Raw genomic sequence first — 56,292 nt, forward strand, 5'->3', positions numbered from 1 at the left:
GAGAGCTACAAGCACGCCGGCCGCACGCAGGCCCTGGGCCTGGCTGCCGTGAAGCTGCCATCGACCAGCCCGGCCAACGCGAGCTGGCGTTTCGAACGCAAGGTCCAGGCCTGGCGCGAGGCGCTGGCTCTCCATCAACTGCTCTGAATCTTTCCATTTTTCCCGACGTGATACGCAAGACCCGTGGCGCCGCCAAGGCCGCCCCTTCCTCTCCCGCCAACGCCACAGATGCCGAGCTGCCCGAAGTCAGCGTCTCCGACGATGGCGATGTGCGCCACCTGCACCTGGGCACGCCCTGGATACAGGGCTCCATGCGCATACGCGAGCCCTTCGAGATCGAGCTGGAGTACGTGCAGCGCATGATGGGCTGGCTGCTGTTCATGGAACCCGCCAGCGTGGCCGGCCGCCATGCCATGCAGCTGGGCCTGGGCGCCGCGGCCATCACCAAGTTCTGCCACAAGAAGCTGCGCATGCGCACCACGGCCATCGAGCTGAACCCGCAGGTGCTGGCCGTGTGCCGCAGCTGGTTCAAGCTGCCGCCCGACAGCGACACGCTGCGCGTGGTGCTGGCCGATGCGGCCCAGGAAATCCGCAAGAGCCAGTGGCTGGGCACGGTCGATGCGCTGGCCGTGGATCTCTATGACCACGATGCGGCCGCGCCCGTGCTGGACAGCGCCGAGTTCTATGCCGATTGCCGCAATCTGCTGACCGAGGACGGCATCATGACCGTCAACCTGTTCGGCCGCACCTCCAGCTACGAGCGCAGCCTGGCACGCATGGCCGAAGCCTTTGGCGAAGAGGCCATGTGGGCCTTCCGCCCCACGCGCGAAGGCAACACCGTGGTGCTGGCCCAGCGCACGCCGCGCGCGCTCGACCCCGCAGCGCTGCAGGCCGCCAGCGCCCAGGTGCAGGCCCGCTGGGACCTGCCCACCACGCGCTGGCCCAAGATCTTCGTGCGGCCCTGGTAGAGCGGGCTGGCCGGGCAGGGAGGCCGGCAGGCTTACCATAGGGCGCAGTTCAGCTTCCGGCCCAACGCCATGTCCGACCCGACCTCCACCGCACAGCCCACAACCGCCGTCGCTCCGCGCAATCCTTCGGGGCCCCTGGACTGGCGCAGGCTGGTGCAGTGGCTACAGGCCGACGGCGTGATCACGGCCGAAGAGGCCCAGCGCACCGTGGCGCGCTGCTCGCAGGCCGAGAGCACCCAGCACCCGCTGGTCCGGCTGGCCAACGTGGGCGTGGCCCGGGCCGGTGACGGGCGCGCGCTGGACATCGAGGAGCTGACCCAGTACCTGGCGAGCCGCAGCGGCCTGGCCTACCTGCGCATCGACCCGCTGCGCGTGGATGCGGGCCGCGTGGGCGAAATCATGAGCGCCAGCTATGCCGAGCGCCACAAGGTGCTGCCCGTGCAGGTGTCGCCGCAGGAAGTGGTGGTGGCCACGGCCGAGCCCTTCATCGACGACTGGGTGGCCGAGGTCGAGCGCCAGGCGCGCCGCAAGGTGCGCCGCGTGCTGGCCAGTCCGGTGGACCTCAAGCGCTACACGGGCGAGTTCTTCGCCTTGGCCAAGTCGGTGCGCGCTGCCGAGAAGGCCGGCGGTGCGGCCAGCGCGGCCAGCTTCGAGCAGCTGGTGGAGCTGGGCAACAGCAGCAAGCAGCTCGATGCCAACGACCAGGGCGTGGTGCGCGTGGTGGACTGGCTGTGGCAATACGCCTTCGACCAGCGCGCCAGCGACATCCACATGGAGCCCCGGCGCGACCAGGGCGTGATCCGCTTTCGCATCGACGGCGTGCTGCATCCGGTCTACCAGGTGCCCATGGGCGTTCTCAACGCCATGGTCTCGCGCGTGAAGCTGCTCGGGCGCATGGACGTGGTGGAAAAGCGCCGTCCCCAGGATGGGCGCATCAAGACCCGCAACCCGCGCGGCGACGAGGTGGAAATGCGCCTGTCCACGCTGCCCACGGCCTTTGGCGAAAAGCTGGTGATGCGGATCTTCGACCCCGACAACACGGTCAAGGACCTGGACGCCCTGGGCTTCACCAGCCATGACGCCCAGCGCTGGAACGAGCTGGTGCGCCGCCCGCACGGCATCATCCTCGTGACCGGTCCCACGGGCTCGGGCAAGACCACCACGCTGTACTCCACGCTCAAGCGCGTGGCCACGGAGGAGGTCAACGTCAGCACCGTGGAGGACCCGATCGAAATGATCGAGCCCAGCTTCAACCAGACCCAGGTGCAGACGCAGCTGGACTTCGGCTTCACCGAGGGACTGCGTTCGCTGATGCGCCAGGACCCGGACATCATCATGGTGGGCGAAATCCGTGACCTGGCCACGGCCGAGATGGCCGTGCAGGCCGCGCTGACCGGCCACCTGGTGTTCTCCACGCTGCACACCAACGATGCGCCCAGCGCCGTGAGCCGGCTGATGGAGCTGGGCGTGCCGCCCTACCTGATCAACGCCACGCTGCTGGGCGTGCTGGCCCAGCGCCTGGTGCGCACGCTGTGCCCGCAATGCAAGCAGCGCGACGAGGAGACTTCGGCCGCCACGCTGGCCGAGGCCGTGCGGCCCTGGAAACTGTCAGGCAGCTACCAGCCCTACAAGCCCGTGGGCTGCGTGGATTGCCGCATGACGGGCTTTCGCGGGCGCATGGGCCTGTACGAGCTGCTGACCGTGAGCGAGGCGCTCAAGCAGCAGATCCACACCTCGCCGTCCATGGATGCGCTGCGCCGCCAGGCCGTGCAGGACGGCATGCGTCCGCTGCGCCTGGCTGGAGCCCTGCGCGTGGCCGAAGGCGTGACCACGCTGCAAGAGGTCATGGCCAGCACGCCCCTGCTGGGCTGACTGGCGGATAAAAACGTAAGTGCCTGCTCTTGCGCAGGCCGTTGCCAATGATGGATGGGGTGCCTGGCATGGGCACCCTTTTTTCCTCATGCGGGTAGGACATGAGGGTATGCCCTTTGTAGGTGGAATCCACATTCGGACACAGTTTTTCTGAACGCAAAATCGCCGGGTCGTGATTCCGTAAGGAGACATTCTCGTGAAAATCAAGAGTCAGAAAGACTTTTTTTCCGGCGTGATGTTTTTGGTTGTCGGCCTCGCTTTTGCGATCGGCGCAACCAACTACACCGTCGGCACCGGTGCCCGCATGGGCCCGGGCTACTTCCCGCTGATCCTGGGTGTGCTGATGTCCATTCTGGGCACGGCCATCTGCTTCTCCGGCCTGACCAAGGGACCCTCCGGCGGTGACAAGATCGGCAAGTGGGCGTGGAAGCAGGTGTTCTTCATCCTGGCCGCGAACTTTGCCTTCGGCATCCTGCTGGTCGGCGTTCCCAATCTGGGCATTCCCCAGTTCGGTCTGATCGTCGCCATCTATGCGCTGGTGTTCATCGCCAGCCTGGGCGGCCATAGCTTCAACTTCAAGGAAGTGGCAATTCTGGCCACCGTTCTTGCCGTAGGCAGCTATGTGGCCTTCGTGTGGGCACTGAATCTGCAGTTCCCCGTCTGGCCCAGCTTCATCACCGGCTAAGCAGGAGCATCGTCCGTGGAACTTTTTCAGAACCTGGCGACCGGCTTCGGCGTCGCCTTCACTTTCCAGAACCTGATCTACTGCTTCGTCGGCTGTCTGCTCGGTACGCTCATCGGCGTGCTTCCAGGCATCGGCCCCGTGGCAACGATCGCCATGCTGCTGCCAGCGACCTACGCCCTGCCTCCGGTGGCGGCGCTGATCATGCTGGCCGGTATCTACTACGGTGCGCAGTACGGTGGCTCGACCACCGCCATTTTGGTGAACCTGCCGGGTGAATCCTCGTCCGTGGTGACCGTGATCGACGGCTACCAGATGGCCAGAAAGGGGCGAGCGGGACCCGCTCTCGCTGCCGCAGGACTCGGCTCGTTCTTCGCAGGCTGCGTGGGCACCGTGATCCTGGCCGCCTTCGCGCCTCCGCTGACGGAAGTGGCCTTCAAGTTCGGCCCTGCCGAGTACTTTTCGCTGATGACCCTGGGCCTGATCGGCGCCGTGGTGCTGGCTTCGGGCTCGCTGCTCAAGGCCATTGCGATGATCGTGCTGGGCCTGCTGCTGGGCATGGTCGGTACCGACGTGAACTCCGGTGTGGCCCGCTACAGCTTCGACATTCCCGAACTGACCGACGGTATCGACTTCGTCGTGATCGCCATGGGCGTGTTCGGCTACGGCGAAATCATTGCCAACCTGTCCAAGCCCGAGGACGAGCGCGAAGTGTTCGCAGCCAAGGTGACGGGCCTGATGCCCACCGCCGAGGACTTCAAGCGCATGCTGCCTGCCATGCTGCGCGGCACGGCCCTGGGTTCTGCCCTGGGTATCCTGCCCGGTGGCGGTGCCATGCTGTCGGCCTTTGCTGCCTACACCATCGAGAAGAAGACCAAGCTCAAGCCGGGCGAAGTCCCCTTCGGCCAAGGCAACATCCGTGGCGTGTGCGCGCCCGAGTCGGCCAACAACGCAGGTTCGCAGACCTCCTTCATCCCGCTGCTGACGCTGGGCATTCCGCCCAACGCCGTGATGGCACTGATGGTGGGCGCGATGACCATCCACAACATCCAGCCGGGCCCGCAGGTGATGACCAGCAACCCCGAGCTGTTCTGGGGCCTGATCGCCTCGATGTGGATCGGCAACCTGATGCTGATCGTCCTGAACCTGCCGCTGATCGGCGTCTGGATCAAGCTGCTGACCGTGCCCTACCGCTGGCTGTTCCCGTCCATCGTGCTGTTCTGCGCGATCGGCGTGTACGGTACCAACAACAACACCTGGGACGTGTGGATGGTGGGTATCTTCGGCTTCGTGGGCTATGTGTTCCACAAGCTGGGCACCGAACCGGCTCCCTTGCTGCTGGGCTTCATCCTGGGCCCGATGATGGAAGAAAACCTGCGCCGTGCGCTGCTGCTGTCGCGTGGCGACTGGAGCGTGTTCGTGACCCGTCCGATCTCGGCCGGCCTGCTGCTCGCCGCCGTGGTGCTGCTGGTGGTGGTGCTGATGCCCGCAGTGAAGAACAAGCGCGAAGAAGCATTCGTCGAGGATTGATCGCCTCAGCGCTGCAACCATGTTGCTTGACGGCCCTTCGGGGCCGTTTTTTTTTGCGTCGACGAGAAATGCACGTGAAAGCTGTTGATCCCGGATGGCAGGAGGACGCAGCGCCCGTGCCTGCACAATAGCGCGCAGTCTTTCGAGGTCACGATGTCCCCACTTCTGTCATCCCAGCACCCGCTGCGCGTGCTGCTGCACAACGAGATCCATGCGCGTCCCGCCGAGGAAATGCAGGCGCCGCTGGCCATCACCCACGTGGTGATGCTCACCGATGCGGCCCAGCGCGAGGCCAGCCGCGCCCATGTGGCCACCCTGCTGCGCAACCACCACCTGCCCCCGCCCGATGCGGCGACCACGCATGTGCTCATCGATCTGGGCGCCTTTCACCTGCGCTGGGAGCTGCACACGGAATTCGTCTGCTGGACCTTCAGCAAGCACATGTCGCAGGCCGGCATGGACGATGTGCGCGAGCCCGAGGCCGCCATCGACTACGTGCCGCGCGACTGGCTGGCTGCATTGCCTGGCCAGTGCCTGAGCGGCCTGCACCTGTGGGCCTTGCAGGAGCAGGCGATCAACGAGCCGCATCTGGTGCGCCACCTGCTGCAGGAAGACACGCTGGTGGGCGCACGCGTGGCCGGCGATGCGGGCAAGGTCTACACGGACTTCGCCATCCATGCCGATGGCTTCTCGCGCATGCTGCTGCTGGCCGGCGAATCGCTGTCGCCGCGCCGCCTGGGGCGGCTGGTGCAGCGCCTGCTGGAGATCGAGACCTACCGCATGGCGGCCTTGCTGGGCCTGCCTGCCGCCCGCCAGGCCGCTGCCGTTCTGGCCACGGCCGAGCGGGACCTGGCGGCCCTGGCCCATTCCATCCGCCTGGCGGACCGCGATGCCGAGCCGGCGCTGCTGGACCGGCTCACGCGCCTGGCCGGGCAGGTGGAGAGCGAGTACGCCACCACGCACTCGCGCTTTTCCGCCAGTGCGGCCTATTTCGAGCTGGTGGACAAGCGCATTCAGGACATCCAGGAATCACGCATCGACGGCATACAGACCATCCGCGAGTTCATGGACCGGCGCCTGACGCCGGCGCGCAGCACCTGCGAATGGGCGGCGCGGCGGCAGAACGCGCTGTCCGAGCGCGTCTCGCGCGTCAGCAGCCTGCTGCGCACGCGCGTGGAGATCGAGCAGCAGCAAAGCAGCCAGCAACTGCTGGGCGCCATGAACCAGCGCCAGGACATGCAGCTCAAGCTGCAGTCCACGGTGGAAGGCCTGTCCGTGGCCGCCATCACCTACTACTTTACGGGCCTGATCAGCTATCTGGCCAAGGGCGCCAAGGCCCTGGGCTGGCCCTGGTCGCCGGAGAGCACGGCCGCCGTCGCCATTCCCGTGGTGGCGCTGGGTGTGTGGTGGTCCTTGCGCAGGCTGCACCACAGGCTGTTCCGTGGCCAGCACGGCGGCGGCGCGCATTGAAGGCAGCGCCAGGGGCTCGCCGGTGCGCCGGCGAGTTCACGTTTTCTCACGTTTGGCGTGAAAGCGTCGAAGCCTCGCGCACAATGTGCGCTGCCGTTCTGCAAGGATCGAGCAAGGTTGTGTTTGTTCAGGAGTGAGACATGGATCTGGGAATCGCGGGCAAGTGGGCCCTGGTATGTGGCGCCAGCAAGGGCCTGGGCTTTGGCTGTGCCAAGGCGCTGGCGCAAGAGGGTGTGAACCTGGTGATCAATGCGCGCAATCCCGAGGCCCTGCAGGAGGCCGCGGCCAGCCTTGCGGCCCTCGCGCCGCAGGTGAAGGTGCTGGCCGTTGCCGCCGACATCACCACCGAGGAAGGCCGTGCCGCCGTGCTGTCGGCCGCCGGCGGCCCGGGCGTGGATTTCGATATCGTCATTACCAATGCGGGCGGCCCGCCTCCCGGCGATTTCCGTGACTGGGACCGCGCGGCCTGGCTCAAGGCCGTGGACGCCAACATGCTCACGCCCATCGAGCTGATCAAGGCCACGGTGGACGGCATGGCGGCACGCGGCTTCGGCCGCATCGTCAACATCACGTCCAGCGCCGTGAAGGCGCCCATCGACATCCTGGGCCTGTCCAACGGCGCGCGCAGCGGCCTCACGGGCTTTGTGGCGGGCCTGGCGCGCAGCGGCATCGCGGCCAAGGGCGTGACCATCAACAACCTGCTGCCCGGCAAGTTCGACACCGACCGCCTGCGCACCACCTTCACGGCCGCCGCCAACAAGAGCGGCAAGAGCCTGGACGATGTGCGCCTGGTGCAGCAATCCCAGGTGCCGGCGCGCCGCTTCGGCACGCCCGATGAATTCGGCGCCATCTGCGCCTTCCTGTGCAGCGCCCACGCAGGCTACATGACGGGCCAGAACATCCTGCCCGACGGCGGCCTGTACGCAGGAACCTTCTGATGCGCCAGGGCACTGCGACCATGACCGCCTCCGGAGCCCGCAAGCCCCGGGCAGTGCCAGGCATGGCCGCGCAGTTGCAAACGGGCGGCGGACAGGGGCGGTCTTGAAAACCCCGGCCCTGCATCGCGGCCAGCGGCCTCGCCGCAGCCTGCCCATGTCGCATGCCATGCAGGGAGCCGGGAGATGAGCGAACTGTCCCACCAGACGGACTGGTCGCAGGCGATTGCAGGCCCCTCCGCGCGCCCGGCGGCTGCGCTCAGTCCCCCAGGCATGCGCCATACCCTGGGCCTGATGCTCGTGCTGCTGACGGTGGCCCTGGCGGCCGCCGTCGTCTGGCTGCTCAGCGGCATGCGCACCACCGCGCAGGAAGAGGCATCGCTGCGCCTGGTGCGCTTTGTGCTCGGTACCGAGGCGGCCATCAGCCGCAGCCTTGAATCCCTGGACGCACTGGCCATGGGGGTGGATGAATGGCTGGGTTCGCGCGATCCCGCATCGGCCTCGCAGCCGCAACTGCAGGAGATGCTGCACGCCATGGAGCGGCAGAACACGCTGGCGCGCCGCGCCTCCGTGCACGACTCCAAGGGCCGCGAGCTGGCGGCTTCGGGCGATGGCCCGGCCATTGATCTGCCGGCCCAGGCCTGGGAGCGCCTTGCGGCCCAAAGCCGCTCAGAATTGCTGGCCAGCCCGCCCTCCGTGGCGCCGCAGCCGCCGGGCGGCGAGCGCATGCTCTATCTGGTGCGCCCGCTGAGCCGTGCGCAGCAAGGTGGCTATGTGCTGATGCAGGTGCCGGTGGCGGCGCTGGGCGCGGTGCTGGCCCAGGGCGGCGTGCTGGACGGACTGGAAGTCACGCTGGAGCAGGGCAGCGGCGAGCTGCTGCTGTCCATGCCCCCCTACGGCGAGGCCTCGGCTGCGCGGTTGCTGCCGGCGACATCGCAGTTGGCGTCCAGCGGCGTCATGCCCATGGCCGCACGCCTGAGCCGAGTGCCCGCCCTGGTGGCCGCGCATCCGCTGCCCAAGGGCAATCTGTGGGTCACGGCCAGCCTGCCCATGTCCTCCGTGCTGGCGGGCTGGCGTGTGGCGGCCTGGCTGATGGTGCTGGCCGTGATGATCTTCGGCGTGCTGCTGGCCATACTGGGCTGGACGGTCCACCGCTACATGGATCGCCTGCATGCCGCGCGCCGTCAGGCACAGCGCTCCGAGCAATGGCTGGACCAGGCGCTGGACAGCATGGTCAGCGGCTTTTTGCTGCTGGATTCACAGCAGCGCGTGCTGCGCTGGAATCGCTGCTACGAGGAGATGTTTCCATGGCATGCGGATCAGCTGGAGCCCGGCCGGCCCCTGCAATCCCTGCTGGATGCCAGCCCCAGCGCCGTGGGTCTGGTGGCGGCGCCGGAGCAGATCGATGAGGCGAAGGACCTGCACCGGCAACTGGTGCTGCGTCCTGGCGTCCCCATGGAGCAGCAACTGGCCAGCGGCCGTTTCGTACAGATGACGGCGCGCCCGGCTGCCGAGGGCGGCGTGGTCATCACCTACAACGATGTCACCGATATCCGGCTGGCCACGGCCGAGATCGAAAGCCTGGCCTTCTACGATCCGCTGACCAGCCTGCCCAATCGCCGCCTGCTGCTGGACCGCCTGGCCCAGGCCACGGTGCTGGCTGCGCGCGAAGGCTGGACCGGGGCGCTGCTGTTCCTGGACCTGGACCAGTTCAAGATGCTCAACGACACGCTGGGCCATGAAGTGGGCGACCAGCTGCTGCAGCAGGTGGCGCACCGGCTGCGCAGCGCCGTGCGCTCTTCGGACACGGTGGCGCGCCTGGGGGGCGATGAATTCGTGGTCATGCTCTGCGAGCTGTCGCACGAGCCTGCCGAGGCGGCCACGCTGGCCCAGCGCATTGGCGAGAAGATCCTGGCGCGGCTCAACCAGTCCTATGTGCTGGGTGCCCACCTGCACCGCAGCGCCTGCAGCATTGGCGCCACGCTGTTCGGCCGCCAGCCGCAGTCGGCGGCCGAGCTGCTCAAGCAGGCGGACATCGCCATGTACCAGATCAAGGCGCGCAACGGCAGCGGCCTGTGCTTCTTCGATCCGCAGATGCAGGTGGAGATCCACCAGCGCGTGCGCATGGAGGGCGACCTGCGCCAGGCCCTGGCGCAGTCCCAGTTCGAGCTGCACTACCAGCCCCAGTTCACGCTGGCAGGCGAGGTCATCGGTGCCGAAGCCCTGCTGCGCTGGCGCCACCCCGAGCGCGGCCTGGTACCGCCCGGCATGTTCATCGCCGTGGCTGAGGAAAGCGAGATCATCGTGCCGCTGGGCATGTGGGTGGTGCGCACGGCCTGCGAGCAGCTGGCCGCCTGGCAAAAGGATGCGCGGCTGCGCCATCTGCAGGTGGCCGTGAATGTCAGCGCCCGCCAGTTTCGCCACCAGGACTTTGCCTCCCAGGTCATCGAGCAGGTGCGCAGCGCAGGCATCGCCCCCCATCTGCTCAAGCTGGAGCTGACCGAGTCGCTGGTGATCGAGAACGTGCAGGAGTCCATCGCCAAGATGAAGCAGCTGCGCAGCCATGGCGTGTGCTTTTCCATGGACGACTTCGGCACCGGCCATTCCTCGCTGACCTACCTCACCCAGCTGCCGCTGAACCAGCTCAAGATCGACCAGTCCTTCGTGCGCCACCTGGGCATGCGCCATACCGACGATGTGATCGTGCAGACCATCATCGGCATGGCTCGCAACCTCAACCTGGATGTGATCGCCGAAGGCGTGGAAACGCTGGAGCAGCGCGCCCTGCTGGCGCACTACGGCTGCGAGTACTTCCAGGGCTATCTGTTCAGCCCGCCCGTTCCCATCCGCGCGTTCGAACAGCTGCTGGCCAAGGTGCCCGTGCGCACCGCGGCACACGGCCTGCCCAAGGCTATCCCCGGCGCGAAGACACCATGATGCCGCCCACGATGAGTACGAACGCCAGGCCGTGATACAGGCGCGGCGCTTCGCCCAGCAGCGCGATCGACAGCAGGGCGGTGAACAGCGGGATCAGATTGCCGAAAAAGCCCGCCACGGCCGGGCTGCTGCGCTGCACGCCCAGCCCCCAGAAACGGTAGGCCAGGATGGCCGGGCCCAGGGCGATGAACAGCAGTGCCCCGCCCAGAGGCCAGCCCCATTGAATGTGGAACTGGCCCATGGCCATCTCGCCGCCCGTGAACAGGCCGGACCAGACCAGGCCGAAGACCATCTGGGCCAGCAAAAAGCCTGCCCAGTCCGAGCGCAGCCGCTGCGGGACCTGCGCCTTGGACAGCAGCCAGGTGTAGAGGGCCCAGACCATGGTGGCCAGCACCATGAACAGATCGCCGGGCACGAGCTGCAGATGCAGCAGCAGCTCAGGATCTCCGCGCGACAACACCACGGCCACGCCCAGCATCGACAGCAGTGCGCCCAGCAGTTGGCGCCGGCTGACGGGAATGCCCCAGACGATGCGGCCCAGGGCCAGCATCCACACCGGCATGCTGGAGCTGACCAGGGTGACGTTCAGCGGCGTCGAGGTCTTGAGCGCCAGATACAGCAGCGCGTTGTAGCAGCCGATGCCCAGCAGGCCCAGCACGGCGAACTGCCGCCAGTGGCTCCAGGTGCCGCTGCTGCGGCCCAGTGCCCATCCTGCCAGCGGCACAAGCAGGACAAAGGCAATGGCCCAGCGCAGGAAGTTCAGCGCAAACGGCGAGATCAGGTCATGGACCAGGCGGCCCACGATGGCGTTGCCGGCCCACAGCAGGGGCGGCAGCGTCAGGATGGCGGCGGTGGACAGCTTCAGCGGCGGGCTCGTGTGGCTCATAGGCCCGCCACTATAGGTGCTGCGAACGCTCTTTGCCGGCCTTGCGCCAGTCCTGTGCGGGCCCGGTGCAGCGTCTTGCGCGTGGCCTCCCGAAACATGGCACGATGCCGCTCTTGTTGGTTTTTTGCAGGAGTGCATCCCATGGGTATTGCAGTGCAGATCCGCCACAACGGCGGCCCCGAAGTCCTGGAGCTGGTGCAGGTCGCCGTGGGCGAGCCCGGGCCGGGCCAGGTGCGCATACGCCACCATGCGGTGGGCCTGAACTTCATCGATGTCTACCAGCGTTCGGGCCTGTACTCGCTGCCCATGCCCTTGAGCCTGGGCATGGAGGGCGCAGGCGTGGTCGAGGCCGTGGGAGAGGGCGTGCAGCACCTGGGCGTGGGCGACCGCGTGGCCTATGCCAGCAATCCGCCGGGCAGCTACAGCGAAGTGCGTGTCATGCCCGCCATGTGCGTGTGCCGCCTGCCCGACGCCATCGCGTTCGAGACGGCTGCCGCCATGATGCTCAAGGGCCTGACGGCCCAGTACCTGCTCAAGAAATGCATTCCGGTGGAGGGCCTGGCACCGGGTGATGCCGTGCTGTTCCATGCGGCGGCCGGTGGCGTGGGCCTGATTGCCTGCCAATGGGCCAGGGCCATGGGCCTGCAGCTCATCGCCACGGCAGGCTCGGACGAGAAGTGCGCGCTGGCCCTGGCCAACGGCGCGGCCCATGCCATCAACTACCGCAGCGAGAACTTCGCCGAACGCGTGCAGGAAATCACGGGCGGCCAGGGCGTGAAGGTGGTCTACGACAGCGTGGGAAAGGACACCTGGGAAGGCTCGCTGGCCTGCCTGCGGCGCTTTGGGCTGATGGTCAGCTTCGGCAACGCATCCGGTCCCGTGGCGCCTTTCGCACCCGCCGTGCTGGCCGCCAAGTCGTTGTATGTGACGCGCCAGACCCTGTTCTCCCACATCACCAGCCGCGAGGCCACCCAGGCCATGGCCGACGATTTGTTCGCCGTGGTGGAAAGCGGTGCCGTGAAGATCCACATCGACCAGCGCTATCCGCTGGCCGAGGTGCGCCAGGCCCATCTGGACCTGGAGGCACGCAGGACCACGGGCTCCACCATCTTGCTGCCATGAACGGGGAAAAGAGCCCAGCCGACCCAGGCGTGCAGGCATGGCTGAACCGGGTGCGCGCCGCAACCCGCCAGCCTGCGCTGCAGCCGCGCCGGCCGCTTCAGGTGGCGGCAGAGGAAATCGGTTCGCTGGAAGATGGGCTGGCTGCGCAGTTGCCGGACGGGGTGATGCAGGCCCATGGCGTGGCGCTGCGGCAGCAGGCCGGCCACTGGCACCTGCAGGGCGAAGGTGATGCCACGGCCCTGCTCAACGCCCTGGCACGCGTGCTGCGAGCCTGCGGCCACAGCGGCCCCTGGCGCGATGAGCAACTGGCAGTGTGCAACGTGCAGGGTCAGCGCATTGGCACCGTGGAGCGTGGCGCCGTGCGTCCGCTGGGCATTGCCACCCTGGCCGTGCACCTGGTGGGCGAGACGGCCGACGGCCGCATCTGGGTGCAGCAGCGCGCCGACAGCAAGCCCACCAACCCCGGCATGTGGGACACGCTGATGGGCGGCATGGTGGCCGCGCACGATACCCTGGAACAAGCCGTGCAGCGTGAAACCTGGGAAGAGGCCGGCCTGCGCGTGGGCGAGCTGCAGGGCCTGCGCCATGGCGGCCACGTACTGTTCGAGCGCCCCAGCGACGAGGCCGAGGGCCGTGGCTTCATGCGCGAACGCATCGACTGGTTCAGCGCCACCGTGCCGGCTGCGCTGGAGCCCAGCAACCAGGATGGCGAGGTGCAGGCCTTTGCACTGATAGAGCGCGACCAGCTCGTGCAATGGCTGCTGCAGGACCGCTTCACGCCCGAGGCCGCCCAGGTGCTGGCGGCCTGGCTGGGCTGGTGAACGGGCAAGGCTTGCTGCGCCTCAGCGCGCCGCCTTGTCCAGCGCCGATTCCTTGAGCCGGCTTGGCGCCAGGGCGCCGGCCGATTCCAGGATGGGATAGGCCACAGAGCACAGCAGCGAGTTGATGCGCTTGAGGTCGCTGATGAGGTCGATGTGCAGCGAGCTGGTCTCTATGCTGGAGACGGTGTTGTCGGACAGGCGGGCCAGGTGGGTGGCCGAGTAGGCCAGTTCCAGATCGCGAAAGCGCGCCTTTTCCTCCAGCAGCTTCTGGGCCTCGCGCACATTGCCGTTGAGAAAGACGCTCATGGCCAGGCGCAGATTGTCCAGCAGGTGGTGCAGCAGCTCGCGGATCTCCTGCGTGCCGGCCTCGGAAAACTGGCGGCCCTTCTTGATCTTCTTGTCCTCGATGTCCAGCAGCACGCGCTCGATGATGTCCCCGATCTGCTCCATGTTGATGGTGAAGCTGATGATTTCGGTCCAGCGCTGGCCCTCGCGTTCGTCGAGTTCGGCGCGCGAGATCTTGGTCATGTAGTACTTGATGGCCGAGTACAGGTCGTCCACCGTGCCTTCGAGTTCGCGCAGCTCCTGGGACAGCTTGAGGTCGTCGGTCTCCAGCACGCGCTGCATGCCGATCAGCATGGACTCGACCATGTCGGCCTGGTGCAGGGCCTCGCGCGCGGCGCAGGAAATGGCCAGCGACGGCGTGCTCAGCGCCGAGGGGTCCAGGTGGCGGGGCCGCAGCAGGCTGGTGGAACTGGCCTCGGGCTTGGGCAGCAGGGCCGTCACCCAGCGCGCCACGGTCTGCGTCAGGCCGATGAAGCACAGGCTGTTGAAGATGTTGAAGGCCAGGTGGAACAGCACGATGTTCTGGCCCTTGCCGTCGATCAGCGGCATCACATAGGTGGCCCACAGCCCCAGGAAGGGCGCCACGATGGCCACACCCATGATCTTGAACAGCATGTTGCCGATGGTGACCTGGCGCACCTCCACGCTGGACTTGGCCGTGGTCAGCACGGCCACCAGGCCGCTGCCGATGTTGGCGCCCAGCGTCAGGCCCAGCGCCACTTCCATGGGAATCGCGCCCGAGCTGGCCATGGCCGCGATCAGCAGCACGATGGCCAGGCTGGAATAGGCCATCACGGCCAGCAGCGCACCCAGCAGCAGCTCCATGAAGATGTCGCTGGTGACAGAGGCCAGCAGGGTGCGCACGGCGGGGGCTTCCAGCAGCGGCTCGGTGGCATCGACCACCAGGCGCAGGGCCAGCAGCATCACGCCCAGCCCGATGAGCACGCGGCCTATGCGCCCGGCCGTGGTGTCCTGGCGCGTGATGAACAGCACCACGCCGACAAAGATGAACAGCGGCGACAGCCAGGACAGGTCGGTGGAGAACAGCACGGCCATCAGCGCCGTGCCCACGTCGGCGCCGCGCATCACGGCCAGCGCGGCCGGCAGCGAGATCAGGCCCTGGCCCACGAAGGCCGAGGTCATCAGCGAGGTCGCCGTGCTCGACTGCACCAGCGCAGTCACGCCCAGACCGGACAGCGCGGCCGAGAAGCGGTTGCTCATGCTGTGGGCGAGCAGGTTGCGCAGGTTGGCGCCGAACACCCGCAGCACGCCGGTGCGGACCATGTGCGTGCCCCAGACCAGCAGGGCGATGGCGGCCAGTAGATTGAGTAAGTGCTTCATGTGCTGTGAGCGGAGAAGCGGACCAATATAACCCCGGTCCCGGCTTGCGCGCAGGAGAGTCGGCCGCATGAGCGCACAGTTTGGTGCGAAATAAGGAAAATTGTAGAAATAAAACGAATCGAAAAGAATTTCGGTTGACCCAAAACGCACTCAGGAAAACCCGAGGAAAACCCGCCGGCATGCAGCCGGTGGCCCCCTCAATGAAAAAGCCCCTCGCAAGAGGGGCTGGCGGCGGCTCCGGCTGCGGCAGGGATCAGGCGCCCTTGGCCCGCCGTGCGCGCAGCACCTCGTCCAGGATCAGCAGGGCCGCGCCCACGCTGATGGCGATGTCGGCCGCATTGAAGGCCGGAAAGTGCGAACGGCCCCAGTAGAAGTCCAGGAAGTCCACCACGTAGCCGTGCTGCAGGCGGTCCACCACGTTGCCGATGGCACCGCCCAGGATGCTGGCCAGCGAGAAGCAAAACAGCTTCTGCCCCGGATGCTTGCGCAACTGCCAGACGATGAGCAGCGTGGCCGCCGCGCCGATGCCCACGAACAGCCAGCGCTGCCAGCCACCGGCTCCAGCCAGGAACGAGAAGGCCGCCCCCGTGTTGTGGGCCCGCACGATGTTGAAAAAGCCCGTGATCGGCGTCCAGTCGCCCAGCTGGTAGGCATCAAGGATCCACTGCTTGGTGAGCTGGTCGATGGCGATGATCGCCAGCGACCAGGCCAGCCAGGGCCAGATGCGGCGGCTGCGGGATTCGGGGACTGCGGCAAAGCTAGGGGTCATGGCAGCGCCTCGGTGGGATTACGCCTTGCGGCGCTCTTCGCCGGCACCGTGCAGGTTGCTGTCGCAACGGCCGCACAGGCTGGGGTGCTCGGGGTTGATGCCCACGTCGGCACGGTAATGCCAGCAGCGGTCGCACTTGGCATGGCTGCTGGGTGTGACGGCGGCCTGCAGCGTCTCGCCCGCCAGGGCCTCGGCGGCCGAGGTGATGAAGACGAACTTCAGGTCGTCGCCCAGGCTTTGCAGCAGGGCCAGGTCTTCGGGCTGCGCCGAGACACGGACTTCGGCCTGCAGCGAGGAGCCGACCCGGCCTTCGGCGCGCACGGCCTCGATGTCCTTGTTCACCACGTCGCGGATCTCGCGCAGGCGGGCCCACTTGGCCAGCAGGGCCTCGTCGCCGGCCGGCAGGTCGGTGTAGGTCTCCAGGAAGATGGACTCGCTGTCGCCGAAGACCTTCCAGGCCTCTTCGGCCGTGAAGGACAGGAAGGGCGCCATCCAGCGCAGCATGGCGTGCGTGATCTGGTGCAGCGCGGTCTGGGCGCTGCGGCGGGCCAGGCTCTTGGGCGCGCTGGTGTAGAGGCGGTCCTTGAGCACGTCCAGATAGAAGCCGCCCAGGTCTTCCGAGCAGAACAGCTGCAGCTTGGCCACCACGGGGTGGAATTCATAGACCTTGTAGTGGGCCAGCACCTCGGCCTGGAACTGGGCCGCGCGGGCCAGGGCCCAGCGGTCGATTTCCAGCAGCTCTTCGGTGGCAACCGAGTCTTTCGCCGCGTCGAAGTCGCTGACGTTGGCCAGCAGGAAGCGCAGCGTGTTGCGGATGCGGCGGTAGGCGTCCACCACGCGGGCCAGGATCTTGTCGTCGATGCCCAGGTCGCCCGAGTAGTCGGTCGAGGCCACCCACAGGCGGATGATCTCGGCGCCCATCTTGTTGCTCACGTCCTGCGGGGCGACGGTGTTGCCCAGCGACTTGGACATCTTCTTGCCCTGGCCGTCCACGGTGAAGCCGTGGGTCAGCAGGCCACGGTAGGGCGCGCGCCCGAAGATGGCCGAGGCCAGCAGCAGCGACGAATGGAACCAGCCGCGGTGCTGGTCATGGCCTTCCAGGTAAAGGTCGGCCTCGGGGCCCTGGTCGTGGTGCATGTCGGCGTGCGTGCCGCGCATCACATGCCAGAAGGTGGAGCCGGAGTCGAACCAGACTTCGAGGATGTCGGTGCTCTTGGTGTAGTGCACGGCTTCCTCGGCGCCCAGGATGTCCTCGGCCGTCACGCGGCTCCAGGCCTCGATGCCGCCTTGCTCGACCATGGCGGCGGCCTGGTCGATGATCTCCATGGTGCGCGGATGCAGTTCGCCGCTGTCCTTGTGCAGGAAGAAGGGCAGGGGCACGCCCCAGCTGCGCTGGCGCGAGATGCACCAGTCGGGCCGGCCGGCGATCATGTCGCGCAGGCGGGTCTTGCCGTTCTCCGGGTAGAACTGGGTGTGCTCGATGGCTTCCAGCGCGATCTGGCGCAGCGTCTGCGCGGGCTTGTCACCGGGCTTGGTGAACACTCCCTCGCCCTCATCCATGCGGATGAACCACTGGGCGGCGGCGCGGTAGATCACCGGCGTCTTGTGGCGCCAGCAGTGCGGGTAGCTGTGGGTGATGGTCGTGGTATCCAGCAGGCGGTCGCCCAGCTTGAGCGCATCGATGATGACGGGGACGGCCTTCCAGATGTGCTGGCCGCCGAACAGCGGCAGCTCGGGTGCGTAGACGCCGTTGCCCTGCACGGGGCTCAGGATGTCATCGCGCGTCATGCCGTTGTTCATGCAGCTGTTGAAGTCGTCCACGCCGTAGGCGGGGGCCGAGTGCACGATGCCGGTGCCGTCATCGGCCGTGGCGTAGTCGGCCAGGAACACGGGCGAGACGCGGTCAAAGCCCTTGTCCACGTGGGCCAGCGGGTGCTTGAACTGCAGGTGGTCCAGCTTCCTTCCCACGGCGGTGGCAAGGACCTGGCCTTCGAGCTTCCAGCGTGCCAGGCATTTCTCGACCAGGGCGGAGGCCACGATCAGCAGGCCGCGCTCGGTATCCACCAGGCTGTATTCCAGCTCGGGGTTGACGTTGAGCGCCTGGTTGGCGGGGATGGTCCAGGCCGTCGTCGTCCAGATGACGATGAAGGCGGGCTTGGCCAGCGAGGCCAGGCCGAAGGCGGCCGCCAGCCTGTCGGGCTCGGCCGTGGGGAACATCACGTCCAGCGTCTGGCTTTGCTTGTCGGCGTACTCGATCTCGAACTCGGCCAGCGAGGAGCCGCAGTCAAAGCACCAGTACACCGGCTTGAGGCCGCGGTAGACGAAGCCGCGCTCCATGACGCGCTTCAAGGCGCGCAGCTCGGCGGCCTCGTTGGCGTAGTTCATGGTCTTGTAGGGATGGTCCCAGTCGCCGAGCACGCCCAGGCGCTTGAAGTCCACCATCTGCTGGGCGATCTGCTCGGTGGCGAATGCACGGCTCTTGGCCTGCATCTCGTCGCGCGGCAGATTGCGGCCATGCAGCTTTTCGATGGCGTTCTCGATGGGCAGGCCGTGGCAGTCCCAGCCCGGCACGTACATGGCGTCGAAGCCCTCGAGCTGGCGGCTCTTGACGATCATGTCCTTGAGCGCCTTGTTCACCGCATGGCCGATGTGGATCTTGCCGTTGGCGTAGGGCGGGCCGTCGTGCAGGATGAACTTGGGCGCACCGTGGCGCGCATCGCGCAGCTTCTTGTAGATGCCCTTGTCCTCCCATTCCTGGACCCAGCCCGGCTCGCGCTTGGGCAGGTCGCCGCGCATGGGGAAGGGCGTGTCGGGCATGTTCAGCGTGGCGCGATAGCCCGCATTGGCGTTGGGAGAGACTTTCGAATCAGACATGGAGAACCTTGAAAGCAGGCCAGAGCCCGGACCGTCTGGTCCAGGCACGGGAAAAAGGGGAGGAAGCCTGGTGCGCACCCGCGCCCGGGCAGGTGACGGAGATCGTCAAATTCGGTCGCGCGTGGTCTGGCGACGGGTCTCGGTGTAGATGGGTGTGTGGATGGTGGCGAAGAACGCGCGCGCGTCATCGCAGTCCTTGGCGATGCCGGCGGTGAGGGCGTCGAGACTGTCGTACTTCAGCTCGTCGTGCAGTTTGTGCATAAGTTCCACGCGGATGATTTTACCGTAGGCCTCTTCGCCTCCCGGCGCGCCGGGCCAATCGAGGCAGTGGGTTTCCAGCAGGACGCGCCCGCCGTTGACATCCGTCGGGTCCAGGGAAGGGCGCACACCGAGGTTGGCCACGCCGCGCAGAGGACGCTCATGCAGTCCATGGACCAGTACCGCGAAGATGCCGCTGGCCGCGGGCTTCCAATGGTTGAAGCGCAGGTTCAGCGTTCGAAAGCCGTCGCCCGCGCCCTGGCGGCTTTCGGCCAGGCTGCGGCCCAGCTTGCGCCCGTGGACCACATGGCCGGAGATGGTGTAGGGATGACCCAGCAGCCGCGCCGCATCCTGCATGCGCCCCTCGGCCAGGGCGCAGCGCACATGGGTGCTGGACACGCGCAGGCCATGCACTTCGTAGCTGTTCATGCGGGCCACGTCAAAGCCCTGGCGCTGGCCTGCCGCGTCCAGCATGGCGTAGTCGCCCGCGCGCTGGGCGCCGAAGCGGAAATCGTCGCCGACCAGCACGTATTTCGCGCCCAGGCCGGCCACCAGCACCTCATCGATGAAGGCCTGGGGCGCCTGGCTGGCCAGCGCCCGGTTGAAGGGCAGCACCACGGTCTGGTCCACGCCGCAGCGCTGCAGCTCCGACAGCTTGTCGCGCAGCGTGCCTATGCGCGCCGGCGCGATCTCGGGCCGGCCCAGGGCCTGGGCGAAGTAGTCGCGCGGATGGGGCTCGAAGGTCAGCACGCAGGTGGGCACGCCACGCTGGGCAGCTTCAGCCGACAGCAGGGCCAGCATGGCCTGGTGACCCCTGTGAACACCATCGAAATTGCCGATGGTGACGGCGCAGGCCGGTTCTCGCCCTGGATGGTTGAAGCCTCGAAAAATCTTCATGGGACGCTTTGTTTTCAATAGCGGCTGGCACGCGCGCAGCCAGCGCAGGCTGTCAATCCGACACGGAAACAGAGTATATTGCCTCGATAAGGCCTGCCTTGCAGGCCCTGTGCACTGGCTGCATTCCCGTTCACCTTGGTGTCAGAGGAGGCGTGTCGTGAAGGTCTTGAAGCTGTCGGCCCAAGGGCTGCCCCAATCCTGGATTACGCTGGAGCAGGCGGCGCTGCATTACGCGGCGGACGATGTGCGCTGGGAGTCCGGCGGGGAAGTCGCCTGTTTCCGCGGTGGCCACAATGCCGTCACGGGCTGCCAGTCGGTCATCCACATCAACAGCATCATCGGCACGCGCGGTGCGCCCTCCATCAATCCGCACAGCCTGCAGCCGGGCCTGACCAACGGCAAGCTGTTCGCACGCGACCGCTGCATCTGTGCCTACTGCGGCCGGGTCTTCCACGAAAACGACCTCACGCGCGAACACATCGTGCCCATCTCCGCAGGCGGCGGCCATCACTGGATGAATCTGGTGACTGCCTGCCGTTCCTGCAACCACCGCAAGGGCGCCCGCACGCCTGAACAGGCGCGCATGCCCCTGCTCTACACGCCCTATGTACCCAGCCTCTGGGAAGACTTCATCCTGCGCAACCGACGGATTCTGGCGGACCAGATGGAGTTTCTGCTGCTGCACGTGCCCAGAAGCTCGCGCTGGGCGCGCGATAGCCTCGTCGGGGACGGTGGTGCGCCCACGCACGAGGTGGCGTGGGCTTGATGAGAACTGTCAGGCAGCGGTCTTGGTTGCGGTCACGACGAAGCCCTGAACCGGTTGCCCGCCTTCCTGCCGCAGCACCAGTTCCTCGGTCGATACGCTGAAGCCCGCTTGCTTGCACAATGCTTCGATATGGCTGCGCTTGTGGGCGTAGCGTTGGCTGGGCTTGGGCTGCAGGATCAGGTCCGGGCCATCTTCCGGAGCCGTCTCGCAGGAGAGGATGAGCTCGCCGCCTGTCTTGAGAATGCGTGCCGCGTTGGGAACAACCAGTTGGGGATCGCCGATATAGATCAACACGTCCAGCAGGGTCAGAACATCGTATTCATTGGCCGGTGTGTTTTGCAGCGCATCCACCAGATCCACATTGTGGAAACGGTCATAGACGCCGTGTTTGGCAGCTTCCTCGATCATCTTGAGCGAGCTATCCACGCCGATCAGATAGCCTTGCATCGGACCCAGGAACAGCCCCAGCAAGCCGGTGCCGCAGCCCAGGTCCAGCAGATTGAAGTCCTTGGCCGGGTGGCGTTCCATCAGCTGGCCAGCAACGATTTTCGGTAGTTGGTAGTTCAGGCCAAGAACCAGATGCTTGTCGAAGCGCCCGGCCATCTCGTCGAACATGGCCTGGTGCATCTTTACTGGAATATGTTTGGGAGTCTCGGCTCGTGCCAGCGCCGCGTAGTAGGCCAGTGTGGCGTCCTGCGGGAATTTCGCCTCGAGCGTCCGGATATCGTCCAGAGCCGCTGTGGTTTCGCCACGTGCGATTTGGACCTTGATGCGCCCCATTTTGTAGGCAGGCTGTTCCGGGAATTCATCCACCAGGGCGTTCCATATCTGGAGCGCCTCGGAGTGTTCTCCCAATTCGGCCAGATCGGCAGCCAGATGCTGTCGCAGCAGAGCATCGTTGGGGAAAAGTTCCAGTCCCCTGCGAAGGTGAAGGACGGCCATTTCAAGCTTGCCGGCACGGTGTGCGATGTCCACAACGCCGGCCAGCACCTGGGGATTGCGGGGCTCGATGCGCGCCACTTTCTCCGCCATTTCAATGGCGAGATCGAACTGATCGCGACGCGCACGGTAGAGGGCCGATTCCAGCAGACCCGGACCCCACATCGGTGCGAGTTCAACGCAGCGATTGAAGGCTTCCTCTGCTTTGGCGGGGTTGCCTGCCTTCTCTGCCATCAGCCCTGCCAGCATGAATACGCGGGCATCGCCAGGCATCTTGCGGTGAGCCTTGTTCAGAGTCTGTGCGGCCTTGCGCAGATCGCCGTTGGAGATCTGCTGGCGAGCCATTTCCAGGTGCTTGCGGTTGATATCGGCGGGGATGGAAGTAGCGCTCATGGACAGGTGTGTGTTTATGGCCAGGATGAGGCGGGCCTTGATGGCGGCAAATGCCGACAGGCCACGCCAGTGGCGAACTTTTCATTATCGTGGATTCTTCGCCGCATCATGTTTCAAGCCGCTGTCTGCAAGGTTTTGGACTGCGCAGCGGGAGCGGGATGCGGCGGCAGCGTGAGCGTGAAGCTCGTGCCGCCCTCCGGTGAAGGTGCCGCCTGTATGTCGCCGCCATGCAGTCGCGCAATGCGCCGGGCGACCCACAGGCCCAGGCCGAAGCCGCGGGCCTGGTCGGAGCGGTGGCCGCGCTCGAAGCGCTCGAAGATGCGCAGCGCCAGCTCGGGCGCCAGGCCTGGGCCCTGGTCGCTGACGGTGAGTTCCAGCTGACCACGGTCGTCGGTGCGCGCGCGCACGGTGATTTCTCCGGCCTTGGCGTACTTCACGGCGTTGTCCACGAGGTTGGACAGTGCGATGCGGATGAGCGTGGAGTCGCACTCCCAGATGGCGGGCGCCTGCGCGCTGTCCAGGCGCAGACGGTGGCGGCGAGACCAGTGCACGAGCTGCGCGGCATCATCGACCAGCTCCATGACGGGAGCGCGGTGCAACTGCAGCCTGAAGGCGGGAGCGTCCAGGCGGTCGCTGATCAGGCAGTTGTCCACCAGGGCCGTGAGGCGTCTGCAGGCGCGCCGGATCTGGGCGGCGCGTTCGAGCTGGGAGTCGATGTCGGGGGAGGGAAAGGAAAGTTGCTCGGTGGCGGCACTGTCCACCACGGCCAGCGGCGTGCGGAACTCATGGTTGACCATGTTGAAGAACTGCCGCTGCTCCAGTCGCAGCGTGCGTTCGCTGTGCAGCGCCGCCTGCAGCGCGTTCTGCGCCCGCAGCAGCTCGGCCGTGCGCAGCCGCACGCGCTCTTCCAGCGCATGCTCGGATTTGGCCAGGGATTCGAGCAGTTGTGCCTGGCGTGCCATGGAGTCCCGGAATTTCTGGATCAGGCTGGCGCCGACGGCCACGGTGATCACGATGTTGACCAGCAAGGTGTTGAGCTGCCAGAAAACGCTGGTCTCTATGGTGGGCAGGCTGGCAAGGCCCACATAGGCTGCCGTCACATACAGCCCCATGAGCCCGTACATGGTGCTGGGAACGACCATCAGCACATGGACCAGGCTGGCACGATCGCGCAGCAGATTGCTCCATGCCACCACCGCAAACAACGCGCTGATGGCCCAGGGCGCGCCGACCCCTATCCAGGCCCAGTCCTGGTAGCGGCCGAGCGGGATGCTTGGCAGGCACAGCAACGGGATGATTCCCAGGGCGAGCAGGGCCCGGTCCATGCGCCGCCAGCGTGTGTCGCGGGTCAGCAGCTCGCGCATCTGCCAGGCCAGGGCGGCGGGAAGCATCAGGGTGCCAAGGCTGACGCACAGATGGCCCCAGTGCGCCAGATGGTCGGGCAGCCAGATCTGCAGGTAGCCCCGGTCGCTGGCGCCATGGATCAGTACGGCGATGGCTGCCACGGCCATGGCGGCCAGTTTGCGCAACCGCAAGGCCAGGGCGGCCCCGATGATCAGCAGGGCCAGCATGAGGTTGATGCCCTGGTGGATGCCCGATGCCCATTCCACGGCCGAGAACTGCGTCATCAGACCGCTGCTGCGCCAGATCGTGGCGTCCAGCTGCATGGGGCTTGAGGTCTGCACGCGCAGGATGAAGGGCTGGTCCGTGTACAGCGGAAACACGAGCTGGCGCACATGGACCCGTGGTTCGCCGGTTGCCGTATCGCCGCTGCTGCGCATGCGCCAGGCGCCGTCCATGTACTGGTACAGCGCGACCTGGTCCAGGTAGCTGGGCAGGATCTCCAGCCACAGAGGGTCCTGCTCGGGGTCGATCTTCCCGGCGGCGATATAGGGAGCCTGCACCTTGAGCCAATACACATCGCGCGTGTAGCCCTTGTTCAGCGGTGTGTCGAGCGCGGTGAAGTCCGTATCGGGCAGGGCTGCCACCTGGTCGATGGTGAGGCTGCCCTGCGCATCGACAAGCGCCAGCATGGGCAGGTCCGTGCCCAGCTGCAGGCGCTTGGCTGGAAGGGACTGCCAGGCCGGACTGAGGATGAAGCAGACCACCAGCACCAGCGAAAACACCAGCCAGCCCGGCAGCGCCAGACGGTTCAGGACACGCAGCAGGTTCAGGATGCGCATGGCGAGGCGGGCTGTGTTGCAGCTGTGGCAAGGCCGCTGTCTTCGGGAATGCTGCAGGGCAGCGTCAGCGTGAAGCAGGTGCCGCCGCCCGCAGCTGGCGTGACCTGCACATCGCCGCCGTGCATCTGGGCCACGCGCCGGGCCACCCACAGGCCCAGGCCGAAGCCTCGGGTCTGGTCCGAGCGCTCTCCGCGCTCGTGCAGCTCGAAGATGCGCTGCGCCAGCTCGGGCGCCAGGCCAGGGCCCTCGTCGCTGACGGTGAGCTCCAGCCGGCCCTGCCCGTCCAGGCGGGCACACACGGCGATTTCGCCGGCCTGGGCGTATTTCACGGCGTTGTCCACGAGGTTGGACAGGGCGATGCGCACCAGCGTGGGATCGCACTGCCAGGAGGCGGGGATGCCGGCAGTCTCCAGCCTCAGATGATGGCGGCGCGACCAGTGCACGAGCTGTACGGCATCGTCGATCAGGTCCGTCACCGGAACCCGGTCGAGCTGCAGCCGGAACGCAGGCGCGTCCAGGCGGTCGCTGACCAGGCAGTTGTCCACCAGGGCCGTGAGGCGCCTGCAGGCACGCCGGATCTGGGCGGCCCGCTCCAGTTGGGAGTCGATGTCGGTGGACGGAAAGGTCAACTGCTCCGTGGCCGCGCTGTCCACCACGGCCAGCGGCGTGCGGAATTCATGGTTGACCATGTTGAAGAACTGGCGCTGCTCTAGCCGCAGGGTGCGTTCGCCGTGCAGCGCGGCCTGCAGCGCGTTCTGTGCATGCAGCAGCTCGGCCGTGCGTGTGCGTACCCGGCCTTCGAGCGCGTGCTCGGAGCGGGCCAATGACTCCACCAGTTGCGCCTGCCTGTCCATGGAGTTCTGGAATTTCTCGACCAGGCTGGCGCCCACGGCAATGATGATGAGGATGTACAGCAGCAGCGATTCCAGTTGCCAGTACATGCCGGCTTCGATGTCGGAGGACACCAGCCCCGTGAACGCTGCAGCCACGTGGATGCCCATGACCGCATGCAGCGTGTAGGGAATCAGCACCAGCAGGTTGACGATGCTGGGGCCCTGGCGGAGCAGGTTCTTCCAGGCCACCAGAGCGCTCAGCATGCTGGCCATCCAGGGGACGCTGACTCCGAGCCAGGCCCATTGCGTGTAGTGCCCCATGGGAATGCTGAGCAAGGCCAGCAGCGGCGCCAAGGTCAGCAGCACCAGCATGCGGTCGATGCGGCGCCAGATCGTTCCGCGCGTCAAGGTCTCGCGTGCCTGCCAGGCAAAGGCGGCAGGCAGCAGGAAGACGCCCACGCTCACCCAGATATCCGCATGCGGCGCCCAGGGCTCGGGCAGCCACAGCTGGGCATAGCCGCGCACATTGGCGTTGTGGGTCAGAACCACGAACGCCAGCAGCGTCATGGCCATCAGGCTGCGCATGCGAAGGGCCAGGGCTGCGCCGGCGATCAGCAAGGTCAGCACCAGGTTCACGCCCTGGTGCACCCCCGAGGCCCACTCCACGCTGGACAGCCAGGCCATCAGCCCCGTGCTGCGCCAGACCGTGGCGTACAGCTGCATGGCGCTGCTGGTCTCGATGCGCAGCACAAAGGGCTGGCCGGCGCGCAGTGGAAACACCAGCTGGCGCACATGGATGCGCTGGGCCATGGGCACCGTGTCGCCGCTTTCGCGTGCCTGCCACAGGCCATTCGCCTGCTGGTAGAGCGTGACCCTGTCCAGATAGGTGGGCGTGATCTCCAGCCACAGCGGATCATTGCCGGCCAGCGCACTGGCGGGTGCGAGGGCAGGCATGGCAACCCTCACCCAGTAAGCCTGGCGGGTATAGCCCTCGTTCAGAGGCGTGCGCCGGGTTTCGAAGGCATCATCGGGCAGGGCCGCGACCTGTTCAATGGTCATGCTGCGGCCCGCATCGGCAAGCACCTGCATCGGCAGGTCCTTGCCCAGACGCAGTCCCTTGTCAGGGGGAGACATGGTTGCCGGGCTCAGCACGAAAAATGCGAGCAGCCCGAGCGATACCGTGATCCATGCAATAAAAGTAAATTTTTGTGTGTTTCTCTGAACTGTGAGCATTCGAGAGTGTTCGTGCATGGCGGCGGACGTTCACCCCAATGAAAATCCGCGCACCAATAGGCAAACATCATGCAGCAGACACTAGAGCCATCGATCGAGTTCACCGTCGCCGTCGTAGAGGACGACGAGGATATTCGTATCAATGTGTGTCGATTTTTAACAAAGTCTGGCCTGCATGCCTGGGGCACGGATTCTGCAGAAGACTTCTACATAAAGCTACTGCGCGAGAAGGCAGATCTGGTCGTCGTCGACCTGGGTCTGCCCGGCGAGGACGGGCTGAGCCTGGTCAAGCGCCTGGCCGAGCAGGAGATCCCCGTGGTGGTGCTCACGGCACGCGGCGATCTGGACAGCCGCATTGCCGGCCTCAATGCCGGCGCCCTGCAGTACTTCGTCAAGCCCACCGACATGAACGAGCTGGTGGCCGGCATCCGCTCCCAGCTTCGCCGCAACACCGGTCAGCCGGGCAGGGCGTCCGCCCCATTCCTGACCTGGCGCCTTGACCCCCTGTCGGCCTGCATGGTCGCACCCAACCACCAGATCATTGCCCTGACCAGCCGCGAGCTGGAATTGCTCGGCTGCCTGATGGCAACCCCCGGGACCATGGTGTCCAAGCAGACCCTGATCGAGGCCATGGGCTATGCCGATGTGGATGACGGTTTTCATCGCATTGAATCGCAGTTGACGCGGCTTCGCCGCAAGACCCTGGATATCTCCGGGCTGGCCCTGCCGGTGAGGGCCGTGTTCGGTCGAGGGCTGGTGTTCGTGCCTTAGGCGCCTTTTTCTTCTCCATTTCAGCTTTTTGAACCGCTGCCGTCCGGGCATGCGGAAGGGATTCGTTCGCCCATTTTTTTGCTGCAAAAGCGCGTGCGCGTGATTGGGCGGCTTGGTGCTGGCGGTGTGCGCAAGCCGGCGGCGTGGGCCGTCGGGGTTTTCATCCGTGATCAAACACACATGAAGAGAGGAATGGTATGGCGAGACAGAGTTTGCATATCCGGCCCACAGGGCCGCGCATGAAGGCCTGGAGGCAGGCCAGAAGTCTGGTTGCAGCCGGCACCCTGGCAATGGTGGGTGCAGTTGCGCAGGCGGCATTTCTGAATGGGGACTTCGAGGCAGGGGACCTGACTGGCTGGACCCCCCAGGCCTGGACCAACAATGGCACCCAGGCCAATCCGAAGCGCTTGAGCGAGTTGCGCCTGCAGCCACCTGGCACCAAGTCCCATCTGGTCGAAATCGCCAGCGGCTCGGAAGGCGCTGCAGACGAAGTCCTGTTCCGGGGTGACGCCGGCCAGTCCGCCCTCAAACTGACTTTGGCAGGCTCCCACTCTGCCCGCATCAACCTCAAGGCGAACAGCGCCATCCCAGCCAGCAACGTGATACCTCGGTCCAGCAAGGTCACGGGGGGACTCGCCGGCTGGACCCAGCAGGTCAATACGGCAAGTTCCATCACCCAGGAAGTGACGCTGACTGCGGATGACATCGACCAGGACGGCAAGATCCACATCCGATTTGTCGCGGCGCCCGTGCTTGAGTACGCCAGCAATCACGGAGGCGAGGATCGCCCCTACTTTGCCATCTCGCTGGTCAAGACCTATGACGCCCAGACCGCCACGGATCTGACGGGCTCACCCCAGGAGTTGTTCTTCAAATACCACTACGGCGGCGAGCCGGGGGCACCCTGGAAGACCTTTACCGACAAGGGCGGTGCCATCCAGAACTACACCGACCCCCAGGCCTACGATGTCGCTCCTGGCAATGCCTACCTGCGGGTAGGCGACAAGGTCAGGCTGCAGGCCGTGGCCTCGGCCTGCAGTGCCGGTGGCCACGCAGGCCATCTGTACGTTGACAACTTCGGCACGACCTTGCCCAAGACCCTGTGGATCAGCGCGTCCGGGCCTGTCAGCGCGCCCAAGGCGGACGGCACGGAGATCACCTATACCTACACCTATACGAACAACGGCAGCACCCCGGTGAACAACGTGAAGGTCACGCCCGCCATGCCCGTGGGCACGGATGCGGGCATCAGTCCGACCACGTTCGTGTCGCTGGCCGGCGACGGCGGCGCTTGCACGGCCCCGGCCGTGGGCAGTTCAGATCCTGCCCAGTGCGACTTTGGGACCCTGGCTCCCGGGCAGTCGGGCACGTTCACGATGACCGTGAAGGTTCCTGCGGGCACGCCGTCAGACCAGATCAACAACGGCAACTACACCATCGGAGGCGACCTGACCTCGACCCTGCTCGGTGCCATGGTGCAGACCCAATTGCTGGCTCCCGCGGCGAGCAGCGACATGGTGCCTGATGTCTCCGGACTCCCGCCCACCGCCGTGGTCGGCGTCCCCTACACCGGCAGCTTCTCCTGCAAGAACGATGGTGCAGCCAGCGCAGGCCAGGCTATCTGCGATGCCTCCGGTCTGCCTCCTGGCGTGACGGCAGGCCAATGCACGATAGACGGCGCGGCCTGGATGCAGCCCGCCGTGGTGCCTGCGGGCAAGACGGTGGTCTGCCAGGTCTCCGGCACACCGACGGGTCCAGGCGGCAGCTCGACGGTCACGGTGACCACGGGCGGCGACAACGACCTGACCCCGGGCAACAACACGACCACGTCGAACATCGCGGTCACCACAGCGCCGGACATGCAGGTCAATCTGAGCGGACTGCCCCCCACCTCGCCGCTGAACATTCCCTATAGCGGCAGCTTCACCTGCAGCAACCAGGGCCTGGCCAACGCCGTGAGCGGCACCTCCTGCGCCGTCTCCGGCCTGCCGGCTGGCGTGACACAAGGCGCATGCTCCATCAGCCCCGGCAATGCCGCGTGGGTGGCGGGCAATGCGGTGCCGGTGGGAGCCACGGTCACCTGCCAGGTGAGCGGTACGCCCACGGCCGCAGGTTCGTCCACGGTCACGGGCACCACGGGCGCAACGGATGATTCGAATGCGGCAAACAACACCGCGACCATGAATGTGTCCACCGTTGCAGTGCCCGACATGGGCGTCGATCTGAGCGGCCTGCCGACCGCGTTCACTGCCGGCACGCCCTACAGCGGCCGTTTTGTCTGCAAGAACCAGGGCTCGGCCGATGCATCGGCAGGCACCTCGTGCGCAGTCACGGGACTGCCGCCTGGCGTCAGCCAGGGCGCTTGCCGCATCAGCCCCTCCAATGCAGCCTGGTCCGCAGGGGATGCCGTGCCTGCGGGCGCCAGCGTGACCTGCACGGTCAGCGGAACGCCCAGCTCCGTGGGGGCGGTGGCACTGACGGGCAGTACCGGTGCGACCGGAGATGCCAACCCGGCCAACAACACGGCTTCCCGCGCGGTGGCCGTGGCCGTATCGCCCGCCTCCATCCCCACCCTCTCCGAATGGGGCCTGATCCTGATGTCCGGCTTGATGGGCATCATGGGCTGGGGCATGGTGCGCCGCCGCCGCTTCAACGCGCTGTGACCGGCAACCGGTCGTGACGCAGGGCGTCCTTCGGGGCGCCTTTTTTTTGGTTCGGAGCATGGCCGCAGCCCATTGACATGCTCAATATGTGATCGAATAAGGGTTTATACCTAGCATTCGCCCCATGATCGTCCGTGATCGCCCCGCCGGCCTCAGGCTGTTTCTGATTTTGCGGGGCTCGGTGCTCCAGCGCATCCAGGTCACGCTGCTCGTGAACATCGTGTTTGCCGCCATCATCACCCTGGTGCACGGCAATCTCTTCGACGTGAAGATCACGGTGACGCCCATCCCCTTCACGCTGATCGGCCTGCCGCTGGCCATCTTCCTGGGGTTTCGCAACAACACCGCCTACGACCGCTACTGGGAAGGGCGCAAGCTCTGGGGAGAGATGGTGATCTGCGCGCGCACGCTGGCGCGCCAGTGCCAGAGCCTGATTGCGCTGGACACGGTGCCCGATCCCCGGCGCCGCGACAGCGACGTGCGCGTGCGCATGGTGCACCGGGCTGTTGCCTTCGCGCATTCGCTGCGGTCCCAGCTGCGGGGCCTGCACGACGATGCCGAAGCCGGCCGCTGGCTCGTGGACAGGGAATGGCGCCAAATCCAGGCCCTGCCGCTGGAGCAGCGCTGCGACGCACTGATGATGTCCATGGGGCATGACCTGGCGCAGTGTGTGCGCCGTGGCGAGATGGAGCCCTGCCTGGCCGCGTCCATGGACAAGACCTTCACACGCATGACGGCCGCTGCCGCCTCGTGCGAGCGCATACGCAACACGCCCATGCCGTTCTCGTATGCGCTGCTGCTGCACCGCACGGCCTATATGTACTGCTTTCTGCTGCCGTTCGGCCTGGTGGACACGACCGGGTTCATGACGCCTTTCGTCGTGGCCATCGTGGCCTACACCTTCTATGGGCTCGACGCCCTTGGCGATGAACTCGAAGAGCCCTTTGGCCTGGAGAGCAACGACCTGCCGCTGGACACCATCTGCCGCTCCATCGAGATCAGCCTGGGCCGCACGCTGGGCGAGACGGATCTGCCCGCGCCGCTCAGGCCCGAGGGCTACAGGCTGACCTGAGGCGGCGGGCAAGCATGGGAAAAAGCAAAGGCCCATGAAAAGCCCATGAAAAAGCCCCGCAGTTTCCTGCGGGGCCTGGTGGTCTGAAGCGGGACCCGAGGCTCAGGCAAACACGCCGGCCGTGTCCTGCATCTTCCCGGACACGATGCCCAGATGGTGCAGCGTGTCCCCACCCGTCATCTCCATCTGCGTCAGGCGCTTGAAGTAGTGGCTGCCTGCGTACTCGTCGGTCACGCCGATGCCGCCGTGCAGCTGCACCGACTGCTGGCCCACATAGCGCAGCGACTGGCCCAGCTGGACCTTGGCGCGCGCGATGGCCACGTGGCGCTCGGCCTCGGGCGTGTTCATCTTGAGGCTGGCGTAGTAGCTCATGGAGCGGGCCAGCTCCAGCTGCATCTTCATGTCCGCCACGCGGTGGCGCAGGGCCTGGAAGCTGGCGATCACCGTGTTGAACTGCTTGCGCTGGTTCATGTACTCGGTGGTGAGCTTCAGTGTCTGCTCCATGGCGCCCACGCCTTCGGCGCACAGGGCGGCGTTGGCCACGTCCTGGGCCAGCGTCAGGGCGGCCAGGCCATCGGTCGTCACCAGCGTGGCGGGGGTCGCCTGGCAGCGCAGCTCGGCGGCGCGGCTGCCATCCTGGGTCCGGTAGCCCTGGGTGCTGACGCCGCTGGCGCCGCGCTCCACCAGGAAGAGGGCGATCTTGCCGTCCAGCTGGGCCGGCACCAGGAAGGCATCGGCCGCGTCGCCTGCGGGCACCACGCTCTTGGTGGCATCCACCGTGTAGCCGCTGCCGCTCTTGCCGGCCGTGGCTGCGCAGACGTCGAGCCGGTAACGGGCCTGGCGCTCCTGGTGTGCCAGCACGACCAGGGCCTCGCCGCTGGCCACGCGCGGCAGCCACTGGCCTGCCACGGAGGCGTCGGCATGCTGGCCGAGCACGCTGGATGCCACGAAGGCCTGTGCCAGCGGCTCCATCACCAGGCCGCGGCCCAGCTCTTCCATCACCACCATCACGTCGGTGGCGCCCTGGCCCAGGCCGCCGTGCTCCTCGGGCACGGTCAGTGCCGTCAGGCCCAGTTCGGCCAGCTCGCCCCAGGCCTCGCGCGAGAAGCCGCCCGCCTCGACGATGGAGCGGCGGCGCTCGAAGGTGTAGCCCTTGTCCACCCAGCGGCGCACCGCGTCGCGCAGTTGCTGCTGGTCATCCGAAAAATCAAAGTCCATTTTCTGTCTCCCGAAGCTGATCGAAGCGCGTCCGGCGCACTTCTGGGGTCAGCGAAACTCCAGCCAAAATCAGCCCAGCACCGTCTGAGCGACGATGTTTCTCTGGACCTCGTTGGAGCCGCCGTAGATCGTCGTCTTGCGCATGTTGAAATAGGTCGATGCCAGCGGCGCGTTGTCCGCCACGCCGCCGGGGAAGTCGCCCTGCCAGCCGGCTTCCATGGCTTCTTCGATGAAGGGCAGGCTGAAGGGGCCTGCGGCCAGCATCATCAGCTCGGAGTAGCGCTGCTGGATTTCACTGCCCTTGATCTTGAGCAGGCCGGCGATGTCCAGCGGGTTCTTGCCCGATTTCTCGGCCGACAGCACGCGCAGCACCAGCATCTCCAGCGCCACCACGTCGACTTCGAGCTTGGCGATCTCGTCGCGGAAACGCTGGTCCTCATAGACGCCTTCGGCCTTGGCGATGCGCTTGAGGCGTTCCAGCTCGCGCTTGGCGCGGTTCACATCGGCGATGTTGGTACGCTCGTGGCTGAGCAGGTGCTTGGCGTAGGTCCAGCCCTTGTTCTCCTCGCCGATCAGGTTCTCGGCCGGCACTTCCACATTGTCGAAGAAGACCTCGTTGACCTCGCACTCGCCGTCCAGCAGCTTGATCGGGCGCACGGTCACGCCAGGGCTCTTCATGTCCACCAGCAGGAAGCTGATGCCGGTCTGGGGCTTGCCCTCGTTGCTGGTGCGCACCAGGCAGAAGATCCATTCGCCGTACTGGCCCAGCGTGGTCCAGGTCTTCTGGCCGTTGACGATGTACTTGTCGCCCACGCGCTCGGCGCGGGTCTTGACGCTGGCCAGGTCCGAGCCCGAGCCCGGCTCCGAGTAGCCCTGGCTCCACCACACTTCACCGCTGGCAATGCCGGGCAGAAAGCGCTGCTGCTGCTCGGGCGTGCCGTAGGCCATGATCACGGGCGCCACCATCACGGGGCCGAAGGGAATGATGCGCGGCGCGCAGGCCAGGGCACATTCCTCCTCGAACAGGTGCTTTTGCACGGCGTTCCAGCCGGGTCCGCCGAACTGCTTGGGCCAGCCGTAGCCCAGCCAGCCTTTCTTGCCAAGAATCTTGGCCCAGTTCTGCAGGTCGTCGCGCGTCAGGCGCAGCGAATGGCGCACCTTGTGCGCGATGTCCTGGGGCAGGTTGGCCCGCACCCAGGCGCGGACTTCCTCGCGAAAGGACTGTTCTTCAGGGGTAAATGCCAGGTCCATGGACTGTGTCTCCTTCAATCCCGGCTTTTGTAGCACGCGCGTTCTTTTTTGAACTGTCCAGGGCGTGACAACCTATGGCAATCCCTGATGGCTTCACGGCCGCCGGATATCAGGCAGGCTGATCGGGTTCTTCCAGACCCAGCTGGGCGTAGACATGTGCCAGACGTGCCTGCAGCTGGCGTACCTGGGCTTCCAGATCGACCACGCGCTGGGCCAGGGCATCGCCGCGTGCGCCTGCTGCCGCAGGGGCCGAGGCGATCGCGTTCACGTCCACGGGGCCGCACAGCAGGTGGGCCCAGCGTTGTTCGCGCGCGCCGGGCGCGCGGGGCAGCAGGACGACCAGCGGGCCGCCTTTTTCCTCGCTGCGCTCGCGCAGCTCTTCCAGGAAGGCCTCGACCGAGGAGATGTCGGCAAAGCGGTGCCAGCGCTCGGAGTTGATGCGCAGCTCGCCCGCCGTCTGCGGGCCGCGCAGCATCAGCAGGGACAGCAGCACGGCGCTCTGGTCGGGCACACCCACGCCGCGCGGGAAGTTGTGTTCCCAGCGCGTGGCGCGTGCGCTGCTGATCTGCACGGACATGGTGCGCAGGCGCAGGCTGTCCAGCGCTTCCTGGGCTTCGCCCTCGCTGACTTCCATCACCGGATCGCGGCTGCTTTTCTGGTTGCAGCCCGTCACCAGTGCGTTGAGCGTGAGCGGGTAGCTGTCGGGCACGGTACGCGCCTTCTCCATCAGGGTGGCCAGCACGCGGGCTTCGACGGCGGTCAAGGGGGTGGAGCGGGGATCGAATGGCATGGGTCTGAGGGCAAGAGGTGACAAGGCCCGGCAGGGCCATGGGCCTTGCCGGGGCTGGCGCAGGCCGCGCGGCCCGCGGTGCGACAATCGCCGCCCATGAAAAATATCGTGATCCTGATCTCGGGCGGCGGCTCGAACATGGCTGCCATTGTGCGTGCTTCGCAGCAACAGGACTGGGCGCGGCGTTATGGCGCCCGCGTGGCCGCCGTGGTCAGCAACAAGGCCGAGGCTTCGGGCCTGGTTTTCGCGCGCGAGCAGGGCATTGCCACCGAGGTGCTGGACCACCGCCCGTTCCCCAGCCGCGAGGCCTTCGACGCCGAGCTGGCCCAGGTGATCGACCGGCACGCGCCCGCGCTGGTCGTGCTTGCCGGCTTCATGCGCATCCTCACGCCGGGCTTCGTTGCGCATTACGAAGGTCGCATGATCAACATCCACCCCTCGCTGCTGCCCGCCTTCACGGGCCTGCACACGCACCAGCGGGCCATCGATGCAGGCTGCCGCTTCGCCGGCTGCACCGTGCACCGCGTGACGGCCGAGCTGGATGTGGGCCCCATCCTGGAGCAGGCCGTGGTGCCCGTGCTGCCCGGCGACACGGCCCAGGCACTGGCCGCGCGCGTGCTGGTGCAGGAGCACATCATCTACCCGCGCGCCGTGGCGCAGTTGATGCGGGGCTAGGGTCTGCTCACAGGCCTTCGCTCTGAAAGGCCTGCTGCTCCACTTCGGGGCAGCGTGCAAAGCGGGGCTGCTCCACGCCGTTGATGACCACGGTTTCGTTGAACATGGCGGCCGGCCGCACCCACAGGCCGCGCTCGCCGTAGAGCGCGCGGTACAGGGTCATGGACTCGCGCGTTTCGCTGTGGCGCACGGTGGCAAGCACCTCGTAGGGAGCGCCCTTGTAGTGGCGGTACAGGCCCGGGGGCGTGGCAATCAGAGGGGGCAGGTCGTCATCGGTCATGGGGCGCCATGGTAGCCGTGCCAGCCCGGCGTTGCTCCGGGTTCCGACCTGCGCCCCTCTCGGATTTGCAAGGCAGTGGGACAATCGCGGCCATGCATCCCAAACAGCTTCTCGACGCCTGCGCCGAACTGGTCAAGCGCACCCTGACTTTCGAACACCCGGCCGACGCCGTGGTGTCACGCTTTTTCCGTGAAAACCGCAACCTGGGCCCGCGCGAGCGCGCTGCGCTGGCCGAGACCGCCTACACCGTGCTGCGCAAGAAGCTGCTTTTTGAGAGCCTGGCGCGTTCTGGCAGCGGCTCGCGTGAGCGCAGGCTGGCCATTTTGGGCTTTGCCCACAGCCAGGAGGCACTGGCCCGCGTGGCTGGCAAGACCGAGCAAGGTGTCAAGGACGCACGCAGCTTCGTGCGCGCCGCGCTGTCGCCGCAGGAGCTGCAATGGCTGGACGCCTGCGAGGCCGTGCGTCCCGACGAACTGATGGAGCCGCACCGCCACAACCTTCCCGAATGGCTGGTCGCGCCGCTACAGCAGCAACTGGGCGATGACTTCTGGGCCTTTGCCCAGAGCATGGAGCAGGCCGCGCCGCTGGATCTGCGCGTCAATGCGCTGAACGCCAAGCGTGCCGATGTGCAAAAGGAACTGGCCGATGCCGGCATCGCCGCCGAAGCCACGCCTTACTCGCCCTGGGGCCTGCGTGTGCAGGGCAAGCCGGCGCTGGCCCGGATGGACGCTTTCACGCGCGGTGCCATCGAGGTGCAGGACGAAGGCTCGCAACTGCTGGCGCTGATGCTCGATGCCAAGCGCGGCGAAATGGTGGTCGATTTCTGTGCAGGCGCAGGCGGCAAGACCCTGGCCATTGGTGCTTCGATGCGCAGCACGGGGCGTCTGTACGCCTTCGATGTCTCGGGCCACCGGCTCGAGGCCCTGAAGCCGCGCCTGGCGCGCTCGGGCCTGTCGAACGTGCACCCCGCGGCCATCGCCCATGAGCGCGACGACCGCGTCAAGCGCCTGGCCGGAAAGATCGACCGCGTGCTGGTTGATGCCCCCTGCTCGGGCCTGGGCACGCTGCGCCGCAATCCCGACCTCAAGTGGCGCCAGTCGGCCAAGGCCATCGAGGAGCTCACGCAAAAGCAGGCGGCCATCCTGGCCAGTGCTGCGCGGCTGGTCAAGCCGGGCGGACGCCTGGTCTATGCCACCTGTTCGGTCCTGCCCCAGGAAAACGAAGCCATCGCCGACGCCTTTGCAGCGGAGCACTCTGACTTCGTGGCCATGGATGCCGGAGAACTTCTGGCCCAGCTCAAGGTGGAGCGGGGCGATGTGCTGTGCAGCGGCGGCGAGACCGGCACGCAGTACCTGCGCCTGTGGCCCCAGCGCCATGAGACGGACGGGTTTTTCGCCGCCGTTTGGACCCGGAAGCCGTAACTTGCAGACGCAATAAGCTGTAAATCGCGGGAGATTGCCGAACGACTTCACGGGGGGCTCGCCTAAAATTGAGGCATCGGTGCCATTGGGCGCCGGCTTTGGCAAAGGCTTGGGTCATGTCTGTGGATTTCGCGTCGGTTTGGAATATTGCCCTGGACTGGATGGCCCATGGCCTGTGGCAGCTGTCGTGGTGGCAGCTGCTGCTGTATGCCCTGGTCACCACCCACGTCACGATTGCGGGCGTCACCATCTTCCTGCACCGCTGCCAGGCCCATCGTTCGCTGGACCTGGGGCCGGTGCCCTCGCATTTCTTCCGGTTCTGGTTGTGGTTGGGCACGGGCATGGTCACCAAGGAGTGGGTGGCCATCCACCGCAAGCACCACGCCAAGTGCGAAACCGAGGACGATCCCCACAGCCCGCAAACGCGCGGGCTGGATACCGTGATGCGCCAGGGCGCGGAGCTGTACCGCGAAGAGGCCAAGAACGCCGAGACGCTCAGGAAGTTCGGCCACGGCACGCCCGACGACTGGATCGAGCGCCATCTCTACAGCCGGCATTCGATCTGGGGTCCTTCTCTGATGCTGGTCATCAACGTGCTGCTGTTCGGCGCCATCGGACTGACCATCTGGGCCGTGCAGATGGCCTGGATTCCGTTCTGGGCTGCCGGCGTGGTCAACGGCCTGGGCCATTTCTGGGGCTACCGCAACTTCGAGGCCCAGGACGCCAGCACCAACCTCGTGCCCTGGGGCCTGGTCATCGGCGGTGAGGAACTGCATAACAACCACCACACCTATCCGACCTCGGCCAAGTTCTCGGTCAAGCGCTATGAGTTCGATGTGGGCTGGGCCTACATCCGGGCGATGCAGGCGGTCGGCTGGGCCAAGGTCAAGAAAACGCCGCCCAGGCTGGTCATGGGCGCCATCAAGCCTGTGGCCGACGAAAAGACGCTGGAGGCCGTGATCGCCAACCGCTACGAGGTCATGGCCCGCTATGCGCGCGGCGTGCGTGCCGCCGTGCAGTTCGAACTCGATGCGCTCAAGCAGCGCAAGGCGCAGCAGGCCGACCTGTCCTTGCTCAGGACGGCGCGCCGCTGGCTGCACCGCGATGCCGACAAGGTGCCCGCCCAGGCGCAGGACCAGCTGGCCCAGGCGCGCGCCGCCCATCCCGTGCTGGACCAGATGCTGGTCATGCGCGAGGAGCTGCGCCAGCTGTGGCTCAACACCTCGCTGTCGCGCGAGCAGCTGACGGCCCATCTGCAGGCCTGGTGCCATCGCGCCGAGGCCAGCGGCATTGCCGCGCTCAAGGAGTTCTCGGTCAAGCTGCGCGCTGCCCACGCCTGAAGCTGCGAAGCCAGCCGGCAAGCGTCCATTCCCGGGGCCGCATCTTCTCTTCGGAGGCGATGCGGCTTTTTGCTGCGGGGTTCGGCTGCAGTTCCAGACCTGCCGTGGCCTGGGACACGGAGCGGACTCTTATCCGCAGGTCCGCGCCTGCGCGCCAGCCCTGGCCCGGCTGCAGCCTGAGGGTCAGCCCCGGCGCTGCATCGGCCCAGACCTGCTGCGGGACGCTGATTTCCAGGCTGCCCTGGCGGCAGAACAGCTCGCAGCCCTCCTGCATGGACAGATACAGGTCGTTTCCGGGGGCGAGATGGCGCAGTTCGAACGAGCGGGTGTGGGCGTTGTGCATGGGTCTGTGTCCTGTAGTTCCAGGCCCCAAGCGTAGGCATTCGGCCCTCTTTGGCACAGGCACAGCCTATGGTTTGTTGCGCCGCAGCAGTGCAGGCAGTCCATGTTCTGTTCTGCTGCATGGCTTGATGATCTGTATCTGTTGCGTAACAGGGCCTTGAGGCAAGATCTCGGTCAAGCACTTCCATCCCCAGCCGTTTTCCATCCTGCCCATGACCGCCGCAAGCGCCGCCCCCACCCTGTACCGCCGCCTGGCGGCCGACTACAGCCTGGCCATGGAGATGGGCACGCTCAAGGCGGGCGAGCGCATGCCTTCCGTGCGCGAGCTGATGCGCCGCCACGAGGTCAGCCTGTCCACGGCGCTGCAGACGCTGCGGCATCTGGAGGATCTGGGCCAGCTCGAGGCCCGCCCGCGCGTGGGCTACTTCGTGCGCGATGCCCGGCCTGCAGGGCTGGCGCCTGCCAGCGAGCCGGATCTGAGCCAGCCCGTGCAGCCGTTGCCACAACAGCACTTTGCGGGCATCAATGAGCACATCTCGCTCATGCTGGAGCGCGGCCGCCAGGCCGACGTGCAGGTGGACCTGGGCGGTGCCACGCCGCCGCCGGAACTGTTCGATCGCGGCTACCTGAACCAGGCGGCTGCCCGGCTGCTGCGCGAGCAGCCCGATCTGCTGGTGCTGGGGCGTTCCATGATGGGCAGCCACCCTGATTTCCAGCGGGCCATGGCGCGGCGCGCGCTGGCGGCGGGCATCCATGTCGCACCGGCCGATGTGCTGGCGACCACGGGCAATTCCGAGGCTGTGAGCCTGGCGCTGGCCGCCGTGGCCTCGCCCGGCGACGTGGTGGCCGTGGAGTCGCCGACCTACTACGGCCTGCTGCAGGTGGTGGAGTCGCTGCAGATGCAGGCGCTGGAGATTCCCTGCAGCCCGCGCACCGGCCTGTCCCTCGAGGCACTGGAGCTGGCCCTGCAGACCCAGCCCCGGCTGAAGGCCGTGGTGGTCGTGCCCGAGCTGCAGATGCCGCTGGGCACGCGCATTCCCGATGAACACAAGGCCAGACTGGTCGAGCTGTGCGCCGCCCACGGCGTGGCGCTGATCGAGGACGACTCCTACGGCCTGTTCGTGGAAAGCAGCCAGCCCGTGCGCCCCATCAAGGCCTGGGACCGCCTGCCGGGACATGTGATCTATTGCGAGGCCTTCAACAAGAGCATGGCGCCAGGCTTGCGCCAGGGCTGGATGAACGCCGGCCAGTGGCATGGCCGTGTGCAGATGCTCAAGTTCGCGCGCAGCCGGGGGACCCAGACCCTGGCCCAGTTGCTGGCGGCCGCCTGCGTGGGCTCGCCCGCGCATCTGCGCAATCTGCAGCGCCTGAAGCAGCAGCTGCGGCGCCAGCGCGAGGGCATGGCGCAGCTGGTGGCGCGCTTTTTCCCGTTGGGAACGCGGCTGAGCCTGCCGCCCGGCGGGCTCAGCCTGTGGCTGGAGCTTCCGGCTGGCGTGTCCACGTCCGCGCTGTTCACGCAGGCGCTGGCGCGCGGCATACGCACGGCGCCGGGCAGCATGTTCTCCAACTCGGGCCGCTACGAGCACTGCATGCGCCTGGGCTGCACCCTGCCCGTGGATGGCGTGGTCGAGCAGGCCTGCCGCGATCTCGGCGCCATGGCCTGCGCGCAGCTGGGCCAGCCCGCGCGCCACGGGTGAGGGACGCAAAAAAACCGCCGGGCTTGCGCCGGGCGGTTTCTTTGTCGGTACCAGGGACAGGCTGAATTACTTCAGCTTGATTTCCTTGTACGTGACGTGCTTGCGAGCCTTGGGATCAAACTTCATGATCGCCATCTTCTCGGGCATTGTCTTCTTGTTCTTGGTCGTGGTGTAGAAGTGGCCGGTTCCTGCAGTGGATTCCAGCTTGATCTTTTCGCGTCCGCCTTTAGCAGCCATGGTGTTTCTCCTTGAGGGATTTAGGCTTGGCCACGGGCACGCAGGTCTGCGAGCACGGAGTCGATACCGTTCTTGTCGATCAGGCGCAGAGCAGCGCTGGAAACGCGCAGGCGCACCCAACGGTTTTCGCTCTCAACCCAGAAACGGCGGTATTGCAGGTTGGGCAGGAAACGACGCTTGGTCTTGTTGTTGGCGTGGGAAACGTTGTTTCCCACCATGGGCTTCTTGCCCGTTACTTCACATACGCGTGCCATGAGGACACTCCGATAGTTGTACAGCCGCCGACGCTGATGCCCTGCATTTGCTGCAGGGCCTGCCGGCAACCTCACCTCGCCATAAAGGGTGGCGGTAACCCCATCGCTGAAAGTGTCCTGGCCATGCAAGCAAGGCGCGCTTCAAATTCAGCAAAGCCACGGATTATAGCGTCTTCATGAGAAAAGCCCCTGGGCCAGCCAATCACGGCGGCAGCCAGGGGCTTTTGCCGCCCTGCACGAGGGCAGGGCGGGCGGGATGGCTTCCCGCTTATTCCTGCTCCAGGAAGCGCTGGGCGTCCAGCGCGGCCATGCAGCCCGTGCCGGCGCTGGTGATGGCCTGGCGGTAGACATGGTCCTGCACGTCGCCGGCCGCGAACACGCCGGGCACGCTGGTCTGGGTGGCGAAGCCCTTGAGGCCGCCCTGGGTGATGATGTAGCCGGTCTCGTCCATCTCCAGGTGGCCCTTGAAGATCTCGGTGTTGGGCGCGTGGCCGATGGCGATGAAGCAGCCCTGCAGCTGGATGTCCTCGGCATGGCCATCCTGGGTGCTCTTGATGCGGATGCCGGTCACGCCGGACTGGTCGCCCAGCACCTCGTCGAGCACGAAGTGGGTCTTGAGTTCGATCTTGCCGGCACGGACCTTGTCCATGAGCTTGTCCACGAGGATGGGCTCGGCCTTGAACTTGTCGCGGCGGTGCACCAGGGTGACCTTGCTGGCGATGTTGGACAGGTACAGGGCTTCCTCGACGGCGGTGTTGCCGCCGCCGACCACGCACACGGGCTGCTCGCGGTAGAAGAAACCATCGCAGGTGGCGCAGCCCGAGACGCCGCGGCCCATGAAGGCCTCTTCGGAGGGCAGGCCCAGGTACTTGGCCGAGGCGCCCGTGGCGATGATCAGGCTGTCGCAGGTATAGGTGCCGGAGTCGCCGGTCAGCGTGAAGGGGCGCTTGGAGAAATCGACGCTGTGGATGTGGTCGAACACCACCTGGGTCTTGAAGCGCTCTGCGTGCTCCAGGAAGCGCTGCATCAGTTCGGGGCCCTGTACGCCGTTCACGTCCGCAGGCCAGTTGTCCACTTCCGTCGTCGTCATCAGCTGGCCACCCTGGGCCATGCCGGTCACCAGCAGCGGGTTGAGGTTGGCGCGCGCGGCGTAGATGGCGGCCGTGTAGCCGGCAGGGCCGGAGCCGAGGATCAGGACTTTGGCGTGTTGCGTAGAAGACATGGATGCAGTTCTTGAAAAAGGCGCACGCCGGCAGTCGGCGTGCAGAAAAAAGATACATCGGGCACAGCCATGGAGTATCGCTCCGCAGCCGGGTTCCCGTTGCCATGCGGATCAATGGCCCGGATTGTCAAAAATGATCGGCATGGCGCCGTCATGCAGCGGCGTCATGTTCTGTTGCAAGTGCTTGCATTACGCTAGCAGGCCGTCCTGGCTGTTTTTGCGGCCAGCCCGAGGGGGCTGGGGTAAGCTCCCGCCTGCGTATGACCTACTCATTGAACGCTCTGAACGCTTCCACATCCGCCAAGGGCAAATCCAAGTCTGCGGCGCGCCCCGGCATGGTGGCGCGCTTCGGCCATGAAATGCTGCTGTTGGCGGGGCTGCTGGCCCTGGTGTTCTGGCTTGCCTCCATGCTCAGCTACTCGCCCCAGGATCCAGCGTGGTCCACCTCCGGGGCGGGACACGCGCGCCTGGTCGCCAACTGGATGGGCCGCGTCGGAGCCTGGCTGGCCGACGCCTGCTATTTCGGCTTCGGCATGTCGGTCTGGTGGCTGGTGCTGGCCTCGGTGCAGACCTGGATGTCTTCCTTCGCCCGCTGGCTGCGGGGCGGCGTACCCCGCGATGGCGTGCAACTGCCGCCGCTGTGGCGCCGGCGCCTGCGTTTCTGGGGTGGCCTGCTGCTGCTGCTGGGCGCAAGCTGCGCGCTGGAATGGACGCGGCTGTACCGCTTCGAGAGCGTGCTGCCAGGCCCTGCCGGCGGCGTCTTTGGCTACATGCTGGGCTACCACAGCCTGCAATGGCTGGGCTTCATGGGTTCGGGCCTGATCGGCATCTGCGTGGCCGTGATCGGCCTGGCCATGGTGTTCCGCTTTTCCTGGGGGCATCTGGCGGAATCCATGGGCGCACGCCTGGATGGATGGGTGCATTTTCTCTTCGCGCGCCGCGAGAAGGCCCGGGACGAGGCCGCAGGCCGCCGTGCCGCGCGCGAGCGCGAAGAGGTGTTGCAGGAAGAGCGCACGGAAAGCGCCGTGCAGCACCCGCAGCCCGTGCAGATCATCGAGCCCGTGCTGCAGGAGGCGGCGGCCCCCAGCGTGCGCGTGGTCAAGGAGCGCCAGAAGCCGCTGTTCTCCGAATTGCCCGACAGCAAGCTGCCCCAGGTGGACCTGCTCGATGCGGCGCAGCAGCGCCAGGAAAGCGTCTCGCCCGAGACGCTGGAGATGACCAGCCGGCTGATCGAAAAGCGCCTCAAGGACTTTGGCGTGGAAGTGCATGTGGTGGCCGCCATGCCCGGCCCCGTGATCACGCGCTACGAGATCGAACCGGCCACGGGTGTCAAGGGCTCGCAGATCGTGAACCTGGCCAAGGATCTGGCGCGCTCGCTGTCCCTGGTGTCCATCCGCGTGATCGAGACGATCCCCGGCAAGAACTTCATGGCGCTGGAGCTGCCCAATGCCAAGCGCCAGTCCATCCGCCTGTCCGAGGTGCTGGGCTCGCAGGTCTACCACGATGCCAAGAGCATGCTGACCATGGGCCTGGGCAAGGACATCGTGGGCAACCCGGTGGTGGCCGATCTGGCCAAGATGCCGCACGTGCTGGTCGCCGGCACCACGGGTTCGGGCAAGTCGGTGGGGATCAACGCCATGATCCTGTCGCTGCTGTACAAGGCCGAGGCGCGCGATGTGCGCCTGCTGATGATCGACCCCAAGATGCTGGAAATGTCGGTCTACGAAGGCATTCCTCACCTGCTGTGCCCCGTGGTCACCGACATGAAGCAGGCCGCCAACGGCCTGAACTGGTGCGTGGCCGAGATGGAGCGCCGCTACAAGCTCATGAGCAAGCTGGGCGTGCGCAATCTGGCGGGCTACAACACCAAGATCGACGAGGCCAAGGCGCGCGAGGAATCGATTCCCAACCCCTTCAGCCTCACGCCCGAGGAGCCCGAGCCGCTGCAGCGCCTGCCGCACATCGTCATCGTCATCGACGAGCTGGCCGACCTGATGATGGTGGTCGGCAAGAAGATCGAGGAGCTGATCGCGCGCCTGGCCCAGAAGGCCCGCGCGGCCGGCATCCACCTGATCCTGGCCACCCAGCGCCCCAGCGTGGACGTGATCACCGGCCTGATCAAGGCCAACATTCCCACGCGCATCGCCTTCCAGGTCAGCAGCAAGATCGACAGCCGCACCGTGCTCGACCAGATGGGTGCCGAGTCCCTGCTGGGCATGGGCGACATGCTCTACATGGCCAGCGGCACGGGCCTGCCCGTGCGCGTGCACGGCGCCTTTGTGTCCGACGAGGAAGTGCACCGCGTCGTGGGCTACCTCAAGGAGCAGGGCGAGGCCGACTATATCGAGGGTGTGCTCGAAGGCGGCACGGCCGAGGGCGACAGCGAGTTCGGCGCGGAGTCCGGCGACGGCGGCAACGGCGAGAAGGACCCCATGTACGACCAGGCCGTGGAAGTGGTGCTCAAGGACCGCAAGGCCAGCATCTCGTATGTGCAGCGCAAGCTCAGGATTGGTTACAACCGCTCGGCCCGCCTGCTGGAAGATATGGAAAAGGCGGGCCTGGTCAGCGGTCTCACGGCCAGCGGGCAGCGCGAAGTGCTGGTGCCGGCGCGCGCCGGGGAATGAGCCCGCATTTCGCAATCATGGAGAAAGAATGAAACGTCTGTTGACTGCAGTTGTGATCGCGGCAAGCGCGACGGCCTCGTGGGCCGATGGCCTCAAGAGCCTGGAAGCCTTCATGAAGAATTCCCAGGCCGGCCGCGCCGAATTCACCCAGGCCGTCACGGCCCCGTCCAAGGATGGCCAGCCGCCGCGCACCAAGAACTCCAGCGGCCAATTCGAATTCCAGCGTCCCGGCAAGTTCAGGTTCGTCTACACCAAGCCGTTCGAGCAGACCATCGTGGCCGACGGCAAGACGCTGTGGCTCTATGACGCCGACCTCAACCAGGTCACGCAGCGCGCGCAGGCCCAGGCCCTGGGCAGCACGCCTGCCGCCATCCTGGCGTCGGCCAGCGATCTCAAGGCGTTGAGCGCCGACTTCGATCTGCAGTCCGCGCCCGAGCAGGATGGCCTGCAATGGGTCCAGGCCAGCCCCAAGGACAGGAACGGCCAGCTCAAGAGCGTGCGCGTGGGCTTTGCAGCCGATGGGCAGCTTTCGGCGCTGGACATCCTCGACAGCTTTGGCCAGCGTTCGCTGATCCGCTTCAGCAAGCTGCAGACCCAGGCATCCCTGCCGGCCACGACCTTCGAGTTCAAGGTGCCTGCGGGCGCCGACGTGCTCAAGCAGTAATCCACCGCTGCGCAGGGCGGCCCTTCAAGAACCTCACACGCTGCGGTGCGCAGTTTGTGAGGTTTTGTAATGGTTTTGCCTAATATCGCCGGGACAATAGCGGCCTGCGGCCAGCGACTGTTTCGACGTCCCTTCGAGGACATGCTGGCCGGCTCTCGCATGTCTTTATGAACCTCAGTCGCAAGTTGCCGCTCGCCATTGCCATGGCGCTGCTATTCACCCTGGCCGCCGGATTCTTCGGCCTCTGGTCGGCCCATCAATCCCTTGGCGTCTTTCACGGCGACGTACAGCGCCACATGGCCGCAGAGCGCCTTGCCGCAGAAGTGGAAGGCCACTTCAAGACCCAGGTCCAGGAATGGAAGAACGTGCTGCTGCGCGGCTCGGACAACGCGCTGCGCGAACGGCACTGGAAGGGCTTTCTGTCCGATGAGCGCGCCGTGCAGGACAAGACCACCGCCTTGCTGGCCCTGGTGGAAGACACCGCCCTGCGCGAGATGGCCCAGCGCTTTGTGGCACAGCACCGCAAGATGGCCGAGGGCTATCGCGTGGGCCTGGACAAGTTCGAGGCCACGGGCTTCGACCCCTCCGTGGGCGACATGGCCGTGCGCGGCGTGGACCGCGAGCCGGCCGAGCTGCTGTCCCGGCTCAAGGCCGGCATCGCTGCCCAGAGCAAGTCCGTGGCCGATGATGCCTACAGCAGCGGCAGGCGCGCCACGGAATTGAGCCTGGCGCTGATGCTGGTGGCGGCCGTGGCCGGCGTGGCCATTGGCTGGCTCATCACCCGCGCCGTGGTGGCACCGCTGCGCAGCGCGGTCCGGCTGGCCGAGAACGTGGCCCGTGGCCATCTGACCAATGCCATAGCGAGCGGCGGCCGCGACGAGCTGGGCCAGCTGCTGCGGGCGCTGGGCGCCATGCAGGAACAGCTGCGCAGCATCGTCGTGGAAGTGCGCGGCAATGCGGAGCAGGTGGCATCCGCCAGCTCGCAGATCGCAGCGGGCAACAGCGACCTGGCCCAGCGCACCGAGCAGCAGGCGTCGGCCCTGCAGATGACGGCATCCTCCATGGACCAGCTCGACTCCACCGTGCGTGGCAATGCCGATCACGCAGAGAAGGCCAACCTGCTGGCTTCCTCCGCCAGCGACATTGCCACGCGCGGCGGCGATGCCATCTCGGCCGTCGTGGGCACCATGCGCAGCATCCAGGATGCGTCCGAACGCGTGGTCAGCATCATCGAGGTGATCGACGGCATTGCCTTCCAGACCAACATTCTTGCGCTCAACGCGGCCGTGGAGGCCGCACGGGCCGGCGAGCAGGGCCGGGGCTTTGCGGTGGTGGCCGCCGAGGTGCGCACGCTGGCCCAGCGCAGCTCGGGTGCGGCGCGGGAGATCCGCGACCTGATCCAGGCCAACGCCCAGCGCGTGGCCCTGGGCGCCCAGGAGGTGGACAGTGCGGGCGCGACCATGGCCTCGGTGCAGGAGGCGATTGCCAAGGTCTCGCGCATGATCGGCGCCATCAGCCATTCCAGCGGCGAACAGAGCGCGGGCGTGAGCCATGTCAACAGCGCCATCGTCCGCATCGAGGAAGGCACCCAGCAGAACGCCGCGCTGGTGGAGCAGACCAGTTCGGCCGCCGAGAGCCTGCGCAAGCAGGCCCATCAGCTGGTCGAACTCATGTCAAGGTTCAGGACGGCTTGAGCGCGGCGGCGGGCGCAGGGCGCAGCCGGTCGTGGAGGGCGGCCAGCACCAGGGTCGCGGCCACGGGCAGGGCCCAGCCCATGCCGTTGCCCGGCAGGCTGTTCAGGAACGCGGGCAGCCAGTCCTCCTGCCAGCCGGCAGCCCTGGCTGCATCGATGAGACCAAACAACAGGGCCACGGCCAGCACCGGTGCGAACACCCGCTGCGCATTGCGCCACAGGCCAGACAGCAGGCTCAGCACCACCAGGGCGATGGCCAGCGGGTAGATGCCCACGAGCACGGGTCCGGATACGGCGATCAATTGGGCCAGGCCCTGGTTGGACACCAGAATGCAGGCCAGGCCGATGGCCACCACCACTGCACGGTAGGGCAGGCGCAGCATTTGGCTGAAGTAGGCGCCGCAGGCACTGACCAGGCCCACGGCCGTGGTCAGGCAGGCCAGGGAGATCACCACGGCCAGCAGCAGGCTGCCGATGGGGCCGAAGGTGTGATCCACATAGCGCGTGAGGATGAGCACGCCGGTCTGTGCCTGCGGGGCGATGGACTGGCTGGTGGCGCCCAGATGGATCAGCGACAGATACACCATGCCCAGTCCGACGGCGGCGATCACGCCCGCGACGATGGCGTAGCGCGTCTGCAGGCCGGTATCGGAGATGCCGCGGTCACGGATGGCGTTGACGATGACGATGCCGAAGGCCAGCGCCCCCAGCGCGTCCATGGTCTGGTAGCCCTCCAGGAAACCTTCGGTCAGCGGCGACACCAGGTAGTCGCCACTGGCCCTGGTGGCCTCCCCGGCCGGCAGCAGCACGGCGGCGGCGCCCAGCACCACCAGCGCCAGGATCAACACGGGCGTGATCAGCTTGCCGATGTTGTCGATCAGCTTGCCCGGGAACAGGGACAGGCCCATGACCAGGGCGAAGTACACGGCAGAGTAGATGAACAGGGCTGTGCTGCTGTGGCCCATGAAAGGCGCAAAGCCCATCTCGAACGACACCGTCGCCGTGCGCGGCGTGGCGAACAGCGGCCCCAGGATGAGATAGATCAGCAGGCCCAGCACCATTCCGGCCTTGCGGCCCACGGGCGAGGTCAGTGCGTCCATGCCGCCGCCCACTCGCGCCAGTGCGACCACCGTGAGCAGGGGCAGGCCCACGCCCGTCAGCAGGAAGCCGGTGGCCGCGGCAGCCGCGTGTTCGCCGGCGCCCTGGCCGACCATGGGCGGAAAGATGATGTTGCCCGCGCCGAGGAACAGCGCAAAGGTCATGAAGCCTAGGGCGATCAGGTCCCTGGTCTTGAGTGTTTGCATGGATGCAGAAATGAAAAGGCCCCGCATTGCCGCATGGCAGGCGGTTCCGTAAACGGAGGGAGGCGCGGGGTTGGAAGGCTGCGATGACGCAGGCCCGAAGGTCGCGCGTGGATCGCGCGGCCGGCTCCGCAAAGGGCAGCATTTTAGGGCTGCGGCCCGAAGCAGGTGTGAAATGTCAGTGATTGCTCTTGATGGGGTGCATGCAAACAATCCATGTCGTTTCAGTGACATGCCTGGAGGCGATGGCCATATTCCCGTCTGAAGATCAGGAGTTTCAGTCCACGGCCGACATCAGGCATCAAGGCCTGGCGCACCTGCGCCAGCCATGGCGTGGACAATGGCGCCATGGTTCTGCAACTGCATCTGTTCCCTTTGGTGAAGAATCCGCAACACGGGCTGCCGCACCTCGCGTGCGGGGAGCGGCTTTCGAGAGAGCTGCCCCATGGCTGATCTGTTCACCCAGGAGCCCTCCGCACCACTGGCCGAAGCCCTGCGGCCCAAGACCCTGGACGAGGTCGTGGGCCAGTCCCACCTGCTGGGCGAAGGCAAGCCGCTGCGCCTGGCCTTCCAGTCGGGCAAGCCGCATTCCATGATCTTCTGGGGGCCACCCGGCGTGGGCAAGACCACGCTGGCCCGGCTCACGGCCACGGCCTTCAAGTGCGAGTTCATTGCGCTGTCGGCGGTGTTCTCCGGGGTCAAGGACATCCGCGCCGCCATGGAGCAGGCGCAGCAGAACCTGGCCATGGGCCGGCACACCATCCTCTTCGTGGACGAGATCCACCGCTTCAACAAATCCCAGCAGGATGCGCTGCTGCCCTATGCGGAAAGCGGCCTGGTGACCTTCATCGGCGCCACCACGGAGAACCCGTCCTTCGAGGTGAACTCGGCCCTGCTGTCGCGCGCACAGGTCTATGTGCTGCAGTCCCTGACCGACGAAGAGCTCAGGCAGCTGCTGCAGCGCGCGCAGGAAAAGGCCCTGGGCGGCCTGCAGTTCGACGACCTGGCGCGGGACACCATCATCGGCTATGCCGATGGCGACGCCCGGCGGTTCCTGAACCTGCTGGAGCAATGCCAGACGGCGGCGGGCGCTGCAGGCGTCACCCGGATCGATGCCGAATTCGTGCAGAACGCGCTGACCCTGAATGCCAGGCGCTTCGACAAGGGGGGCGACAACTTCTACGACCAGATCTCGGCCCTGCACAAGTCCGTGCGCGGCTCCCATCCGGATGCAGCGCTCTACTGGCTCACCCGCATGCTCGACGGCGGCGCCGATGCGCGCTACCTGTCGCGGCGCATCGTGCGCATGGCCTGGGAAGACATAGGCCTGGCCGATCCGCGCGCCATGCAGATCGCCAACGATGCGGCCCTGACCTACGAGCGCCTGGGCAGCCCCGAAGGCGAGCTGGCCCTGGGCCAGGCCGTCATCTACCTGGCCATGGCCCCCAAGAGCAACGCCGGCTACAACGCCTACAACAAGGCCCGGGCCTTCGTGAAGCAGGACAGGAGCCGCGAGGTGCCCGTGCACCTGCGCAACGCGCCCACCAAGCTCATGAAGGAGCTGGGCTACGGCCATGAATACCGCTACGCGCACGACGAGCCCAACGCCTACGCGGCCGGCGAGACCTATCTGCCCGAGGGCATTGCGGAGCCGGGCTGGTACCAGCCCGTGCCACGGGGCCTGGAGATCAAGATCGGCGAGAAGCTGGCCGTGCTGCGCAAATGGGATGAAGAGGCTGGCGGCGGCGCATAGCCGAATCCCGTGAGAGCAGGCCGGGGCTGGAGCCAGGGCTAGGCGCCCGGGCCGGGCTCCACCGCCACATCCCGCGCGTGCAAGGGAGCGTGGCAGTGCGAGCAGACGATCAGGGGATCGAACGTGTGGCCGCACACCGAATGCCGGTGCAGCAGGGGCCGGCCTTCCTCGCCGGACATGTGCACATCGCCCCAGTGCACGATGGCCATGACCACGGGATGCAGGTCCAGTCCCTTGGACGTGAGGCGGTACTCGTGCCGCACCGGCGCCTCCTGGTAGGCCACCTTCTTGAGCACGCCGGCCTCGACCAGCCTGGCCAGCCTGTCCGACAGCATGGGGCGTGAAATGCCCAGGCGCCCCAGGAATTCATCGAAGCGGCGCACTCCCAGAAAGCAGTCGCGCAGCACCAGCAGCGTCCAGCGGTCACCGATGACCGAGACCGTGCGTGCGATGGAGCAGCGCTCCTCTTCCAGTTCGTTCCATTTCATTGGGCAGTTCCCCGCTTGACGGGTTTAGATTTTAAACCTACCGTGCATAAAGTTCAAAAAATGAACTGACTTCTTCATCCACGGAGATTCCATGACCGACAAGAAAGCCATCCTCGTCATCGGTGCCGGTGACGCCACGGGCGGGGCGATTGCCCGGCGCTTTGCGCGCGAAGGCTATATCGCCTGCGTCACCCGCCGCGATGCCGACAAACTCCAGCCGCTGGTCGGGCAGATCCGCGCCGCAGGGGGTGAAGCCCATGGTTTTGGCAGCGACGCGCGCAAGGAAGAGGAAATGGTGGCCCTGGTGCAGAAGATCGAGGCCGAGATCGCACCCATCGAGGTCGCCGTCTTCAACATCGGCGCCAATGTGCGCTTCGGCATCACCGAAACCACGGCGCGCGTCTACTTCAAGGTCTGGGAGATGGCCTGCTTCGCCGGCTTTCTGATGGGGCGGGAGGCGGCCAGGGTGATGCTGCCGCGCGGCCGGGGCACCATCATCTTCACGGGCGCCACGGCCAGCCTGCGCGGGCGCGAGGGCTTTGCCGCGTTTGCCGGTGCCAAGCACGGCCTGCGCGCCCTGGCGCAGAGCATGGCGCGCGAACTCTGGCCCAAGGGCATCCATGTGGCCCATCCCGTGATCGACGGCGCCATAGACACCGAATTCATCCGCAGCAATTTCCCCGAGCGCTATGCCCTCAAGGAGCAGGGCGGCATCCTCAATCCCGAGCACATTGCCGACCTCTACTGGCAACTGCACCAGCAGCCGCGCGACGCCTGGACGCACGAGACCGAGATCCGTCCCTGGATGGAGCCGTGGTGAGCCGCCTTGCCTTATCGCATCGTCACTTCCTCCCACTCCCGCAGGCCACGCCATGAACACCAAGGTGCAATTTCTCTTCGACTTCGGCAGCCCCAACGCCTATCTCTGCCACCAGGTCATTCCCCGGATCGAGGCGCGCAGCGGCATCCGCTTCGAATATGTGCCTGTCCTGCTGGGAGGCCTGTTCAAGCTGACCAACAACCGCTCCCCGGCCGAGGCCAATGCCGACATTCCCAACAAGCGCGCCTATGAGGCGCTGGAGCTGCAGCGTTTCGTGCACAGGCACAGCCTCACGCGCTTCCGGATGAATCCGCACTTTCCCGTCAACACCCTGCAGATCATGCGCGGGGCCGTGGCGGCGCAGGGCCTGGGCTGCTTCGAGCGCTATGTCGATGCGGTGTTCTCCAGCATGTGGGAGAAGGGCTGCAAGATGGACGATGCGCAGGTGATCGGCACCGAGCTGTCCGGGGCGGGTCTGGACGCCCCAGCCCTGATCGCCGCAAGCCAGACACCCGAAGTCAAGGCCCGGCTGCTGGCAAATACCGAGCAGGCCTTCCACCGTGGCGCTTTCGGATCGCCCACCTTTTTTGTTGGCGACGAGATCTACTTCGGCAAGGACCGCCTGCGCGATGTGGAGGAAGAAGCGCTGCGGGCCTGAAGCCAGCCTCAGGCCGACCGTCCGTCGTAGCGCGTGATGCGCAAGGCTTCGGCATCCACGCCTTCCAGGCAGCGCACGTTGACGGCCGCCATGTGCCGGCCCTTGGGGTCGGTGGCTTCGCCGAAAGGGTGGATGCCGCAGGTCGGGCAGAAGCGGTGCTGGATCAGATGCCGGTGGAAGGTGTAGGAGCGCATCTGCTCCTCGGGCGTGCTCAGCTGCAGCTGTTCGCGGGGCACGAACCACATGAGGGCGCCCTTGCGCGCGCAGATGGAACAGTTGCAGGCCATGACCTGGGTGAGTTCGCCTTCCACATCGAAAGCGATGCCGCCGCAGTGGCAGCTGCCGTGGTATTTCATCGGGGTTCTCCGTGGCCACCGCTTGCTGGCGGCACTGCCGTTGATGGTAGGAGTTCATGCTGGCTGCGGCAAATTGCTGCAGTGCTACATAAGAGCGCGTGGCTTGTAAAGCCTCGGGAAACCCCGCTGCAACAAGGCGTTGCAGGCCACCGGGGGGTGCCTAGAATCGCCCATCCCCTGCGGCTTCCTGATCACAAGCCGGGATGCGGCAGGAGAGCTTCCACCACCATGGCATTGCTGGCTCCGTTCGTTTGGATGCGAGGCACGCTGAATGTCTCCATCCTGAGCAAAAGGGGAGAGCGCATATGGACATACTGCTTCAGCAGGTCATCAACGGATTGGTCCTGGGCAGCATGTATGCCCTGATCGCCCTGGGCTACACCATGGTGTACGGCATCATCCAGCTCATCAACTTCGCCCATGGCGAGGTGCTCATGGTCGGGGCGCTGACCAGCTGGAGCTGCATAGGCCTGATGCAGGAGGCCATGCCGGGCGCACCGGGCTGGCTGATCCTGCTGCTGGCGACGGTGATCGCCTGCGTGGTGGCCGCCGCACTGAATTTCGTGATCGAGAAAGTGGCCTACCGGCGCCTGCGCAGCAGCCCGCGCCTGGCGCCCCTGATCACGGCCATCGGCGTCTCGCTGCTGCTGCAGACGCTGGCCATGATCATCTGGAAGCCCAACTACAAGGCCTATCCCACGCTGCTGCCGAGCACGCCCTTCGAGATCGGCACGGCGGTGATCACGCCCACCCAGATCCTGGTGCTGGTGGTCACGGCGATTGCGCTGGCTGCGCTGACCTACCTGGTCAACTACACCAAGCTCGGGCGCGCCATGCGGGCCACGGCCGAGAATCCGCGCGTGGCGGCCTTGATGGGCGTCAAGCCTGACATGGTGATCTCTGCCACCTTCATCATCGGCGCCGTGCTGGCGGCCATCGCGGGCATCATGTACGCCTCCAACTACGGCACGGCCCACCACACCATGGGCTTTCTGCCGGGGCTCAAGGCCTTCACGGCGGCCGTGTTCGGCGGCATCGGCAACCTGGCGGGCGCCGTGGTCGGCGCCATGCTGCTGGGGCTGATCGAGTCCATTGGCTCGGGCTACATCGGCGATCTCACGGGCGGCGTGCTGGGCAGCCACTACACCGACATCTTCGCCTTCATCGTGCTCATCATCATCCTGACGCTGCGCCCCTCGGGCCTGCTGGGTGAGCGAGTGGCCGACCGCGCCTGAGGAGAGACGCATGAACAGCAAGAAGACCGTGCAATGGATCCTGGGCGGACTGGCGCTGCTGGTGCTGCCGCTGGTGCTGCAGTACTTTGGCAATGCCTGGGTGCGCATCGCCGACCTGGCGCTGCTCTATGTGCTGCTGGCACTGGGCCTGAACGTGGTGGTGGGCTACGCGGGCCTGCTGGACCTGGGCTATGTGGCGTTCTACGCCGTGGGCGCCTACATGTTCGCGCTGATGGCCTCGCCGCATCTGGCGGAGACCTTCGAGGGCTTTGCCGCCATGTTCCCGGACGGGCTGCATACCTCCATCTGGCTGGTGATACCGCTGGCGGCGCTGCTGGCGGCCATCACGGGGATTTTGCTGGGCATTCCGGTGCTCAAGCTGCGCGGGGACTACCTGGCCATCGTCACGCTGGGCTTCGGCGAGATCATCCGCATCTTCATGAACAACCTGGACCAGCCGGTCAACATCACCAATGGCCCCAAAGGCATAGGCCAGATCGACTCGGTCAAGATCCTGGGGCTGGACCTGGCCAAGCGCCAGGAGATCTTCGGCTACGACATCAGCTCGGTCACGCTGTACTACTACCTGTTCCTCTTCCTGGTGCTGGTCAGCATCGTGATCTGCTGGCGCCTGCAGGACTCGCGCATAGGCCGCGCCTGGATGGCCATCCGCGAGGATGAGATCGCCGCCAAGGCCATGGGCATCAACACGCGCAACATGAAGCTGCTGGCCTTCGGCATGGGCGCCTCTTTTGGCGGTGTCTCGGGCGCCATGTTCGCGGCCTTCCAGGGCTTCGTCTCGCCCGAGTCGTTCAGCCTCATGGAGTCCATCATGATCGTGGCCATGGTGGTGCTCGGCGGCCTGGGCCATCTGCCCGGCGTGATCCTGGGTGCGGTGCTGCTGTCGGCGTTGCCCGAGGTGCTGCGCTATGTGGCCGGTCCCCTGCAGCAGATGACCGATGGGCGGCTCGATGCCTCCATCCTGCGCCAGCTGCTGATCGCGCTGGCCATGATCGTCATCATGCTGATGCGTCCGCGCGGCCTGTGGCCGTCGCCCGAGCATGGCAAGAACCTGCCGCACCAGTCCTGAGCATGGAGAAACCGCAGATGGCGAATACGGCAGACAACAGCTCCAGCGCTCCGGTGCTCAGGGTTTCGGGCATTTCCAAACGCTTCGGCGGGCTGCAGGCGCTGTCCGATGTGGGCATGACCATTGGCCGGGGCCAGGTCTACGGACTGATCGGACCCAATGGCGCGGGCAAGACCACCTTCTTCAACGTGATCACGGGCCTGTACACGCCCGACAGCGGCAGTTTCGAGCTGGCCGGCAAGGCCTACGAGCCCACGGCCGTGCACAAGGTGGCCAAGGCCGGCATTGCGCGCACCTTCCAGAACATCCGGCTGTTTGCCGAGATGACGGCGCTGGAGAACGTGATGGTCGGGCGCCATGTGCGCACGCACTCGGGCCTGATCGGCGCGGTGCTGCGCACGCGCGGCTTCAAGGCCGAGGAGGCCGCCATCCGCGCGCGCGCCCGTGAATTGCTGGACTACGTGGGCATCTCCAAGTACGCGGACTTCAAGGCCCGCACGCTGAGCTACGGCGACCAGCGGCGCCTGGAAATCGCCCGCGCCCTGGCCACCGACCCGCAACTGATCGCGCTGGACGAGCCTGCCGCCGGCATGAATGCCACCGAGAAAGTGCAGCTGCGCGAGCTGATCGACCGCATCCGCCGCGACCAGCGCACCATCTTGCTGATCGAGCACGACGTGAAGCTGGTCATGGGCCTGTGCGACCGCGTCACCGTGCTCGACTATGGCAAGCCCATTGCCGAAGGCACGCCGGCCGAGGTGCAGAAGAACGACAAGGTGATCGAAGCCTATCTGGGCACGGGAGGACACTGAACCATGGGCGAGCAAGAGCAAGACAAGGGCGTGTCCCCTCCGGTGCTGCTGAAGGTCGAGGGCCTGAAGGTGGCCTATGGCGGCATTCAGGCCGTCAAGGGCGTGGACTTCGAGGTGCGCCAGGGCGAACTGGTCTCGCTGATCGGCTCCAACGGTGCCGGCAAGACCACCACCATGAAGGCCGTCACGCGCAGCCTGCAGATGGCGGACGGCGATGTCCACTACCTGGGCCGCAGCATCCGGGGCGTGGGCGCCTGGGATCTGGTGGCCCAGGGCCTGGTCATGGTGCCCGAAGGGCGCGGCGTGTTCGCGCGCATGACCATCACCGAGAACCTGCTCATGGGCGCCTACACGCGCAACGACAAGGCCGGCATTGCCGCCGACATCGAGCGCATGTTCGGCATCTTCCCGCGGCTGAAGGAGCGCCGCGACCAGCTGGCCGGCACCATGTCGGGTGGCGAGCAGCAGATGCTGGCCATGGCGCGCGCGCTGATGAGCCAGCCCAAGGTGCTGCTGCTGGACGAGCCCTCCATGGGCCTGTCGCCCATCATGGTGGACAAGATCTTCGAGGTGGTGAGCGACGTGCACGGCCTGGGCGTGACCCTTGTGCTGGTCGAGCAAAATGCCAGCCGTGCGCTGGCGCTGGCCGATCGCGGCTATGTGATGGAGTCCGGCCTGATCACCATGACGGGACCCGGCCAGACCCTGCTCAGCGACCCGCGCGTGCGGGCTGCCTATCTGGGCGAGTGAGCGCCACGGCTGCCGTGAGCGCGGGGATGGATGGAATGCCCCGTGCCACTGACGGGATATGGCAAAAATATGACGATTTGATGAAGATTCATCAAGCGTCGATCGATGCGAGACTTTGCGTATTTGTGCGATGGAATGGGTTATTCGAGGAAATTCGCGCAAAAAGGCAATTTTTGGAAAGAAATCGAAAATCCGCCCTGCCCAGTGCCGGACGCGATAATTTGGGTTTCCCCGCGTCGGGCTGCACATCACATGAACTGGCTCCAACACATCCCCGTCGGGCTGCAGACCGTGGTCCTGCTGGCCATGAGCAATGTCTTCATGACCTTCGCCTGGTATGGCCACCTGAAGAACCACGCCTCGTCGCCCTGGTACGTGGCAGCCCTTGTCAGCTGGGGCATCGCGCTGTTCGAGTACCTGCTGCAGGTGCCCGCCAACCGCATAGGCCACACGCAGTTCAGCGTGGCGCAGCTCAAGATCATCCAGGAGGTGATCACGCTGGCGGTGTTCGCGCCCTTTGCCGTGCTCTACCTGAACCAGCCGCTCAAATGGGACTTCCTCTGGGCCGGGCTGTGCATGGTGGGCGCGGTGTACTTTATTTTTCGCAGCGGCTGACAGGGCGGCGCGCCGGCGCGCAAAAACGCGCCTGGGACTCAAGAGTACACTTCGCCCCGTTCAAGCCGGGAAGCCATGCCAAGCATCCGCAATGTGACGCAGTGAGTCGCCTGGTTCCCCCTGTTTCCCGGTAAGGAGCATTCATG

At 66.2% G+C, this 56,292-nt stretch carries 49 protein-coding genes (2 of these 49 only partly in view); 30 read left to right on the forward strand and 19 right to left on the reverse strand.

The features are described from left to right. From DTS01S_RS04355 to DTS01S_RS04390, 8 genes are all read left to right on the forward strand, one after another. Positions 1-147: the 3' portion of a DNA-deoxyinosine glycosylase gene (locus tag DTS01S_RS04355; protein WP_016451089.1), read on the forward strand. It extends 399 nt beyond the left edge of the window; only the last 147 of its 546 coding nucleotides appear in the window; its start codon lies off the left edge, out of view; its stop codon occupies positions 145-147. Between the two features lie 20 nt (positions 148-167). Further along, positions 168-968, forward strand: coding sequence for a class I SAM-dependent methyltransferase (locus DTS01S_RS04360; protein WP_061287387.1), 801 nt, complete (start codon positions 168-170; stop codon positions 966-968). A 69-nt stretch (positions 969-1,037) separates the two neighbouring features. Continuing rightward, entirely contained in the window at positions 1,038-2,840 is a 1,803-nt protein-coding gene (locus DTS01S_RS04365; RefSeq protein WP_016445734.1) for a GspE/PulE family protein, read from the forward strand. A 196-nt stretch (positions 2,841-3,036) separates the two neighbouring features. Next, the gene (locus DTS01S_RS04370; RefSeq protein WP_016445735.1) at positions 3,037-3,525 is read left to right on the forward strand and encodes a tripartite tricarboxylate transporter TctB family protein; all 489 of its coding nucleotides are present in this window, start codon (positions 3,037-3,039) and stop codon (positions 3,523-3,525) included. A gap of 15 nt (positions 3,526-3,540) precedes the next feature. After that, complete coding sequence (locus DTS01S_RS04375; RefSeq protein ID WP_016445736.1) at positions 3,541-5,052, forward strand: tripartite tricarboxylate transporter permease; 1,512 nt, start codon at positions 3,541-3,543, stop codon at positions 5,050-5,052. A 153-nt stretch (positions 5,053-5,205) separates the two neighbouring features. Then, on the forward strand, positions 5,206-6,522 hold the full coding sequence (locus tag DTS01S_RS04380) for a DUF3422 family protein (RefSeq protein ID WP_017405800.1): 1,317 nt from the start codon (positions 5,206-5,208) through the stop codon (positions 6,520-6,522). A 140-nt stretch (positions 6,523-6,662) separates the two neighbouring features. After that, positions 6,663-7,460 carry an SDR family oxidoreductase gene (locus DTS01S_RS04385; protein ID WP_016445738.1) on the forward strand — a complete coding sequence of 266 codons (798 nt, stop codon included), beginning with the start codon at positions 6,663-6,665 and terminating at the stop codon, positions 7,458-7,460. 183 nt (positions 7,461-7,643) lie between these two features. Beyond that, positions 7,644-10,394, forward strand: coding sequence for a bifunctional diguanylate cyclase/phosphodiesterase (locus tag DTS01S_RS04390; RefSeq protein WP_016445739.1), 2,751 nt, complete (start codon positions 7,644-7,646; stop codon positions 10,392-10,394). On the opposite strand, the gene DTS01S_RS04395 is transcribed toward DTS01S_RS04390, so the two are convergent. Then, positions 10,369-11,280, reverse strand: coding sequence for a DMT family transporter (locus tag DTS01S_RS04395; RefSeq protein ID WP_016445740.1), 912 nt, complete (start codon positions 11,278-11,280; stop codon positions 10,369-10,371). The genes DTS01S_RS04390 and DTS01S_RS04395 overlap by 26 nt on opposite strands. Before the next feature lie 141 nt (positions 11,281-11,421). Between DTS01S_RS04395 and DTS01S_RS04400 the strand changes: the two genes are divergently transcribed. Together DTS01S_RS04400 and DTS01S_RS04405 are read left to right on the forward strand one after the other, a co-directional pair. Beyond that, positions 11,422-12,402: a quinone oxidoreductase family protein gene (locus tag DTS01S_RS04400; protein ID WP_016445741.1), complete on the forward strand. Its 981-nt coding sequence runs from the start codon at positions 11,422-11,424 to the stop codon at positions 12,400-12,402. Continuing rightward, a complete protein-coding gene (locus tag DTS01S_RS04405) occupies positions 12,399-13,223 on the forward strand; it encodes an NUDIX hydrolase (protein ID WP_016451091.1) in 825 nt (274 codons plus the stop codon). The genes DTS01S_RS04400 and DTS01S_RS04405 overlap by 4 nt, the downstream gene beginning before the upstream one ends. A 21-nt stretch (positions 13,224-13,244) precedes the next feature. Here the strand turns inward: DTS01S_RS04405 and DTS01S_RS04410 are convergent, their stop codons facing one another. The 4 genes from DTS01S_RS04410 to DTS01S_RS04425 all read right to left on the reverse strand — a co-directional run bounded on the left by DTS01S_RS04410 (position 13,245) and on the right by DTS01S_RS04425 (position 19,707). Continuing rightward, positions 13,245-14,909, reverse strand: a complete 1,665-nt coding sequence (locus DTS01S_RS04410) for a Na/Pi cotransporter family protein (protein ID WP_016445743.1) — start codon at positions 14,907-14,909, stop codon at positions 13,245-13,247. Positions 14,910-15,162: 253 nt separating this feature from the next. Beyond that, positions 15,163-15,678 carry a signal peptidase II gene (gene lspA / locus DTS01S_RS04415; RefSeq protein ID WP_016445744.1) on the reverse strand — a complete coding sequence of 172 codons (516 nt, stop codon included), beginning with the start codon at positions 15,676-15,678 and terminating at the stop codon, positions 15,163-15,165. Positions 15,679-15,696: 18 nt separating this feature from the next. Further along, positions 15,697-18,552 (reverse strand): isoleucine--tRNA ligase, encoded by a 2,856-nt coding sequence (gene ileS, locus DTS01S_RS04420; protein WP_017405182.1) that lies wholly within the window; start codon positions 18,550-18,552, stop codon positions 15,697-15,699. A gap of 105 nt (positions 18,553-18,657) precedes the next feature. Then, complete coding sequence (locus tag DTS01S_RS04425; protein ID WP_026062338.1) at positions 18,658-19,707, reverse strand: bifunctional riboflavin kinase/FAD synthetase; 1,050 nt, start codon at positions 19,705-19,707, stop codon at positions 18,658-18,660. Positions 19,708-19,864: 157 nt separating this feature from the next. Here DTS01S_RS04425 and DTS01S_RS04430 point away from each other — a divergent pair, with 157 nt between their 5' ends. Then, positions 19,865-20,473, forward strand: coding sequence for an HNH endonuclease (locus tag DTS01S_RS04430; protein WP_016445747.1), 609 nt, complete (start codon positions 19,865-19,867; stop codon positions 20,471-20,473). A 9-nt stretch (positions 20,474-20,482) separates the two neighbouring features. On the opposite strand, the gene DTS01S_RS04435 is transcribed toward DTS01S_RS04430, so the two are convergent. The 3 genes from DTS01S_RS04435 to DTS01S_RS04445 all read right to left on the reverse strand — a co-directional run bounded on the left by DTS01S_RS04435 (position 20,483) and on the right by DTS01S_RS04445 (position 25,955). After that, complete coding sequence (locus tag DTS01S_RS04435) at positions 20,483-21,805, reverse strand: tetratricopeptide repeat protein (protein WP_017405184.1); 1,323 nt, start codon at positions 21,803-21,805, stop codon at positions 20,483-20,485. 113 nt (positions 21,806-21,918) lie between these two features. Continuing rightward, entirely contained in the window at positions 21,919-23,988 is a 2,070-nt protein-coding gene (locus DTS01S_RS04440) for a sensor histidine kinase (protein ID WP_017405185.1), read from the reverse strand. Continuing rightward, complete coding sequence (locus DTS01S_RS04445) at positions 23,976-25,955, reverse strand: sensor histidine kinase (protein WP_047217417.1); 1,980 nt, start codon at positions 25,953-25,955, stop codon at positions 23,976-23,978. Before DTS01S_RS04445 ends, DTS01S_RS04440 begins: the two co-directional genes overlap by 13 nt. Before the next feature lie 168 nt (positions 25,956-26,123). Here DTS01S_RS04445 and DTS01S_RS04450 point away from each other — a divergent pair, with 168 nt between their 5' ends. The 3 genes from DTS01S_RS04450 (at position 26,124) to DTS01S_RS04460 (ending at position 30,560) form a co-directional block, all read left to right on the forward strand. Beyond that, positions 26,124-26,825 carry a response regulator transcription factor gene (locus DTS01S_RS04450; protein WP_016445751.1) on the forward strand — a complete coding sequence of 234 codons (702 nt, stop codon included), beginning with the start codon at positions 26,124-26,126 and terminating at the stop codon, positions 26,823-26,825. A gap of 407 nt (positions 26,826-27,232) precedes the next feature. Then, on the forward strand, positions 27,233-29,488 hold the full coding sequence (locus tag DTS01S_RS04455) for an IPTL-CTERM sorting domain-containing protein (RefSeq protein WP_254787888.1): 2,256 nt from the start codon (positions 27,233-27,235) through the stop codon (positions 29,486-29,488). 124 nt (positions 29,489-29,612) lie between these two features. Then, a complete protein-coding gene (locus tag DTS01S_RS04460) occupies positions 29,613-30,560 on the forward strand; it encodes a bestrophin family protein (RefSeq protein WP_016445753.1) in 948 nt (315 codons plus the stop codon). 102 nt (positions 30,561-30,662) lie between these two features. Here DTS01S_RS04460 and DTS01S_RS04465 read toward each other — a convergent pair whose 3' ends face one another. The 3 genes from DTS01S_RS04465 to DTS01S_RS04475 form a co-directional block, all read right to left on the reverse strand. After that, positions 30,663-31,778, reverse strand: a complete 1,116-nt coding sequence (locus DTS01S_RS04465) for an acyl-CoA dehydrogenase family protein (protein ID WP_061287389.1) — start codon at positions 31,776-31,778, stop codon at positions 30,663-30,665. Positions 31,779-31,847: 69 nt separating this feature from the next. Then, positions 31,848-33,029: an acyl-CoA dehydrogenase family protein gene (locus DTS01S_RS04470; RefSeq protein ID WP_017405188.1), complete on the reverse strand. Its 1,182-nt coding sequence runs from the start codon at positions 33,027-33,029 to the stop codon at positions 31,848-31,850. Positions 33,030-33,138: 109 nt separating this feature from the next. Further along, positions 33,139-33,819, reverse strand: coding sequence for a YceH family protein (locus DTS01S_RS04475; RefSeq protein WP_016445756.1), 681 nt, complete (start codon positions 33,817-33,819; stop codon positions 33,139-33,141). Positions 33,820-33,915: 96 nt separating this feature from the next. Between DTS01S_RS04475 and purN the strand changes: the two genes are divergently transcribed. Beyond that, positions 33,916-34,494: a phosphoribosylglycinamide formyltransferase gene (purN, locus tag DTS01S_RS04480; RefSeq protein ID WP_016445757.1), complete on the forward strand. Its 579-nt coding sequence runs from the start codon at positions 33,916-33,918 to the stop codon at positions 34,492-34,494. A 7-nt stretch (positions 34,495-34,501) separates the two neighbouring features. On the opposite strand, the gene DTS01S_RS04485 is transcribed toward purN, so the two are convergent. Next, positions 34,502-34,774, reverse strand: coding sequence for a DUF1653 domain-containing protein (locus DTS01S_RS04485; protein WP_016445758.1), 273 nt, complete (start codon positions 34,772-34,774; stop codon positions 34,502-34,504). Positions 34,775-34,866: 92 nt separating this feature from the next. Here DTS01S_RS04485 and DTS01S_RS04490 point away from each other — a divergent pair, with 92 nt between their 5' ends. After that, positions 34,867-36,195, forward strand: coding sequence for an RsmB/NOP family class I SAM-dependent RNA methyltransferase (locus tag DTS01S_RS04490; protein WP_017405190.1), 1,329 nt, complete (start codon positions 34,867-34,869; stop codon positions 36,193-36,195). A 116-nt stretch (positions 36,196-36,311) separates the two neighbouring features. After that, entirely contained in the window at positions 36,312-37,535 is a 1,224-nt protein-coding gene (locus DTS01S_RS04495; protein ID WP_016451099.1) for a DesA family fatty acid desaturase, read from the forward strand. Here the strand turns inward: DTS01S_RS04495 and DTS01S_RS04500 are convergent. Next, complete coding sequence (locus DTS01S_RS04500) at positions 37,510-37,878, reverse strand: hypothetical protein (RefSeq protein WP_017405191.1); 369 nt, start codon at positions 37,876-37,878, stop codon at positions 37,510-37,512. The two genes, DTS01S_RS04495 and DTS01S_RS04500, sit on opposite strands and share 26 nt — an antisense overlap. Positions 37,879-38,089: 211 nt before the next feature. Here DTS01S_RS04500 and DTS01S_RS04505 point away from each other — a divergent pair, with 211 nt between their 5' ends. Then, on the forward strand, positions 38,090-39,574 hold the full coding sequence (locus tag DTS01S_RS04505; protein WP_016451100.1) for an aminotransferase-like domain-containing protein: 1,485 nt from the start codon (positions 38,090-38,092) through the stop codon (positions 39,572-39,574). A gap of 66 nt (positions 39,575-39,640) precedes the next feature. On the opposite strand, the gene rpmG is transcribed toward DTS01S_RS04505, so the two are convergent. The 3 genes from rpmG to trxB all read right to left on the reverse strand — a co-directional run bounded on the left by rpmG (position 39,641) and on the right by trxB (position 41,287). After that, complete coding sequence (gene rpmG / locus DTS01S_RS04510; RefSeq protein WP_012207164.1) at positions 39,641-39,811, reverse strand: 50S ribosomal protein L33; 171 nt, start codon at positions 39,809-39,811, stop codon at positions 39,641-39,643. A gap of 20 nt (positions 39,812-39,831) precedes the next feature. Next, a complete protein-coding gene (rpmB, locus tag DTS01S_RS04515) occupies positions 39,832-40,065 on the reverse strand; it encodes a 50S ribosomal protein L28 (protein WP_012207163.1) in 234 nt (77 codons plus the stop codon). A gap of 268 nt (positions 40,066-40,333) precedes the next feature. After that, the gene (gene trxB / locus DTS01S_RS04520) at positions 40,334-41,287 is read right to left on the reverse strand and encodes a thioredoxin-disulfide reductase (RefSeq protein WP_016445763.1); all 954 of its coding nucleotides are present in this window, start codon (positions 41,285-41,287) and stop codon (positions 40,334-40,336) included. A 260-nt stretch (positions 41,288-41,547) separates the two neighbouring features. On the opposite strand from trxB, the gene DTS01S_RS04525 reads away from it, so the two are divergent. The 3 genes from DTS01S_RS04525 (at position 41,548) to DTS01S_RS04535 (ending at position 46,269) form a co-directional block, all read left to right on the forward strand. Next, positions 41,548-43,911 (forward strand): DNA translocase FtsK, encoded by a 2,364-nt coding sequence (locus DTS01S_RS04525; protein ID WP_016445764.1) that lies wholly within the window; start codon positions 41,548-41,550, stop codon positions 43,909-43,911. A gap of 28 nt (positions 43,912-43,939) precedes the next feature. Then, complete coding sequence (lolA, locus tag DTS01S_RS04530) at positions 43,940-44,575, forward strand: outer membrane lipoprotein chaperone LolA (RefSeq protein ID WP_026062340.1); 636 nt, start codon at positions 43,940-43,942, stop codon at positions 44,573-44,575. Positions 44,576-44,742: 167 nt separating this feature from the next. After that, the gene (locus DTS01S_RS04535) at positions 44,743-46,269 is read left to right on the forward strand and encodes a methyl-accepting chemotaxis protein (RefSeq protein ID WP_017405194.1); all 1,527 of its coding nucleotides are present in this window, start codon (positions 44,743-44,745) and stop codon (positions 46,267-46,269) included. Here the strand turns inward: DTS01S_RS04535 and brnQ are convergent. Next, complete coding sequence (gene brnQ / locus DTS01S_RS04540) at positions 46,256-47,572, reverse strand: branched-chain amino acid transport system II carrier protein (protein ID WP_061287397.1); 1,317 nt, start codon at positions 47,570-47,572, stop codon at positions 46,256-46,258. The two genes, DTS01S_RS04535 and brnQ, sit on opposite strands and share 14 nt — an antisense overlap. A 442-nt stretch (positions 47,573-48,014) precedes the next feature. Here brnQ and DTS01S_RS04545 point away from each other — a divergent pair, with 442 nt between their 5' ends. Then, on the forward strand, positions 48,015-49,322 hold the full coding sequence (locus DTS01S_RS04545) for a replication-associated recombination protein A (RefSeq protein ID WP_017405196.1): 1,308 nt from the start codon (positions 48,015-48,017) through the stop codon (positions 49,320-49,322). A gap of 38 nt (positions 49,323-49,360) precedes the next feature. Here the strand turns inward: DTS01S_RS04545 and DTS01S_RS04550 are convergent, their stop codons facing one another. Further along, a complete protein-coding gene (locus tag DTS01S_RS04550) occupies positions 49,361-49,810 on the reverse strand; it encodes a winged helix-turn-helix transcriptional regulator (RefSeq protein WP_016451106.1) in 450 nt (149 codons plus the stop codon). 91 nt (positions 49,811-49,901) lie between these two features. On the opposite strand from DTS01S_RS04550, the gene DTS01S_RS04555 reads away from it, so the two are divergent. Continuing rightward, positions 49,902-50,630: an SDR family oxidoreductase gene (locus DTS01S_RS04555; protein WP_017405197.1), complete on the forward strand. Its 729-nt coding sequence runs from the start codon at positions 49,902-49,904 to the stop codon at positions 50,628-50,630. Between the two features lie 52 nt (positions 50,631-50,682). Continuing rightward, complete coding sequence (locus tag DTS01S_RS04560; protein WP_017405198.1) at positions 50,683-51,288, forward strand: 2-hydroxychromene-2-carboxylate isomerase; 606 nt, start codon at positions 50,683-50,685, stop codon at positions 51,286-51,288. Between the two features lie 8 nt (positions 51,289-51,296). Here DTS01S_RS04560 and DTS01S_RS04565 read toward each other — a convergent pair whose 3' ends face one another. Next, the gene (locus DTS01S_RS04565) at positions 51,297-51,644 is read right to left on the reverse strand and encodes a GFA family protein (protein ID WP_016445772.1); all 348 of its coding nucleotides are present in this window, start codon (positions 51,642-51,644) and stop codon (positions 51,297-51,299) included. Positions 51,645-51,949: 305 nt separating this feature from the next. Here DTS01S_RS04565 and DTS01S_RS04570 point away from each other — a divergent pair, with 305 nt between their 5' ends. The 6 genes from DTS01S_RS04570 to DTS01S_RS04595 form a co-directional block, all read left to right on the forward strand. Then, positions 51,950-52,879, forward strand: a complete 930-nt coding sequence (locus DTS01S_RS04570; RefSeq protein ID WP_016445773.1) for a branched-chain amino acid ABC transporter permease — start codon at positions 51,950-51,952, stop codon at positions 52,877-52,879. Between the two features lie 10 nt (positions 52,880-52,889). Beyond that, positions 52,890-53,969, forward strand: a complete 1,080-nt coding sequence (locus tag DTS01S_RS04575; RefSeq protein ID WP_016445774.1) for an ABC transporter permease subunit — start codon at positions 52,890-52,892, stop codon at positions 53,967-53,969. 17 nt (positions 53,970-53,986) lie between these two features. Then, positions 53,987-54,781: an ABC transporter ATP-binding protein gene (locus DTS01S_RS04580; RefSeq protein ID WP_016445775.1), complete on the forward strand. Its 795-nt coding sequence runs from the start codon at positions 53,987-53,989 to the stop codon at positions 54,779-54,781. A 3-nt stretch (positions 54,782-54,784) separates the two neighbouring features. Continuing rightward, on the forward strand, positions 54,785-55,531 hold the full coding sequence (locus tag DTS01S_RS04585) for an ABC transporter ATP-binding protein (RefSeq protein ID WP_016445776.1): 747 nt from the start codon (positions 54,785-54,787) through the stop codon (positions 55,529-55,531). Positions 55,532-55,783: 252 nt separating this feature from the next. Beyond that, positions 55,784-56,146 (forward strand): DMT family protein, encoded by a 363-nt coding sequence (locus DTS01S_RS04590; RefSeq protein WP_016445777.1) that lies wholly within the window; start codon positions 55,784-55,786, stop codon positions 56,144-56,146. A gap of 143 nt (positions 56,147-56,289) precedes the next feature. After that, positions 56,290-56,292: the 5' end (the start) of a DUF47 domain-containing protein gene (locus tag DTS01S_RS04595; RefSeq protein WP_016445778.1), read on the forward strand. The gene runs 645 nt beyond the window's last position; the window shows 3 of its 648 coding nt (coding positions 1-3); the start codon lies at positions 56,290-56,292; its stop codon lies off the right edge, out of view.

It is taken from the genome of Delftia tsuruhatensis NBRC 16741 (assembly GCF_001571325.1).
Taxonomy (GTDB): Bacteria; Pseudomonadota; Gammaproteobacteria; order Burkholderiales; family Burkholderiaceae_C; genus Comamonas; species Comamonas tsuruhatensis.

Excerpts from the sequence above, each read along its gene's own strand:
- DTS01S_RS04365 (WP_016445734.1), top strand. The coding sequence starts at position 1,038 with ATGTCCGACCCGACCTCCACCGCACAGCCCACAACCGCCGTCGCTCCG.
- DTS01S_RS04380 (WP_017405800.1), top strand. The coding sequence starts at position 5,206 with ATGTCCCCACTTCTGTCATCCCAGCACCCGCTGCGCGTGCTGCTGCAC.
- DTS01S_RS04385 (WP_016445738.1), top strand. The coding sequence starts at position 6,663 with ATGGATCTGGGAATCGCGGGCAAGTGGGCCCTGGTATGTGGCGCCAGC.
- DTS01S_RS04390 (WP_016445739.1), top strand. The coding sequence starts at position 7,644 with ATGAGCGAACTGTCCCACCAGACGGACTGGTCGCAGGCGATTGCAGGC.
- DTS01S_RS04395 (WP_016445740.1), bottom strand. The coding sequence starts at position 11,280 with ATGAGCCACACGAGCCCGCCGCTGAAGCTGTCCACCGCCGCCATCCTG.
- DTS01S_RS04400 (WP_016445741.1), top strand. The coding sequence starts at position 11,422 with ATGGGTATTGCAGTGCAGATCCGCCACAACGGCGGCCCCGAAGTCCTG.
- DTS01S_RS04405 (WP_016451091.1), top strand. The coding sequence starts at position 12,399 with ATGAACGGGGAAAAGAGCCCAGCCGACCCAGGCGTGCAGGCATGGCTG.
- DTS01S_RS04410 (WP_016445743.1), bottom strand. The coding sequence starts at position 14,909 with ATGAAGCACTTACTCAATCTACTGGCCGCCATCGCCCTGCTGGTCTGG.
- lspA (WP_016445744.1), bottom strand. The coding sequence starts at position 15,678 with ATGACCCCTAGCTTTGCCGCAGTCCCCGAATCCCGCAGCCGCCGCATC.
- ileS (WP_017405182.1), bottom strand. The coding sequence starts at position 18,552 with ATGTCTGATTCGAAAGTCTCTCCCAACGCCAATGCGGGCTATCGCGCC.
- DTS01S_RS04425 (WP_026062338.1), bottom strand. The coding sequence starts at position 19,707 with ATGAAGATTTTTCGAGGCTTCAACCATCCAGGGCGAGAACCGGCCTGC.
- DTS01S_RS04435 (WP_017405184.1), bottom strand. The coding sequence starts at position 21,805 with ATGAGCGCTACTTCCATCCCCGCCGATATCAACCGCAAGCACCTGGAA.
- DTS01S_RS04440 (WP_017405185.1), bottom strand. The coding sequence starts at position 23,988 with ATGCGCATCCTGAACCTGCTGCGTGTCCTGAACCGTCTGGCGCTGCCG.
- DTS01S_RS04445 (WP_047217417.1), bottom strand. The coding sequence starts at position 25,955 with ATGTCTCCCCCTGACAAGGGACTGCGTCTGGGCAAGGACCTGCCGATG.
- DTS01S_RS04450 (WP_016445751.1), top strand. The coding sequence starts at position 26,124 with ATGCAGCAGACACTAGAGCCATCGATCGAGTTCACCGTCGCCGTCGTA.
- DTS01S_RS04460 (WP_016445753.1), top strand. The coding sequence starts at position 29,613 with ATGATCGTCCGTGATCGCCCCGCCGGCCTCAGGCTGTTTCTGATTTTG.
- DTS01S_RS04465 (WP_061287389.1), bottom strand. The coding sequence starts at position 31,778 with ATGGACTTTGATTTTTCGGATGACCAGCAGCAACTGCGCGACGCGGTG.
- DTS01S_RS04470 (WP_017405188.1), bottom strand. The coding sequence starts at position 33,029 with ATGGACCTGGCATTTACCCCTGAAGAACAGTCCTTTCGCGAGGAAGTC.
- DTS01S_RS04475 (WP_016445756.1), bottom strand. The coding sequence starts at position 33,819 with ATGCCATTCGATCCCCGCTCCACCCCCTTGACCGCCGTCGAAGCCCGC.
- purN (WP_016445757.1), top strand. The coding sequence starts at position 33,916 with ATGAAAAATATCGTGATCCTGATCTCGGGCGGCGGCTCGAACATGGCT.
- DTS01S_RS04485 (WP_016445758.1), bottom strand. The coding sequence starts at position 34,774 with ATGACCGATGACGACCTGCCCCCTCTGATTGCCACGCCCCCGGGCCTG.
- DTS01S_RS04490 (WP_017405190.1), top strand. The coding sequence starts at position 34,867 with ATGCATCCCAAACAGCTTCTCGACGCCTGCGCCGAACTGGTCAAGCGC.
- DTS01S_RS04495 (WP_016451099.1), top strand. The coding sequence starts at position 36,312 with ATGTCTGTGGATTTCGCGTCGGTTTGGAATATTGCCCTGGACTGGATG.
- DTS01S_RS04500 (WP_017405191.1), bottom strand. The coding sequence starts at position 37,878 with ATGCACAACGCCCACACCCGCTCGTTCGAACTGCGCCATCTCGCCCCC.
- DTS01S_RS04505 (WP_016451100.1), top strand. The coding sequence starts at position 38,090 with ATGACCGCCGCAAGCGCCGCCCCCACCCTGTACCGCCGCCTGGCGGCC.
- rpmG (WP_012207164.1), bottom strand. The coding sequence starts at position 39,811 with ATGGCTGCTAAAGGCGGACGCGAAAAGATCAAGCTGGAATCCACTGCA.
- rpmB (WP_012207163.1), bottom strand. The coding sequence starts at position 40,065 with ATGGCACGCGTATGTGAAGTAACGGGCAAGAAGCCCATGGTGGGAAAC.
- trxB (WP_016445763.1), bottom strand. The coding sequence starts at position 41,287 with ATGTCTTCTACGCAACACGCCAAAGTCCTGATCCTCGGCTCCGGCCCT.
- DTS01S_RS04525 (WP_016445764.1), top strand. The coding sequence starts at position 41,548 with ATGACCTACTCATTGAACGCTCTGAACGCTTCCACATCCGCCAAGGGC.
- lolA (WP_026062340.1), top strand. The coding sequence starts at position 43,940 with ATGAAACGTCTGTTGACTGCAGTTGTGATCGCGGCAAGCGCGACGGCC.
- DTS01S_RS04535 (WP_017405194.1), top strand. The coding sequence starts at position 44,743 with ATGAACCTCAGTCGCAAGTTGCCGCTCGCCATTGCCATGGCGCTGCTA.
- brnQ (WP_061287397.1), bottom strand. The coding sequence starts at position 47,572 with ATGCAAACACTCAAGACCAGGGACCTGATCGCCCTAGGCTTCATGACC.
- DTS01S_RS04545 (WP_017405196.1), top strand. The coding sequence starts at position 48,015 with ATGGCTGATCTGTTCACCCAGGAGCCCTCCGCACCACTGGCCGAAGCC.
- DTS01S_RS04550 (WP_016451106.1), bottom strand. The coding sequence starts at position 49,810 with ATGAAATGGAACGAACTGGAAGAGGAGCGCTGCTCCATCGCACGCACG.
- DTS01S_RS04555 (WP_017405197.1), top strand. The coding sequence starts at position 49,902 with ATGACCGACAAGAAAGCCATCCTCGTCATCGGTGCCGGTGACGCCACG.
- DTS01S_RS04560 (WP_017405198.1), top strand. The coding sequence starts at position 50,683 with ATGAACACCAAGGTGCAATTTCTCTTCGACTTCGGCAGCCCCAACGCC.
- DTS01S_RS04565 (WP_016445772.1), bottom strand. The coding sequence starts at position 51,644 with ATGAAATACCACGGCAGCTGCCACTGCGGCGGCATCGCTTTCGATGTG.
- DTS01S_RS04570 (WP_016445773.1), top strand. The coding sequence starts at position 51,950 with ATGGACATACTGCTTCAGCAGGTCATCAACGGATTGGTCCTGGGCAGC.
- DTS01S_RS04575 (WP_016445774.1), top strand. The coding sequence starts at position 52,890 with ATGAACAGCAAGAAGACCGTGCAATGGATCCTGGGCGGACTGGCGCTG.
- DTS01S_RS04580 (WP_016445775.1), top strand. The coding sequence starts at position 53,987 with ATGGCGAATACGGCAGACAACAGCTCCAGCGCTCCGGTGCTCAGGGTT.
- DTS01S_RS04585 (WP_016445776.1), top strand. The coding sequence starts at position 54,785 with ATGGGCGAGCAAGAGCAAGACAAGGGCGTGTCCCCTCCGGTGCTGCTG.
- DTS01S_RS04590 (WP_016445777.1), top strand. The coding sequence starts at position 55,784 with ATGAACTGGCTCCAACACATCCCCGTCGGGCTGCAGACCGTGGTCCTG.